Annotated in this window: 43 protein-coding genes and 1 pseudogene (1 of these 44 only partly in view); 24 read left to right on the top strand and 20 right to left on the bottom strand. The window is 42.8% G+C overall.

What is annotated here, in order from left to right:
• From B2863_RS10050 to B2863_RS10035, 4 genes are all read left to right on the top strand, one after another.
• Positions 1-130, top strand: the 3' portion of a protein-coding gene (locus tag B2863_RS10050; RefSeq protein ID WP_296209973.1) for a metallophosphoesterase family protein. 665 nt of this gene lie to the left of the window's left edge; 130 of the gene's 795 nt are visible here — the last part of the coding sequence; its start codon lies off the left edge, out of view; the stop codon is at positions 128-130.
• An 85-nt stretch (positions 131-215) separates the two neighbouring features.
• On the top strand, positions 216-806 hold the full coding sequence (locus B2863_RS10045; protein ID WP_296209971.1) for a DUF1543 domain-containing protein: 591 nt from the start codon (positions 216-218) through the stop codon (positions 804-806).
• 206 nt (positions 807-1,012) lie between these two features.
• Positions 1,013-5,287 (top strand): ATP-dependent RNA helicase HrpA, encoded by a 4,275-nt coding sequence (gene hrpA / locus B2863_RS10040; RefSeq protein ID WP_296209969.1) that lies wholly within the window; start codon positions 1,013-1,015, stop codon positions 5,285-5,287.
• A gap of 140 nt (positions 5,288-5,427) precedes the next feature.
• Positions 5,428-6,033, top strand: a complete 606-nt coding sequence (locus tag B2863_RS10035) for an SAM-dependent methyltransferase (protein WP_296209966.1) — start codon at positions 5,428-5,430, stop codon at positions 6,031-6,033.
• A gap of 150 nt (positions 6,034-6,183) precedes the next feature.
• Here the strand turns inward: B2863_RS10035 and B2863_RS10030 are convergent, their stop codons facing one another.
• Together B2863_RS10030 and B2863_RS10025 are read right to left on the bottom strand one after the other, a co-directional pair.
• Positions 6,184-6,513 carry a hypothetical protein gene (locus B2863_RS10030; RefSeq protein ID WP_102091713.1) on the bottom strand — a complete coding sequence of 110 codons (330 nt, stop codon included), beginning with the start codon at positions 6,511-6,513 and terminating at the stop codon, positions 6,184-6,186.
• Positions 6,514-6,777: 264 nt separating this feature from the next.
• Positions 6,778-7,629 carry an AraC family transcriptional regulator gene (locus B2863_RS10025; protein WP_296209964.1) on the bottom strand — a complete coding sequence of 284 codons (852 nt, stop codon included), beginning with the start codon at positions 7,627-7,629 and terminating at the stop codon, positions 6,778-6,780.
• A 166-nt stretch (positions 7,630-7,795) separates the two neighbouring features.
• Between B2863_RS10025 and B2863_RS10020 the strand changes: the two genes are divergently transcribed.
• Positions 7,796-8,209, top strand: a complete 414-nt coding sequence (locus B2863_RS10020) for an organic hydroperoxide resistance protein (protein ID WP_160021698.1) — start codon at positions 7,796-7,798, stop codon at positions 8,207-8,209.
• A gap of 171 nt (positions 8,210-8,380) precedes the next feature.
• Here the strand turns inward: B2863_RS10020 and B2863_RS10015 are convergent, their stop codons facing one another.
• Positions 8,381-9,298: a DMT family transporter gene (locus B2863_RS10015; protein WP_296209960.1), complete on the bottom strand. Its 918-nt coding sequence runs from the start codon at positions 9,296-9,298 to the stop codon at positions 8,381-8,383.
• A 321-nt stretch (positions 9,299-9,619) separates the two neighbouring features.
• Here B2863_RS10015 and B2863_RS10010 point away from each other — a divergent pair, with 321 nt between their 5' ends.
• On the top strand, positions 9,620-10,303 hold the full coding sequence (locus B2863_RS10010; RefSeq protein WP_296209959.1) for a DUF421 domain-containing protein: 684 nt from the start codon (positions 9,620-9,622) through the stop codon (positions 10,301-10,303).
• 134 nt (positions 10,304-10,437) lie between these two features.
• Here the strand turns inward: B2863_RS10010 and creD are convergent, their stop codons facing one another.
• The 4 genes from creD to pnuC form a co-directional block, all read right to left on the bottom strand.
• Positions 10,438-12,075 carry a cell envelope integrity protein CreD gene (gene creD / locus B2863_RS10005; protein WP_296209956.1) on the bottom strand — a complete coding sequence of 546 codons (1,638 nt, stop codon included), beginning with the start codon at positions 12,073-12,075 and terminating at the stop codon, positions 10,438-10,440.
• Positions 12,076-12,244: 169 nt separating this feature from the next.
• Entirely contained in the window at positions 12,245-12,769 is a 525-nt protein-coding gene (locus B2863_RS10000) for a TIGR00645 family protein (protein ID WP_102093027.1), read from the bottom strand.
• Positions 12,770-12,865: 96 nt separating this feature from the next.
• The gene (locus tag B2863_RS09995; protein ID WP_296209953.1) at positions 12,866-13,474 is read right to left on the bottom strand and encodes an ATP-binding protein; all 609 of its coding nucleotides are present in this window, start codon (positions 13,472-13,474) and stop codon (positions 12,866-12,868) included.
• Entirely contained in the window at positions 13,425-14,135 is a 711-nt protein-coding gene (gene pnuC, locus B2863_RS09990; RefSeq protein ID WP_296209951.1) for a nicotinamide riboside transporter PnuC, read from the bottom strand. The genes B2863_RS09995 and pnuC overlap by 50 nt, the downstream gene beginning before the upstream one ends.
• A 296-nt stretch (positions 14,136-14,431) precedes the next feature.
• On the opposite strand from pnuC, the gene B2863_RS09985 reads away from it, so the two are divergent.
• The 6 genes from B2863_RS09985 to B2863_RS09960 all read left to right on the top strand — a co-directional run bounded on the left by B2863_RS09985 (position 14,432) and on the right by B2863_RS09960 (position 23,078).
• Complete coding sequence (locus B2863_RS09985) at positions 14,432-15,577, top strand: beta-ketoacyl-ACP synthase III (protein WP_296209950.1); 1,146 nt, start codon at positions 14,432-14,434, stop codon at positions 15,575-15,577.
• 234 nt (positions 15,578-15,811) lie between these two features.
• Positions 15,812-16,903 carry a peptide chain release factor 1 gene (gene prfA, locus B2863_RS09980; protein WP_296209948.1) on the top strand — a complete coding sequence of 364 codons (1,092 nt, stop codon included), beginning with the start codon at positions 15,812-15,814 and terminating at the stop codon, positions 16,901-16,903.
• A gap of 130 nt (positions 16,904-17,033) precedes the next feature.
• Positions 17,034-18,572 carry a lysine--tRNA ligase gene (gene lysS, locus B2863_RS09975; RefSeq protein WP_296209946.1) on the top strand — a complete coding sequence of 513 codons (1,539 nt, stop codon included), beginning with the start codon at positions 17,034-17,036 and terminating at the stop codon, positions 18,570-18,572.
• A gap of 115 nt (positions 18,573-18,687) precedes the next feature.
• A complete protein-coding gene (locus tag B2863_RS09970) occupies positions 18,688-19,950 on the top strand; it encodes a hypothetical protein (protein ID WP_296209944.1) in 1,263 nt (420 codons plus the stop codon).
• 69 nt (positions 19,951-20,019) lie between these two features.
• Positions 20,020-21,945, top strand: coding sequence for a DNA polymerase III subunit gamma/tau (dnaX, locus tag B2863_RS09965; RefSeq protein WP_296209941.1), 1,926 nt, complete (start codon positions 20,020-20,022; stop codon positions 21,943-21,945).
• A gap of 233 nt (positions 21,946-22,178) precedes the next feature.
• Positions 22,179-23,078, top strand: coding sequence for a LysR family transcriptional regulator (locus tag B2863_RS09960; RefSeq protein WP_057760292.1), 900 nt, complete (start codon positions 22,179-22,181; stop codon positions 23,076-23,078).
• Positions 23,079-23,198: 120 nt separating this feature from the next.
• Here B2863_RS09960 and B2863_RS09955 read toward each other — a convergent pair whose 3' ends face one another.
• Both B2863_RS09955 and B2863_RS09950 read right to left on the bottom strand, forming a co-directional pair.
• On the bottom strand, positions 23,199-24,380 hold the full coding sequence (locus B2863_RS09955; protein WP_296209938.1) for an aspartate aminotransferase family protein: 1,182 nt from the start codon (positions 24,378-24,380) through the stop codon (positions 23,199-23,201).
• 40 nt (positions 24,381-24,420) lie between these two features.
• On the bottom strand, positions 24,421-24,612 hold the full coding sequence (locus tag B2863_RS09950) for a DNA gyrase inhibitor YacG (RefSeq protein WP_057760289.1): 192 nt from the start codon (positions 24,610-24,612) through the stop codon (positions 24,421-24,423).
• A 189-nt stretch (positions 24,613-24,801) separates the two neighbouring features.
• On the opposite strand from B2863_RS09950, the gene B2863_RS09945 reads away from it, so the two are divergent.
• Complete coding sequence (locus B2863_RS09945; protein WP_296209935.1) at positions 24,802-25,476, top strand: DUF938 domain-containing protein; 675 nt, start codon at positions 24,802-24,804, stop codon at positions 25,474-25,476.
• Between the two features lie 166 nt (positions 25,477-25,642).
• Here B2863_RS09945 and B2863_RS09940 read toward each other — a convergent pair whose 3' ends face one another.
• Both B2863_RS09940 and purD read right to left on the bottom strand, forming a co-directional pair.
• Positions 25,643-27,037 (bottom strand): ABC1 kinase family protein, encoded by a 1,395-nt coding sequence (locus B2863_RS09940; protein WP_296209933.1) that lies wholly within the window; start codon positions 27,035-27,037, stop codon positions 25,643-25,645.
• Positions 27,038-27,456: 419 nt separating this feature from the next.
• A complete protein-coding gene (gene purD, locus B2863_RS09935) occupies positions 27,457-28,773 on the bottom strand; it encodes a phosphoribosylamine--glycine ligase (protein ID WP_296210078.1) in 1,317 nt (438 codons plus the stop codon).
• A 458-nt stretch (positions 28,774-29,231) separates the two neighbouring features.
• Here purD and B2863_RS09930 point away from each other — a divergent pair, with 458 nt between their 5' ends.
• Complete coding sequence (locus B2863_RS09930; RefSeq protein WP_296209930.1) at positions 29,232-34,079, top strand: NAD-glutamate dehydrogenase; 4,848 nt, start codon at positions 29,232-29,234, stop codon at positions 34,077-34,079.
• A gap of 124 nt (positions 34,080-34,203) precedes the next feature.
• On the opposite strand, the gene B2863_RS09925 is transcribed toward B2863_RS09930, so the two are convergent.
• The 6 genes from B2863_RS09925 to B2863_RS09900 all read right to left on the bottom strand — a co-directional run bounded on the left by B2863_RS09925 (position 34,204) and on the right by B2863_RS09900 (position 44,888).
• On the bottom strand, positions 34,204-38,079 hold the full coding sequence (locus B2863_RS09925) for an SbcC/MukB-like Walker B domain-containing protein (RefSeq protein ID WP_296209926.1): 3,876 nt from the start codon (positions 38,077-38,079) through the stop codon (positions 34,204-34,206).
• Positions 38,080-38,162: 83 nt separating this feature from the next.
• Positions 38,163-39,779 (bottom strand): exonuclease SbcCD subunit D C-terminal domain-containing protein, encoded by a 1,617-nt coding sequence (locus B2863_RS09920; protein ID WP_296209924.1) that lies wholly within the window; start codon positions 39,777-39,779, stop codon positions 38,163-38,165.
• A gap of 152 nt (positions 39,780-39,931) precedes the next feature.
• The gene (gene cysG, locus B2863_RS09915; RefSeq protein ID WP_296209920.1) at positions 39,932-41,572 is read right to left on the bottom strand and encodes a siroheme synthase CysG; all 1,641 of its coding nucleotides are present in this window, start codon (positions 41,570-41,572) and stop codon (positions 39,932-39,934) included.
• A gap of 292 nt (positions 41,573-41,864) precedes the next feature.
• On the bottom strand, positions 41,865-42,503 hold the full coding sequence (locus B2863_RS09910; RefSeq protein WP_296209917.1) for a phosphoadenosine phosphosulfate reductase family protein: 639 nt from the start codon (positions 42,501-42,503) through the stop codon (positions 41,865-41,867).
• A gap of 83 nt (positions 42,504-42,586) precedes the next feature.
• Positions 42,587-43,204: a DUF934 domain-containing protein gene (locus B2863_RS09905; protein ID WP_296209914.1), complete on the bottom strand. Its 618-nt coding sequence runs from the start codon at positions 43,202-43,204 to the stop codon at positions 42,587-42,589.
• Positions 43,197-44,888 carry a nitrite/sulfite reductase gene (locus B2863_RS09900; RefSeq protein WP_296209912.1) on the bottom strand — a complete coding sequence of 564 codons (1,692 nt, stop codon included), beginning with the start codon at positions 44,886-44,888 and terminating at the stop codon, positions 43,197-43,199. The genes B2863_RS09905 and B2863_RS09900 overlap by 8 nt, the downstream gene beginning before the upstream one ends.
• A gap of 343 nt (positions 44,889-45,231) precedes the next feature.
• Between B2863_RS09900 and sat the strand changes: the two genes are divergently transcribed.
• Entirely contained in the window at positions 45,232-46,494 is a 1,263-nt protein-coding gene (sat, locus tag B2863_RS09895) for a sulfate adenylyltransferase (protein WP_296209910.1), read from the top strand.
• Positions 46,495-46,628: 134 nt separating this feature from the next.
• On the opposite strand, the gene B2863_RS09890 is transcribed toward sat, so the two are convergent.
• Complete coding sequence (locus B2863_RS09890) at positions 46,629-47,198, bottom strand: hypothetical protein (RefSeq protein WP_296209907.1); 570 nt, start codon at positions 47,196-47,198, stop codon at positions 46,629-46,631.
• Positions 47,199-47,558: 360 nt separating this feature from the next.
• Here B2863_RS09890 and B2863_RS09885 point away from each other — a divergent pair, with 360 nt between their 5' ends.
• The 5 genes from B2863_RS09885 (at position 47,559) to B2863_RS09865 (ending at position 52,929) form a co-directional block, all read left to right on the top strand.
• Complete coding sequence (locus B2863_RS09885; RefSeq protein ID WP_296209904.1) at positions 47,559-48,686, top strand: sulfate ABC transporter substrate-binding protein; 1,128 nt, start codon at positions 47,559-47,561, stop codon at positions 48,684-48,686.
• 272 nt (positions 48,687-48,958) lie between these two features.
• Positions 48,959-50,050 carry a sulfate ABC transporter substrate-binding protein gene (locus B2863_RS09880; protein ID WP_102093604.1) on the top strand — a complete coding sequence of 364 codons (1,092 nt, stop codon included), beginning with the start codon at positions 48,959-48,961 and terminating at the stop codon, positions 50,048-50,050.
• 223 nt (positions 50,051-50,273) lie between these two features.
• Complete coding sequence (gene cysT, locus B2863_RS09875) at positions 50,274-51,158, top strand: sulfate ABC transporter permease subunit CysT (protein ID WP_057760265.1); 885 nt, start codon at positions 50,274-50,276, stop codon at positions 51,156-51,158.
• Position 51,159: 1 nt separating this feature from the next.
• Complete coding sequence (gene cysW, locus B2863_RS09870; protein ID WP_296209898.1) at positions 51,160-52,110, top strand: sulfate ABC transporter permease subunit CysW; 951 nt, start codon at positions 51,160-51,162, stop codon at positions 52,108-52,110.
• A gap of 96 nt (positions 52,111-52,206) precedes the next feature.
• Complete coding sequence (locus tag B2863_RS09865) at positions 52,207-52,929, top strand: sulfate/molybdate ABC transporter ATP-binding protein (RefSeq protein ID WP_339343281.1); 723 nt, start codon at positions 52,207-52,209, stop codon at positions 52,927-52,929.
• 175 nt (positions 52,930-53,104) lie between these two features.
• On the opposite strand, the gene B2863_RS09860 is transcribed toward B2863_RS09865, so the two are convergent.
• The gene (locus tag B2863_RS09860; protein ID WP_296209895.1) at positions 53,105-53,434 is read right to left on the bottom strand and encodes an ArsR/SmtB family transcription factor; all 330 of its coding nucleotides are present in this window, start codon (positions 53,432-53,434) and stop codon (positions 53,105-53,107) included.
• A 388-nt stretch (positions 53,435-53,822) separates the two neighbouring features.
• On the opposite strand from B2863_RS09860, the gene B2863_RS09855 reads away from it, so the two are divergent.
• The 3 genes from B2863_RS09855 (at position 53,823) to bfr (B2863_RS09845) (ending at position 55,433) form a co-directional block, all read left to right on the top strand.
• Positions 53,823-54,014: a (2Fe-2S)-binding protein gene (locus B2863_RS09855; protein ID WP_101205900.1), complete on the top strand. Its 192-nt coding sequence runs from the start codon at positions 53,823-53,825 to the stop codon at positions 54,012-54,014.
• A 382-nt stretch (positions 54,015-54,396) separates the two neighbouring features.
• Complete coding sequence (gene bfr, locus B2863_RS09850) at positions 54,397-54,885, top strand: bacterioferritin (protein ID WP_201607172.1); 489 nt, start codon at positions 54,397-54,399, stop codon at positions 54,883-54,885.
• Between the two features lie 68 nt (positions 54,886-54,953).
• Entirely contained in the window at positions 54,954-55,433 is a 480-nt protein-coding gene (gene bfr / locus B2863_RS09845; RefSeq protein ID WP_057760255.1) for a bacterioferritin, read from the top strand.
• 181 nt (positions 55,434-55,614) lie between these two features.
• Here the strand turns inward: bfr (B2863_RS09845) and B2863_RS09840 are convergent, their stop codons facing one another.
• Positions 55,615-56,991 carry a DHA2 family efflux MFS transporter permease subunit gene (locus tag B2863_RS09840; protein WP_296209890.1) on the bottom strand — a complete coding sequence of 459 codons (1,377 nt, stop codon included), beginning with the start codon at positions 56,989-56,991 and terminating at the stop codon, positions 55,615-55,617.
• A gap of 339 nt (positions 56,992-57,330) precedes the next feature.
• On the opposite strand from B2863_RS09840, the pseudogene B2863_RS09835 reads away from it, so the two are divergent.
• Positions 57,331-57,671: pseudogene (locus B2863_RS09835) on the top strand (glutathione-dependent disulfide-bond oxidoreductase); the annotation flags it as partial.

Here is a 57,671-nt window from a genome sequence, read left to right as displayed (position 1 = left end):
AGGTAAACATTGGCAAACAGAGCATGTCAAAGTGGCTTATAACCATGAAGCAGCAGCAAATATGGCTCTAAGAAACGGACGTGAAGATTGGGCATTTGCATTGAAGACGGGTAGAGTAGTTCCAGTATGACAGTACTTAAAAACATTCTATTCTAGCAATGATAGCATTACCTTTAGATTAACTATGGATTTTGATTTAATAGAGATTACGTAAAATGCTAACACTATATATGGTTCAACTGGGCGGTCGTCCTAAAGGCCGTCTGATTGAGCAACACGATATTTTCTTTGGCGCAGCCTATCAAGTGAGTGACTTGATAGGAGATATCAATGAACATTGGCCTGAGGTAAAAAATAAATGGCATATTGATTCATATCGTGCGATTACTAAAGTGGGTAATTATGCCATCAAGTTAATTGAATCAAGTGAGCAATTAAAGGCTGCTACTGACTTAAAATTATTCTTTATCAATCTAGGTGGCTATCAGCAGGACAATTTTGAAGAATTCCATTATAAGCTACTCATCGTTGCACCTAACCAAGCTGACGCGATCAAACAAGCGAAGAAAAGTGATTTTTATAAGCAATTTACTTTTAAAGATGAAACGTCACCTTTTAATGCAGCTTCTCATATTGATGATAAGTTTGCAGTAGATATAGATGACATATATAACGTAAACGATCTTATTTCAAGTGTTCAGCTTTCGATTGAGCCTATTAGTGATACAGATGAGCTGAATGCTTACGAGGACAAAGAGTACGTCGGCTATCTAAGTATCAAGAATTTAAAGAAATTGGCGCTATAATAGGTTTATCTAAAGCTTATAAAAGTAGATTTATATATACCTGATTAAATGAACTTAATGGATAGCTTAAGTTCGGATACGTTCTGTAATGTGTGATAGTTTCAGCATTATTGATACAAGAGTAATCAGAACTCGACTAACTTGAATCATACCCTAATTACCCCCATAATCTAACCACTTCTACATAATAAATAGCCTAAGTAAATATGCCCAATACTTCTGAGAATGAACCAAAAATGCCTAGTGAAAGCAGCGTTGAAGAAACAAATAAGAAAACAAATCCAGATGACAGTCACTCGAATAATAAGTTTAGCGACGATAGAACTGCTGTTCAGACTAGCATTGCCTCTGATCTACCAGTACTTGCTAAAGACAGCTATTACTTAAGCCGTCTTGAGCGAGAGCTGGCACGTGCTGCTGTATCTAAAAATAAAAAATCTAATCATGATTATGAGCAAAAGAATAATTCAGATGATGTACTTGCCAAGAAACGTGCTCAGTACGAGAAAATAAAGACACGTTCTCAACAAGCTGTGCAGGCACGTATCGATAGTATCCCAAATGATTTACCTGCCAAGCTAAATTTAGATTTGCCTGTTAGCCAACGCGCAGAAGACTTAGTACAAGCGATTATCGATAATCAAGTCATTATTGTCGCTGGTGAGACCGGTTCTGGTAAAACGACGCAGTTGCCTAAGCTTGCGATGTTAGCAGGGCGCGGTATCACAGGGCAGATAGGGCATACACAGCCGAGACGATTGGCCGCTCGTAGTGTGGCAAACCGTATCGCAGAAGAGCTGGGTGAGCCATTAGGTAACACGGTCAGTTTTAAGATTCGCTTTAATGAGCAAGGGACAGCACAATCTGTTGTAAAGCTCATGACAGATGGTATCTTACTCGCTGAGTTGGGTCACGATCGGTTTTTGAGTAAGTACGATACGATTATTATCGATGAGGCGCATGAGCGTAGTTTAAACATCGACTTTATTATGGGTTATCTCAAAAAGATGCTGCCCAAGCGCCCAGATTTAAAAGTTATTATTACCTCGGCGACCCTTGATACCAAGCGCTTTAGTGAATACTTCAGCCGTTATGACAATAAGCTCAAACGGCAAGTTCCTGCGCCTATTTTTAATGTAGAAGGGCGTAGCTTTCCAGTAGAAGTCCGTTATCGTCCGTTGACAGATGAGCCAGTAAATAGCTCGGAAGATGACAGCTACGATGATTTTGAAGAGAACCTGCCGCGTGCTGTGGTTGCCGCTGTCGAAGAGTGTTTTAGCGATGCGCAGAGTAAAGGTCACGCCGATCAAGCTGATATTTTGATATTTGCTGCGACTGAAGCGGAGATTCGCGAAACGCAAGAAGTGCTTGAGCGTCATGGCCCGCGCCATACCGAAGTACTGCCATTGTTTGCACGGCAGACGTATGAAGAGCAGCAGCGTATCTTTCAGCCATCGGGTCGAGGTCGCCGCATTGTTATCGCGACCAACGTTGCTGAGACTGCATTGACTGTGCCGGGTATTCGCTATGTGATCGACTTGGGGTTCGCGCGGATTTCGCGTTACTCGTATCGCTCGCGCGTACAGCGTTTACCGATTGAAGCAATTTCCCAAGCAGCGGCTAATCAGCGTAAAGGTCGCTGTGGCCGTGTCGCTCCAGGTGTTTGTATTCGTCTTTATAGTGAAGAGGATTTTAGTGGCCGCCCTGAGTTTACTGAGCCTGAGATTTTACGCACCAACTTAGCGTCAGTAATCCTGCAAATGGCCAATCTACGTCTAGGTAGTGTGGATGACTTTGAATTTATTGAGCCGCCTGATAGCCGATTGGTCACTGATGGTCATAAATTGCTAGATGAGTTGGGCGCTATTACTTCCAAGAAAGACATTGCTGCTCAGGACAAAACCAATAAACCAAAAGCGAGAAAAGGGCTTGATCATCTGCGTTTGACAGCAACTGGTCAGAAAATGGCACGTATGCCAATCGATCCAAGGCTAGCACGTATGCTGGTGGCTGGTTCTGATTTTGATTGTATTCGCGAAATGCTGATCGTTGTGGCAGCGCTTGCTGTACAGGATCCACGCGAGCGTCCTGCCAATAAACGTACGCAAGCGGATCAAAAGCATGCGGTCTTCCGTCAAGACGACTCTGACTTTTTGTTTTATCTGAGTCTATGGAAGGCGCTGTTTGAAAAAGATGAAGACGGCAATAAACTGTCTGGCAATCAGCGTAAGCAGTTTGCTAAGAAAAACTATTTAAGCTTCCCGCGTGTACGAGAATGGCATCAGACACACCGTCAATTGGTACAAATGGTCACTGAGCTGAAGCTAACTGATGTTAATGAGTCAAAAGCTGCTGATAAAAATGTGGCTGTCAATGATCCGACAGCGATCGAAGATGAAGAGTTAAAAGCAGTCAAATATGCCAATCTGCATAGAGCATTATTGACTGGTTTATTGTCTATCATCGCGCATAAGACCGAAAGCCGCGGTGAGTATTTGGCTGCGCGTCAGCAAAAGGCGAAGATATTCCCAGCCAGCACGGTGTTTAAACAAATACCACCTTGGGTGATGGCGTTTGAAATGGTGGAGACTTCACAAGTCTTTATGCGTACTGTTGCCAAAATCGAACCAGAATGGATTATTTCAGCGGCAGGTGATTTGCTGAAATATCATTACTTTGAACCACATTGGTCCAAGAAAACAGGACGCGTCAAAGCTTACGCGCAGATTAGTCTGTTTGGACTGATTATTATTAGTAAGCAGCTGACCAATTATGAGCAAGTTAACTTAGTTGAATCACGAGAGATATTTATCCGTGATGGCTTAGTGACGGGTAACTTTGGTCGCAATGCACCATTTTTGCAACATAACATGGATAAGATTGCTCATGTTGAGCGTATCGAAGACAAGCTGCGTCGCCGTGATTTGTTGGTGGATGAAGAGACGCTCTATCAGTTCTATGATAAGAAAATCCCTGAGCACGTTGCCAGTCGTAAAGCATTTGAAGATTGGCGTGCAGAAGTCGAAAAGCATGATACTAAGCATCTATTCTTTACTGATGAAGATGTACTTAATAGCCAAGCACCGACCACAGGGGATTTCCCAGAAGTGTGGAAGCTGGGCGATCTAAAGCTGCCACTCCGTTATATCTTTGATCCCGCCAGCGATGATGATGGTGTGACCATACGTGTGCCGCTTGCTGCATTACCGCAGCTCGACGCGATTGAGCTACTGTGGGGCGTGCCCGGTTGGCGCTATGAACTGGTTCTACAACTGCTCAAGTCACTGCCAAAGGAGATACGTCGTCAAATCGTACCGATACCCAATACTGCAGACAGTTTGTTTGATGAGTTGCAACCAAAGGGTGGACAAGGATTGCTGAAGCAGCTGTGTCAGGCCTTGCATCGTCGCGGTATTATGTCGGTAACGCCAGAGAACTTCAATCCATCTACGATTGATCGTTATTTGCAGCCACAAATCTGCGTGGTCGATGAGAAAAACCGTATCATCGAAAAAGGCCGTGATCTACAAACCCTACAGATTCGTCATGCATCTGAAACCAGTCAAGCGGTAAATGAGCAGCAAGGCGTGCATACTGAGTTCCCTGAGCATTTTGCTTTTAGCAAAAACCATCATAGTGCAGGCGTGGTGATGAAACAGTTTGCGGCGCTCGTCGCTGATGAAGCGGGAGAAGCTGTATCGATTCATCAATACACTGATGTCAATGCCGCACTTCAAGCACATCGTATCGGGGTACTGACTTTAATAAAAGGCAAACTTGGTGCAAAGAAAAAGCAGCTAACGAGCCAAATCGATAGTATATTTAAACTGGCATTTGCACCACTTGGCGACATGGATAAACTCAAAACGATCGTTATAGATGCTGCGTTAGACGCGGCTCTCGAAGAGCACTATGTCTTATTTGATCATTCTGAGAATTTACCAGAAAGCGCCGATGACATCGCAGTTGGATTGAGCGAGGAGCTACCGTTTACCTCTGAAGAGTATAGCCAAACTCTCGAAGTGGTAGTCAATAACTTCTTATTAACTGGTCAAAGCGTTATCAAAACGCTTAAGAATGTCTACACTCGTTGGCAGCGTATCCGCCAAGGGTTGCTGATGCTAGATCGCGAGATATTTGGTGAGTCTATCGATGATATCGAAGATCAGCTAGAAGACTTACATTTGGCTGATTTTGTTTATCGGATGGACTATAGCCACTGGCAACAGTACCCACGCTATCTTGAAGCGCTACAGATTCGACTAGAGCGTCTGGAGCACAATCTCGACGCCGACCTCGATGGTGTTTACGCGCTTGACTTGCATATGGAGCGGCTAGCAGGACGTGCGGACAAAGAAGCCATCAGTGAGTATCGCTGGATGGTGGAAGAGTATCGTATTCAACTGTTTGCCCAGCCTATGAAAACTCGTATGGCAGTATCGCCCAAGCGTCTAAGCAAGATGTGGGATAAGGTGAGTTAGGCTAAGTTTTAGGTTTGTATGGTACGTTATGTTATAGAGCGCACATTAATTTTATGATGTGTGCTTTATTGCTACGTTTTCTAAATGCCATATGTTACCTACTAAATTGGATATCAATCTCAAATAACAGGACGATTAAAATGTGGGATGAACGCTATAGCGGTACAGAGTTCGCATTTGGTACCGAACCTAATGATTTTTTGAGAGAGACGTTTGAGCAGATACCTGTAGGTGGACACGTACTTTGTCTAGCAGAGGGAGAGGGTAGGAATGCAGTATTCTTAGCTGAGCAAGGCTTCAAGGTGACTGCGATGGATATGTCCGAAGTAGGGTTAAACAAAGCGAACAAGTTGGCCAAAGATAGAGGCGTAGCTATTACCACTCAATTAGCTGATTTAGCAGATTACAACTTTGGTCAGGATAAATGGGACGCCATAGTTTCTATCTGGGCACATGTGCCCAAAGCGGTACGTCAATATGTACATGCACAAGTTGGCACCGCTCTCAAGCCAGATGGAGTATTTATCGTCGAAGCTTATACAGAACGGCAGCTTGAAACAGAGGCAGTCGGTGGACCACCAGCCAGTCAAAGGGAGCGTTTTGGCGCTTTAGAGAACTTTCAAAATGAGCTTGTAGGGCTGAACGAAGTGATTGGTGTAGAGAAGTTGCGTATGGTATCAGAAGGAAAGCGGCATCAAGGGCTTAGCGCTGTAGTACAGTTTGTTGGTAAAAAAGTCAGCAACTAGCCGTTGTAAGTTAAATCTATTAGTCGCTTTAGCAGCTATATACATAGTTAGAGAAGATAGTTTGCAAACCATCTTCTCTATGAGCTATTGAGGCTTAATGTTTGATAGTTAGTGACTGGTATTTAATGTCCAGTACTTAATAATTGATACTTAATGACTAATCTTTTCTGTCAGTACACCCATGCTATAAAGTACATAAGCAATCACAGTTAATGCGACGATAAATGGAGTAAGCATCCAAATCACAATATTGATTAAAAGTGATGGTAACAATCCATTGAACAGCTCAATATCTGGTGCGAAAAAATCGGTCATAACATCGACTGCACGTTTAGCAATAGGGAATAGCAAAGTGCTGAAAGCTAACATATAAATGTACTTACTAAAGCCAGGGTCACTCATGACTACCATAAAGTAGAACACTGTAAAAAACGTGATGCCAAGTGCCCAGCATTTTAGAGTGTAGCTTAAACGAATCATGTTATCTCCTCCCTAAGCTTTCTATTGATCGCTTTACATCGATCGTACACAGAGTAAAGCTGCTCCTATACATTCATTATTTTAAATATATATTATATGTTATAATACGAATATATAGTCACGTCAACCAATTTTTCTATTTATTTAAAATACTCCCTACATTATTCAATTTAAAAATGATGTTTTCTGGGGAAGAATTCCATAGATATAATAGAAAATAGCCTAAGCAAATTAAATTTATCCTATTAGAAAATAAAATTATAACTACAACTCATTACTCGGACTTAGACCAAAAAACCGCTTATATTCTCGGCTAAATTGACTAGGGCTTTCGTAGCCTACTTGCATCGCTATTTGTGATATTTGCGCCCCATGCATCTTAATTAAGCGTCTGGCTTCCATTAAACGTAAGCTTTTCTGATACTGTAACGGACTCAGCTGGGTTATTTCTTTAAAGTGCTGATGAAACCCTGAGACACTCATGCCGCATCTACTAGCTAAGCTTTCAACCATAATAGGTTCATCTAGATGTGCCTTTATCCAGTCAGTCGCTTGGGCAATGCGGTGTGTATGGCTACCGCTAACGACCAATTGCTTAAGTTTGTTGCCTTGCTCAGCCAAGAGTAGGCGATAGTATATTTCTTGTTGAATTAAAGAAGACAGAAAATCAATATCGTTTGGATAATCAAGCAAGCGTATCAATCGATCAAACGCGTCCATTATGGTGTCATCTAAGTGCCACTTTATTCCTAAATGACTGCCTGCTACTGGGTGTGTGGTCGGTATCTGCGCTAATACATCTCTAATCATAGCTAAATCTAATTTCATTGATAAAACAATGACAGGGTTCTTTATCGAAGCGTGCTTGATATGCATACTTAGCGGTATATTAACTGGACAGAACATCAAGTTACTATTGTCAAACCTTTGACAGTCAGCACCCAAGTAAATCTCTCGTTCACCTTGCAGTACAATACAAATACTTGGCTCTTGAATATAACTCACGGCTTTGCTTGGTTTGTCCGCGCAGTAAAAGAACAAGCCTGAAACAGCAGATTCAATAGTTTTATTTCTAGGTAGTACTGCTAAAAGTTGGTCAATAGTCGTTTGATTCATCACGAGTGCTTATTTTATAAGATTGCCTGATAGTATAAATATTTGTAGGATTAGGCAAGAGTTATAGAGGTTTGTTCTAACGTATAAGTGCAGAGGATTCTATAATAATTTCATCGCAACAGCGTAAGTACGACCTCTAATAATATGAAACAAGGAATAATTAATCATGAAAATATTTTATAAAACGCGCGCAACCGCTACTGGTGGACGTTCTGGCCATACTGGATTAGACGATGGTTCTTTAGGATTTGACTTGGTATCTTTTCAAGAGCAAGACAAAGAAGGCGTGAACCCAGAACAGCTTTTTGCCATGGGTTACGCGGCTTGTTTTGATAGCGCTTTGAGCATGACTGCACAGCACATGAAATTGCCTGTTACCGCTTCAAAAACTTCTGCGCAAGTGGGTATCGGTATGAAAGCTGACGGTAGCTATAACTTAGAGATAGAGTTGTCTGTAGAAGTATCAGGTATTGATGAAGCGCAGGCGCAGCAGTTGATCGAAGCCACGCATCAGGTGTGCCCGTATTCTAATGCTACTCGCGGTAATGTCGATACTCGTCTAGAAGTGACAGTCGTTTAAGACGGTTGTTTAAAGACTAGTGACCGTAGACTAGCAATATTAAAATAATAACTCGAATACATAAACGCCCCGATTTATAAGAGTCGGGGCGTTTTATGTTGTCCGGTAACGTAATTAGCTGGAACCTTTTCTGAGCAACTTGGCTAATGATAGGTTATTAATAGCCTTATTTTATACCGGTACTTTTTTATTTAAGGTAAACACCAAGACCGCGCCCAAAATGACTGTGCTTGCAACTATAAATGGCAAAGTTAGTTGCTCAGATAAAAACACCACACCTAGCAACGCAGCAATCACAGGGACACATAGCTGAACGATAGCGGCTTGTGTGTTTTTCAATAGTGGCATCGCTGTATACCAGATACTATAACCCAACCCTGAGGCGATTGCTCCTGATGCACAGGCGAGTAGTACACCTTCAGTGGTAATGTCCTCCAAATTGATATTTTTCAAACCTAAGTCATCTAGATACGTCATACCTACCAGTAATAGTATAGGCACAGCGACTAAACTACGCACAAAATTAAACCCTGTCGCTCGTAGCGGTGAGACACATGATTTGCCGCGTATACTATATACTCCCCATGCTACGCCACTCATAGCCATTAACGCTGCTGCCAATGGTGATGGTATGGCAGCCGATGGCAACATCAGATATACAAATCCTGCTACTGCAACGACAAACGCCAACCATTGTAGCGCGCTGAGCTGTTCTTTTTTATAGATATCCCAGCCAATCATCGTAAGCTGAACCGCTGAGAATAAAATCAATGCCCCAGTGCCAGTATCGAGCTCTACATACGCAATTGAAAAGCACAGCGCATAAATCACCAAGCTGAGACTACTCAACCAACTGCCTTTATCACTTAATATAGCGTGAACAGTAGAGTTGTCATGATTAGACGTTTGGCGTCGCAGTCTGTAAGCATGTGCAGCCATGATAAGGCCTAGACAGGCCGTCGCACTCACTAGCCTAATGATGGTAAAGCTCCAAGCATCGATATAGCCTTCTGCCAATGCCATTCGGCAAAACAGAGAGTTTGCGGCAAAGGCGATTAACGCAATAATAGTATAAATAGTGGCTTTCAAAAGTAATTCCTACAATGAATAAATGGCACAAAACAGGCAAGCATAGGATTTTAGTTTTAGGTCGTAAGGTACGCTGTTATAACGATCGTTTTCTCTAGCAAAGATAATAGATTGATAACTTATCAATCTAATCTATAGCTGTCTCACAGGACAGGATATTTTGTCGTACTTATGGCAAAAAGTCTCTTTTAAATCAGAATAACGATAGTTGTATTGACGATAAGGTCTAAAAATAGGGATGATGTGCGTCGTATCAAATGAACTATTAGAACAACATTCATTAAACACAATAAATCAGATAAATAAATAGGAAAAGATAGTATGAATTGGGCAAGTATTTTTATTTATGACACAACTTGGTTGTTTGCCGTAGAAATTTTAATACGTGTCACTGTAATGTTTGTATTAATTATCACATTTTTACGCTTCACTGGTAAGCGCGGCGTCCGTCAGCTCTCTATTTTCGAGCTGACCATTATTTTATCGTTGGGCTCTATTGCAGGTGACCCTATGTTCACCGAAGATCTGCCCATTATCCAAGCGGTATTAATCATGGGTACGGTCATTTCACTCTATAGGCTCTGTACGTGGGCGATGATGAAATTCCAGCCTTTTGAGGACCTGCTAGAGGGGCGCTCAATGTATATTGTAGAAGATGGCATGCTAGTGCTTGATAAAATCAAAAAAGGTGAGATGTCACATGATGAGTTTTTTGCTGAAATGCGCCAACAAGGGGTTGAGCATTTAGGACAAGTTCGTGTCGGTTTGCTCGAAGCTGATGGCAATTTTAGTATTTTATTGCACACCTCTGAAAAAACAGACTACGGGATGCCGCTTTTCCCCAAGCAATACCGACCGGTCGAGCAAGTAGAAGCAGGGGTTTATTATGCTTGTATGTATTGCGGTTACGTTGATGAAATCTCTGACCCTAATCATTGTTGCCCGCGCTGCGAGGATAATTGCAATAACTGGGCTAAAGCGTTAAACAATCATATCGTCAAATGATATTACTACTTGGCTGCCTTAGCTCAGTTGATAAGCTAAGGCAGCTAGTGCCTTTTTTCAAATTATTAGATAAAAACCTTTCATTTACTGACAGTTTGTCTGACTTGTTTTATACAGTGCATGGCTCTCATCATTTATGTCACTTTATACCAGTCGAGTTTGCGAGTCATCACCATCACGCAGGCAAGTATCACAAAGCAAAATATCGCACCCAGTAACAGATTGAGATCTTCTGTACTTAAAATACCGAAAAACGTAGCGTATAGCCCAGCAAGTGTCGCGGTAAAGATTATTGCCCGTTTTAAACCGCCAAATACATAGTAGCTATACCAGCCAATAAGCCCAACACAAGCACTGGCTGCTACCATATAGGCTTGCCAAAATGCGATTTGTTCTGCAAGTGGTAGTAATAAGACATAAAAGACAAATAGTGCGCAGCCGACTAGCAGATACTGAATAGGGTGGATACGACTTGATTTGAGCACTTCAAATAAAAAGAAAGTACCAAACGATACCAAAATTAATAGCAAGGCGTACTTCATGGCTCGTTCAGTTTGTAGATAGACATCGTTAGGGCTCGCAAAACTAACGCCAAAGCTGTTTAGCAGAACACTTTGATTACTACCAGCTACTGCTGTACTATCTGTCGTCAGACCTCTTGATGCCTCAAACGAATCAGGATTGTACGAATGACTATCGGTATTGATCGTTGATTCACTTATGACAGTACATTGATGGTTAGGTGTGCTGAGACATTGAGAGAGGTACTGATTGTTTGCAACGGTTAAATACTGATTTTGCCAACTGGCATCGAATCCTTTAGCGGTAATGCTCTTGGTATTTGGTAATGCTTTACCTATGAAGTTTGGTGTCTGCCAGTCACTGTGCATAGACAGAATAAAGTTCTGCCCAGTTGGGACAGTCGTTAAATTACTAATGCCAGCTAATGGCAAGTCGATCACAATATTGAGCGCTTGATTGTCTTTAGGATTAGATAACTTGCTATTTACTTCTGATTTATCTAGTTTTTTATTTATTGAGCCTTTGGTAGCCAAGCTATCTTTATTCTGCTGGCTAGTAGGATTGATTAATTGCTCCAACATATCTTTAGGTATATCTACTTCGACATAGGTTAAGTTCTCTATCATTGGTATCTGCGGATAGTTTGCTGCAATCGTTTTTTGATTAATTGTGACAGTAGGCAGGGTAGCGACACCGCGCAAATCAGACACGGGAATGATAAGTTTTGCCTTGTTCCAGTGGGTAATGGTTTTGGCTAGCTGTGTCTTATCTGCATTAGGATATATACCGACTGAATCTGACCCATTGTCAATTGTAGTGCCAACCTGATCTAAATTTTCTAAAGTCTTATCAAGCGTATAACTTTGATCGAACGTAAGCTGACCATCATAGCTAGTAGCACTATAGATACCGCGTTTATAGGTGTCTGTGTTTACTTTTAGGTTTTGTGCAGCCTGCGTCTGAGAGGCAAATATCGTCTCAATTTTCGAGTATGACGGTTCGCATTTGCTCTTTATATTTGGTGTATCAGATGTATTTGACTGACATGCAGGTGTGACTGTCGTAGGAATGGCGATAAATGGGTTAATGACTTCTTGTGGATTGACATGCTGTTGGGTGATTTCTTTTATCACTGACTCTGCGTAGTACTGCCTCTCGTATATGATGTCGCTAATCATATTGAGACCAATCGAAAAAACGATACAAAGTCCTACAATGATGGATAACTTAGTCAATAATGTTTTTTGCATGTTGTCGCCTCCTAAGTGTCTTTAATCCACAGCTGCCGAGATAACAGACTGTGGCTTTAAAAGACATCATAGAGAGGGCATAACGAGAAAATGTGCAGGAAATATGGAATAACTGTGAAAGGGTGAAAGTCGATATTCTCTGATAATTATTTTTCGATTATTAATGTGTTTAATGCTTTTTCGTGTCGCCAACGACTTTATCCATGATAGCGAATAACAAGCCAGACAATACAAAGGTCATATGAATAATAACCTTCCACATGAGCTTGTCGGCATCAAGTTCACTCATTCCGCTAGATATATCCATAAAGGACTTTAATAGATCAATCGCCGAGATAGCGACAATCGCTCCGATGACTTTGAGCTTTAGACCAGAAAAGTCCACTTTGCCCATCCAGCTAGGACGATCATCATGAGTGCCAGTATCGATTTTTGAGACAAAAATTTCATAGCCACTGAATATAATAATAAGCAATAAACTGGCAACTAGAGAGATATCAACCAATACCAATATATCTACAATCACACTGGCTTCAGAGGCCGTCAGAATGTCAGCGAACATGTGCCATAGCTTTTGAACAAACTTAATAAATAATAAAATAATGCCTAACACAAGCCCTAGATAAAAGGGTGCCAGTATCCAGCGGCTATTAAATATAGTTTTTTCTAAATAAAGCTCAAACTTCTTTAGCATGGGTATCTCTTAATGTTTAAAGACACGAAAGTCTTAAAGACATGAAATTTTTAAAAATACAAGTGTAGGTAAGTTTATGGCCATAGCTATTTAGCTTTAGTCAGGCGATATATTATCTATATCAGCGAGCTGCGCTACTACTTGCCGAACACGCTCTTTTCTATCGCCACTAATACGCTGGAATGGTTTTTGATGCCTGCTTAATTGACTGGCGAAATAATCACTTATCTCATCACGTTGATACGGACTGTCTCGCAGATCATCGGCGACCCAAGGAGTATCAACATCCGTCAATAATATCAAATCATAATGATGGGCCAATGCTGCTTGCTCAAGGGCAGTAGGGCAGTCGCCATAATACCAATAAGAATAAACCATCAGCTCAAACAAACTGGTATCGCAAAACAAATAATGACTGGCATTAGACGACTGAGCGACTTGTTTGGCTAAGATATTCTCTAGTGTAATCTGCCCCTGTGCGATAGGGAGCAGATCTTCCCACGTACAAGTCAGCTGCTCATCATCCCACTTTGCCTGTAAGTAGGTGCGCATATATTCTGACACCCAAGAAGTATCAAAATGCGCGGCCAAATCACGACATAAGGTCGTCTTACCCGTACTTTCTGCTCCTAAAACCGCGACGTTGATGACAGATTTAGGCGTATGCTGCTCGAGGTTGTACGCGGTAGCGTCGTTGCCATTCATAGTATGCCCAGATTGCGATAAGAGTGAAGACTACATATTGTAGCGCGGTAAAAGTAAAACCTTTATAGAAGTATAGCGGTACTGATATCGCATCAGCGATGATCCAGAGTATCCAATGCTCAATCTTGCGCCGTGCCATGAGCCACATCGCCATCAAGAACAAAGCCGTAGTGAGCATGTCAGTATAATCGACCCAAGTAAATAAATGGAGTCCAAGTACCGCACCATCGAAACTAAAGCCATTATTAATCACTGGACGGAAATAATAAACCAATCCTACAAAAGCTACTGTTCCTGCTGCCAAAGCAGAGAGTATAGGGATGTCACCTGCATGCAGATGCTCAATACGGACATTATTAGCGTCTGCTTGCTTATGCTCAACAGACTGGTTTTTCTTGTTCTTTGACCAGTTAATCCAGCCATACAAGCTCATCACGGTATAGTAAGCATTGATGAACATATCGCCAAACAGTTGCCACTTCCACAGTAGGTACACAAATATAGCAGTGCTGACCAGACCGATAGGGAAGACTAAAATATTGGTTTTGCTGGCAAGTAAGACACTTGCTACGCCGAAGACAACGGCAATCAGTTCAAGAATGATGAATATCGTAGAGTAGTCAGCGTATTGATCAAATAACCAGTTGAGAAGTTCTGCCATGAGCATTCCTAAGTATGAGCGTGTATCAATATTCTGAATAATTAAGATAGTTCGATGAGTCGTACAGAATAAAATGATGCTAATTATAACGTAGCTATCGAAAAAGGACGGCAGTCTTTGCTAATTTATGGCAAGAAACAGATTATTTGTAACAAAGTATTAGAAAAATTATAATATTCAGGCATAATAAACACACTGATTTTAAGTTTACAGTTATTCACTGAATTTGAATGGCTATTATTTTTCCACTTTTATGCTTATTCCAAGCACCACAGTAGTAGACAAGGAAGCTTATCATGACGACTTGTATCACAGGCACTGGTCTTTATATTCCACCTTACAGCATTAGTAACGAAGAGCTAGTTGAGTCATTTAACCAGTATGTTGAAAACTATAATACCGAACATGCTGAAGAAATAGCTGCAGAGACAGTGACGGCACTTGAGCCTTCTTCAGCTGCTTTCATCGAAAAAGTATCTGGCATCAAATCACGTTATGTGATGGAAAAAGAAGGTATCTTAAATACTGAAATCATGGCGCCAGTTATCCCTTACCGTAACTTGGGCGAAGAGTTGTCAGTAATGGCCGAAATGGGTGCAGCAGCACTTAGAGATGCTTTGGCTGATGCTGGACTTGAGGCCAATGACTTAGACGGTATCATCCTTGCTTGCTCAAACTTCCAGCGTACTTATCCTGCGGTTGCTATCGAGATCCAGAACGAAATTGGTATGATTGGCGGCTTTGCTTATGATATGAACGTTGCGTGTAGTGCGGCGACTTTTGGTCTGTCACAAGCACACGGTTCTATCATCTCTGGTTTGGCCAAGCGTATTGCTGTGGTCAACGTCGAGATTACCTCAGCCCATCTAAACTGGCGCAACCGTGACAGCCACTTTATCTTCGGTGATGTGGCGACCGCTTCTATCGTTGAAGAATTAGATACGCCAAAAGGTTATGAGATTTTAAACTCTAAGCTATTTACTCAGTTTTCGACCAACATCAAAAATGAATATGGCTTTATGGATCGCTCAGAGTACCTAGCAGCGCAGACCGAAATGTATCCAGATATCAAAGCACCTGTCACTGATAAGCTGTTTTTGCAAAATGGTCACAAAGTATTCCGTGAAGTCTGTCCAAAAGTGTCAGAGATTATCACTGAGCACTTGCAAGAAAATGACATCCCAACATCTGATGTTAAGATGATGTGGTTGCATCAAGCCAATGCCAATATGTTGGATTTGATTCTACGTACCGTGGTCGGTAAAGATGCCGATAAATCAATTGCTCCAAGTGTTATTGCTGAATTTGCCAATACCAGCTCAGCGAGTCCTATGATTGTATTCCATCGCCACAAAGACGACTTAGTATCAGGTGATTTGGGTGTTATTTGCTCATTTGGTGCAGGTTACTCTATTGGATCGGTCTTAGTTCGCAAGGTCTAATACTTTAACTTCCTATCCTGATAAAAATAGCTAAGAGTCTTCTTAGCTATTTTTTTGTCTGTCGTTTTTGCTATTGAAATTACGTCGTGACATCTAAATATAAACAGAGATGTTTGAGAAGATAACATCGAGATTACCGACAATATCAACAAGAATGATTAGAGGTTTTAATTTACCCCAAAAAATTTGCTATAATCACGGGCTTATTCCTCTTATCCAATTAAAAGTCCTTTTATGAAAGAATCCTTACGCCTGCGTTTAGACCAGATGGTAGACCGTTATGAAGAGGTCACCGCTTTATTATCAGATCCTAGTGTCATCAGTGATAATAATAAGTTCCGTGAATTGTCTGTTGAGCACAGCGACTTGATGGAGATCACGACGCTGTGGCAAAACTACGTGGGTGCAGAAACGGATCAGGCCGATGCAGAAGCGATGCTAGCCGATGCAACAGATCCTGACATGAAAGAGATGATGATCGATGAGATTGAGAGTGCGCGTGATACCATCGTAGAGATGGAAGAAGCGCTTAATCTGATGATGCTACCAAAAGATCCCAACGATAAAGTACCAGCATTTTTAGAGATTCGTGCCGGGACAGGAGGCGATGAAGCAGCGATTTTCTCTGGTGATTTGTTCCGTATGTACCAAAAATACGCGCAGAGCCAAGGCTGGACGCTAGAAGTGCTCTCTGCAAATGAAGGTGAGCATGGTGGTTATAAAGAAATCATCACTCGCGTATCTGGCAACAGTGTATATGGTCGTCTAAAGTTTGAATCGGGCGCTCACCGTGTACAGCGTGTCCCTGAAACCGAAAGCCAAGGTCGTGTTCACACGTCAGCTTGTACGGTCGCAGTCATGCCAGAAGTTGAGATTGATGATACCGTTGATATCAATCCTGCTGATATCAAGATGGATACTTTCCGCTCAAGTGGCGCGGGTGGTCAGCACGTTAACACGACTGACTCTGCTGTACGTTTGACGCATATTCCAACGGGTACCGTGGTAGAGTGTCAGCAAGAGCGTAGCCAACACAAAAACCGTGCGCATGCTATGAAAATGCTGGTCTCTAAAATTCAACAAGCCAAAGTGCAAGCACAGGTGGATGTGGCGGACTCTATACGTCGTGACTTGGTCGGTAGTGGCGATCGCTCAGAGCGTATCCGTACCTATAACTTTCCACAAGGCCGTATGACCGATCATCGTATCAACCTTACCTTATACAAGCTCGACTCTATTATAGAAGGCGACTTGGATGAGATTCTTGATGCACTATTACGTGAGCATCAGGCTGATTTGATGGCCAGTATCGGTGGCAATGACTAGTAGCTAGTCTTTAAAAGCACCAACAGTTTTATCGTTTTTATCACCATGTCTGTTCTTATAATAATAAGTATTGATTTAATTTTTCTGTTTTCGTTTATCCATTTAATTACCTAAAAATATTGAGAGTGTTATGTCAAAGCACAATAATCAGAACCAAGATCAAACCCCAGTCGTAGAAGATGCTAACGAGCTAATCGCACAACTGCAAGCCAAGCTAGACGATATCAGTGCTTCAGGTAAACAGCCGTATCCTAATACGTTCAAACGCACTGATTATGCGCAAGACTTACAGACGGCTTTTGATGGTGTCTCAAAGCAGGAAATTGAAGAAAAAGCAGCGAATGGTGAAAAAACACAAGTAAACGTGGCAGGTCGAGTCATGCTCAACCGTGGTTCGTTTATCGTGATCCAAGATATGACAGGCCGTATTCAGTTATATGTAGCACGTAAAGAGCTTGATGAGGAGACGCGTGCGAGCATCAAATCACTAGATTTGGGTGACATCGTTGGTGTATCAGGCTATATCGGTCGCTCAGGTAAAGGCGATTTGTATGTGCATATTGAAGAAATTACGCTATTGACCAAATCACTACGTCCAATGCCGAATAAGTTCCATGGCTTGGCTGATGTAGAAGCGCGCTATCGCAATCGTCATCTTGATTTGATGACCAATGAGACGACTCGCAATACCTTTATGGTTCGTAGTCAGATCGTTAGTGGTATTCGTCAATTTATGCTTAATGAGCGTTTTATGGAAGTTGAAACGCCAATGATGCATCCGATACCAGGCGGCGCAGTAGCCCGTCCGTTTGAGACACATCATAATGCATTAGACATGCCTTTATACCTACGTATCGCGCCTGAGCTTTATCTTAAGCGTCTGGTTGTTGGTGGGTTTGAGAGAGTATTTGAGATTAACCGTAGTTTCCGTAATGAAGGGGTTTCAACCCGTCATAACCCAGAATTTACCATGATTGAGTTCTATCAAGCATACGCTGATTATCATGACTTGATGGATTTGACTGAGCGTCTGTTTAATCAGTTAGCAATAGATGTGTTGGGCACAACAGAGCTGACCTATCAAGAAGAAGCCATTAGCCTAAAAGCACCATTTGCTCGTCTATCAATGTCTGATGCGATTGCAAAATATGCTGAAAACTTTGACATGGCGCGTATCAATGATCGTGAATACCTAGCAGAATATGCATCTACGACACTTAAGCAGCAAGTCAAAGATGTGTTTGGTGTGGGTAAACTACAGACAATTATTTTTGAAGAAACGGCTGAGCATCAATTACGTCAGCCAACGTTCATTACTGAGTATCCTGCTGAGACTTCACCACTAGCGCGCCGTAGTGATGACAATCCTGAGATTACCGATCGCTTTGAGCTGTTCGTTGGTGGTCGTGAGTTGGCCAATGGTTTTAGCGAGCTTAATGACCCAGCAGACCAAGCCGAGCGTTTCCGTGGTCAGGTTGCTGAAAAAGATGCGGGCGATGATGAAGCTATGCATTTTGATGAAGAGTATATCGAAGCATTGTCTTATGGTTTGCCACCGACAGCCGGTGAGGGTATTGGTATTGACCGTCTAGTAATGCTATTTACCGATTCTGCTAGTATCCGTGATGTGATCTTATTCCCGCATATGCGCCGCAAACAAGACAGCTAAGGTGGATTTGCTTGCTATAAATCCAAACTGATACTTAACTCAGCATAAAAAGCTTTTGCTCATTTTCACAGAATGGGTATCAGCTTTTTTGTGAAATATCGTTTATAGAGGTATTATGGATATTCAGCAAGCATCACATGCGCCATGGCAAAAAATGATTCAGCAATGTTTTTTATCATTGTATGAGTTGCCTGATGACAAAATCACTGACTCTGATCATTTTCAGGGTTATGATTTTGTTTTTGAGTTTTCTGGCGCTACTATTTATTTGCTCGTCAATACGGTTGTGATGCAGGCAAATAAGCAAGAAGTGGATAATGCTAAAGTTCGTGAGTGGAGAAAAGAAGTTGTTAACCAACTTATCAAACGCCACGCTCAGATTTATCAAAAAAACGATAGCCTAATTGTAGATAGAAGTGCCGCGACAACTGATAAAGCGGTTTATTTTATCGGTTTAACGTCATTATCTATCAATCATCAAGACGATCAATCGGGCCATGCATCTTATGCAGTTGGCTACGAATATGGCAGTCGGTTTTTTGCAGAAGACTGTGTTTTAGACTTAGATGATGAGCAAAGTATCCTACAAGTCTTTAGTCATCAAAACTTCGTTGATATCCTCAATCAGTTGGTTACTCCAAGTGATTTAACAACCTTTTTAGATTTCCATCGTCGTCAACTATCTAGCTTTGCATCATTTCAAAACGAATCGACATTGCTTAAACAGTTTCTACAATCACCTGACTTTCATCAACGAGCGATTAGGGTACAAGAACAGCTAATTGACAACGAGTTAATTGAGCAAGTTGAATTACGCTTACTTAAAGCAGTAGAGCTGAATCAGACTATGTTTGCCGATGCCTTAATGGCTGAGATGCAAAAAAATACTGGGATGTGGTTCAAGCTATTCAACAGTGTGCTTGAGCGTTATTATGAAGCTGGTACACCTTTACCAAATGATCAGGTTGATATTTTGGTAGATGAGTCAATGTATACCTATGCATGTCTAGTAGAAAAAATCTTAGCTTATAGAACCATGGATCAAGACTCGCGCTGGAATGGTTATGTCCGTCATGAGCATTCTTACCATGTATTTGGACGCCATTATCTCATGGTGTTTTATGCGCAAGACAATAGCAGTTCGCTAAGCGCAGAGAATGTTAGGCTCTCTTATAAAGATTTATTGTCAGACATCAACGTCCAGTTACAAGAGCCAGTAATGGACGATTTATTTTTACTAGGCGTAGAGTTTAGGCCGTGCGAAGACAGTGTAAACACTGAGGTTTATCTGGATATTTTTCATCAAGCAGGCTCATTGATTGATGAAAGCACTCAACGCTTATATGACCGACTGGCCCAACTTCAAGCTCAGTTATAACCTAAACATAGTATGATTCATTAGTTTGACGCTCCCTCTATATTTGTATTATTTACATTGGCATTTCTTATGACGCAGCAATATCAAGTTTTAGCTCGCAAATACCGACCAAAAAACTTTCATGAGTTGATTGGGCAGACGCATGTATCTCAAGCGTTGATTAATGCGATTGATTACAATCGTCTGCATCATGCCTATCTGTTTACAGGCACACGCGGTGTGGGTAAGACGACGATTGCGCGTATTTTATCTAAATGCTTGAACTGTGATACAGGTATTACCAGTACCCCTTGCGGCGTGTGTGATAACTGCGTTGCTATTGATCAGGGGCGTTTTATTGATCTTATTGAGATTGATGCCGCTTCTCGTACCAAGGTCGAAGACACGCGTGAGCTGTTAGACAATGTGCCTTATGCCCCAAGTCAAGGACGTTATAAGGTTTATCTGATTGATGAAGTACATATGCTGTCTACGCACAGCTTTAACGCGTTACTTAAAACGTTAGAAGAGCCACCGGAGCATGTGAAGTTTTTATTAGCGACGACTGATCCACAGAAGCTACCGATTACGATTATTTCGCGCTGCTTGCAGTTCGTTCTGCGCCCATTACCTCAAACGTTACTTAGCGAGCACTTGGCAAATATCCTGACTAAAGAGCAGGTAGGCTATACTCAGCCAGCCATTTGGCAATTGGCAAGTGCAGCCAAAGGTTCTGTACGTGATGCGTTATCATTGACCGATCAAGCCATTGCTTTTGGTCAAGGCGCACTGGATGATGCGACTGTCAATGCAATGCTTGGTCTCATTGATGCTGCTGACTTAGTGCGTCTAATCACAGATATCTATAATCATGATAAGTCTGCGGTTGCTGCTCATATTGAGCAAATGCGCGCGCAAATGGTCGATGCGACTAGTATGTTTGATGGGCTCGCTGAACTGTTACATCAGTTGGCATTGACTCAGCTGTTGCCTGAGGTCGCTCTTAATGTTAATGAGGCGCAAGCAAAAGATATTTATACGCTAGCTCAGCATATCAACCCTGATGTCTTGCAGCTGTATTATGAAATTGTTGTGCAAGCCCGTGAAGGTGTCAAGCTCGCAAGTACACCGATGCAAGCGCTTGAGATGTGCATCTTGCGATTGCTGGCGTTTCGTCCATTACCAGTCGATGAAGTCTTGAGCAATACTTATGATAGTGATGGGTCTGCTACAAAAGTACCAGCTATAAAACCAGTTTCTTCGGCATCAGCTCCAGATGCTATTGCACATGAAGCGTCAGCACCGCCGCCAGAGCTTTATAGTGTTGACTATCAGACTTCAAGTCACGATGAGCTACAAAGCAGTATTGATGGTAATGACAATTTAGCACAGTCAGTTAATAGTGCTATGTCTGAACCAGTTGTTGAGCCTGAACCAGTTGTTGAGCCTGAACCAGTTGTTGAGCCTGAACCAGTTGTTGAGCCTGAACCAGTTGTTGAGCCTGAACCAGTTGTTGAGCCTGAACCAGTTGTTGAGCCTGGTGCAAATGATTCTCAGTTAACAGCACACTCTGATGAAGACCCACGTACGTTGCTGCGTTGTCCACCTCAAGAACTGACAGGCGAGTGGAACCCAGAAAAGTGGGACTACTGGTTGCAAACTGCTCGTGAAGGCGAGGTATTGGCACAAGATGAGCTAGCACTGGCACGACAAGGGACAATGACTGGTCAATGCAATGGTAAGGCCACGTTTTTGACCAGTGTTGATAGTAAGCATTTGCAGGTTACTTTTCAGCAATTGGCAGCTAAGTTACAACAGCAATTTACGCAAGCTGACATTGACTTGAAAATTGATAGTAGTATCATGCAGACCGAAGATAAAACCCCAGAGCGCCGACAGAAAAAACGTTTAGAGCAAGCGAAAACCGTTGCTGAAACGAAATTACTAAAAACACCAGTAATGCAGTATTTAACTGAACGCGGTGAGGGGAAAATGGGTAAAGTACAGCTGTATTGAGATTTTAGAGCAGTGTTTGCTCAAAATGTCTAAAAGTATATTTATATATTGAACGTAGTTTTATATTAAATATCAAGGTGATAGCAATATATCACCTTGATATTTTTGTTTTTATTACGGGTCAAAATATATTTATCAAACAAGAGAGAACCATTTGATAACGATAAGATGAGTGCAAAGTCGTTATAATGGTTAAGTTATATTAAAAACTGAAATGACGTTTAGGTGAGAATATGTTGGATAATTTACGCGGTATGGCTGTGTTCGCCAGTGTGGTCGGACATGGCTCTTTTAGTGGCTCAGCACGTGAGCTAGGTATTACAACCAGTGCAGTTAGTCAGCAAATTCGTTCGTTAGAGAACGAGCTTGGGGTGGTATTGCTACATCGCTCAACTCGTAAGCTAAGCTTAACAGAAGCTGGTGAGAGCTTTTATGAAGCGGCAAAAGATGTCGTCAGTGCAGCGGAGCAAGGGCGTATTAAAGTCAATCAATTGCGTGATGAGCTAGCAGGTAGTTTGCGTGTATCGACGACTCCTGAGCTCGGTGTTAATCACATATTGCCTGCACTCTCTACTTGGATGGCGGCACATGATGATCTAAGTGTCACTTATCTAGCTGATAATCATTATATTGATATGATTGATGAGCGTATTGATATTGCTATTCGCATGAGCCCATCGATTAATGATTCTAGTCTGAGCAGTCATCCATTGACCGATGTGCGCCAATTACTGGTTGCCTCACCTCAGTATTTGCGTCAGCACAGTAAGCTAAATACGCCTAAAGATTTGGCTGAGCATCAATTAATCTGTATTGAAATCATGAAAGATGCCAATCAGATCGATATGATTCAGACTGAAACTGGTAAGAAGACGCGTGTCAAAATGAACTCACGTATCTATACCAATAACGTGTTTATGGCAACGACGTTGGCAAAAGAAGGTCACGGTTTGGTTAGAATGTTAGAGATGGATGTTAAGAAAGAGCTTGAGAGTGGTGAGCTAGTAGAAGTGTTGACTGGCTATCAATTACCAAGCTTTGTGCTATATGCGGTCACTTTAAATCGCGACCAACAGCCAGCTAAAATCACTCGTTGCCTAGAAGTACTGAAAAAGTACTTTCATGCGAATTAAGTGTTGTTCTCACTACGCACAAAACGTTTTTAGTTAGCAATAAGCGGTTAGCAAAAAGCCTATAGATAATGAATCATCTATAGGCTTTTTTATTGTCTGTTATTAACGTTGAGGCATATTTTAAAATGATGGCTTTAACAGATTGATTAAACGCTCAGCGACTTGTGTGCTTTCATCACGGCTCATGTTAAGCGGCGGCAGCAAACGTACAACATGACCACCCGTCACATTGATGATCAGCTTTTGCTCATCACGGGCACGATCCACCAGTTGGCTACAATCCATGTCTTCAGGTAGCGCGATACCAATCATCATACCTGCACCGCGACTGCTAACGCCATATTGGCCAAATGTATCAACGATACTTTCTCTGATGAATAAACCCTCAGTCACTGCGTTTTCCATGATATTACTATTTGCTAGCACATCGTACACGCTATGCACCACGCGGCTGGCCAATGGCGTGCCACCATAAGTAGAGCCATGACTACCAGCACCAAACAAACCATTGGCACGGCCACGTACCATGCACGCACCGACTGGGAAACCATTACCTAGACCTTTGGCTGTCGTCAACACATCAGGACGAGCGTTGCTGTGTTGATAAGCAAAATATTTACCCGTACGGCCATTACCTGTTTGTACTTCATCCAGCATAAATAGCCAGTTATGAGCATCACATTCCGCTTGTAGCTCTTCAAGATAAGTGAATCCATTAGCTGCAGTATTCAGACCACCTTCGCCTTGAATCGGCTCTACAAAGATAGCGCAGATATCATCATGTTCTTGAGCAGCTTGTTTGATAGCGTCGATATCGCCAAATGGCACACGAATAAAGTCTTCATCTAGTGTATAAAACCCTTCACGTGCTTTTGGATTTGCAGTAGCTGACAAAGATAACAACGTACGACCATGGAACGATTGCTCCATTACGATAACTTTTGGGCGTTTAAAACCTTGCTTGTACGCGTATAAACGTGCCAGTTTCAATGCAGCTTCATTGGCTTCGGCGCCGCTATTGGCAAAAAACACACTGTCCATTTGGGCGGCGGTACATAGTATCTCTCCAGCACGCTCTTGCCAATCAATGCCAAACAAGTTACTTGTATGAATTAACGTACCTGCTTGCTGCTGAATCGCGTCAGTGACTTGTGGATGACAGTGTCCTAAGCCGCATACCGCGATACCAGTTAAGGCATCTAAGTAAGGCGTGTCATCTTTGGTATAGAGCCAACTGCCTGCACCGCGTGTAAAGCTGATTGGTTGACGATTATAAGTGGGCATCAGGTAAGTAGCAGACATATAAAGCATCCTTGGTATAATAATTGAGTAAAAGTGTGGGTTATAGCTCGTCAGAAAAAGGCGTGGTTTCTGCAGGTAAGGTGTAGTCTTCGTTTGCCCAAGCACCTAAGTCAATCAGCTTGCAGCGACTGCTACAAAACGGCTTATATTTATTGTCTTGCCAGGCCGTCTGGGTACCGCAACGTGGACAAGGGTAGGTCTTTGGAGGCGTATTTGCAGTAGAGTCAGTCATAAGAAAAGAGCAATGTCCTAAATGTTGTTAGTATTGGTTGCATACGACATAAGCATAAAACGCATCCGTCATTTAAATTACGACGAAACGAGGTGTACTTGCTGTCGCTGTATTACTATTCAATTGGATTGACTATATAATAGCATGGGGCCGAATAATGACAAAAGACAAATGCTTTAAGGATAGTAGATGACCGACAATATTGATCTCACGCATCAGCAAGAGCGTGCCTTTCAACCACAAAAACTGTCAGCACCGCGTGACTTTATTATTCCAAATATCATTAATGACAATAAAAATGAAAAACCGTTGATGCTAGAGATTGGGGCAGGGAAGGGTAAGCATGCACTTAGCTTTGCTGCACAAAATCCTGATAAGCATCTGATAGCCATTGAACGCACGCGTAATAAATTTGAAGCATTCTCAAAATTAGCCACTTTACAAAATCTATCAAACCTAGACGCGATTCACGCAGATGCGATTGCATGGACAGTGCATGCCATTAAACCAAAGAGCTTGGCTAAAATCTTCATTCTTTATCCCAATCCTGAACAGCACAATCCCAATCAGCAATGGCTGAATATGCCTTTTTTTGAGTTTCTATTGTCACGTTTGCAAGTGGGCGGAGAAGTGATATTAGTGACTAATATCGAATCCTATATGGACAATGCAGAACACCAAGCAACTAAAGTGTGGTGTCTGCCATCGACACGTTCTCGAGTACCAGTGACCAGTCAGCGCACTCATTTCGAAGTGAAATATCTTGCCCGACAAGAAGTGTGTTGGGAGCTAAGTATTCGTAAGCCAAAATGGTATAAGACAAGATTTGATGATTGGCAGGTAAGTGCTATAAGCGAAAAATAATAGCCTAAGTAAAAATATAAAGCTTATATCAGTAGTATAAAATAAAGATAGTGATAGTGATAGTGATAGTGATAGTGATAGTGATATTAAATATAAAATAGCCTAAGCAAATAAAATTAAAACATTAAAAAGCCGTCACTAAAGGACGGCTCGAAATTTGCACGGTTTATAAATAAGGTTTTACGAGGCTGTTAGAGTTGGTATGCGCATCTAAAACAGTCAAAAAGGTATATGCACCGATAAACTTACGACTGATAAACATAAATTCTTTTGGTGGTAGATTAAATTCGAAGGACTGCATTGCGCGTGTGGCCGTAGTAGATAAGCGTGAATGTAGTTTACTATTGGCCCAAATATAGCGATCCTGCTCATCTAAACATTCGCTAGGGATATTGGTGTTTTTCTCAGGGTCACTAAAAGGCTCTGTAGCAAGCAAAAATAACGAGGCAATATCCGAACGTACTTTATTACTCATGCTATCGAAAAAGTCATATCCTTTCATAGCAATGCTCATTGCTTGCTGATCATGGCGATATCCTGCGCGTAGTAGACCACGGGCAATCGTTAACAAGTTGCCATCAAACTGACGAATCGCTCCAAAATCTAGCAAAACTAATCTATCGATATCTTCTTCGTTTTCGCTCACACGCACCAGATAATTACCAAAGTTGGGATCGGTCTGCATCTCACCCCATACAAAAATCTCTTGCATCATGATTTCAATGGCCGCTTGACCAATGGCATTTCGGCGTTCATGAGGTAGTAATTGCAATGCTTCCGAGACCACAGTGATACCTGGCTCGTATGACATACATAGCAGACGTTTTTTAGAATAAGTGCGATTAATCTTAGGCACGATATAGCGCGGCTCATCAATTAAACGCTCATAAAAACGCTCTGTCGTAGCCGCTTCCGCTTCATAATCAACTTCGTGATGGAGTAGGTCACGTATTTCCTCAAACCAAGCATCGAGTGCGCGTGTTTGAGGAACGATATTACTTACTTTTAACAATCGTTTGAACAAGGCAAGATCAGAGTTGATAGCATCTGCCACCCCTGGATACTGAATTTTTAACACAACTTGTTCGCCAGTGGCGAGCACGGTCGCACGATGAACTTGGGCAAGAGAAGCAGTTCCAATGGGAACAGGATCAATGTCTAGCTCGTTTAGTTTGTTGCCCAGTAACTGGCGTAATGTTTGCTCAATCGTCGGCCAAGTCAATGTCGCCGTGTCATCATTAAGAGTTTGCAAAGCGCGTGTGATCTCTGGCGGCAGTATATGTTCACCATAAATCGCTAGCATTTGACCAATCTTGACGACCGAACCTTTCAATTTACCCAGCTCTGATGCCAGATAATTTGCCTGAGTTTCCATAAACGCCTGATTACGTGCAGTACGTGCTTCTTTATTTAAGAATATGCCAGACACGCTATTACCCGCCCAACGACGACCAATATTCAAAGAGGTTTTCGCAATCGACATACGACGATCAAACCCTGAGGTTTTTAGGCTATCGATTGATTGCTTGTTGCTAAAAGGTTTAGACGTATCATTTGCCATAAGTATAATCATTCATCCAATTGGTATTGATTTGCGGGTTCGAAACCTACAATACAAGGGAGACGTGATGCACAGGTACAAAATTGTATCATATAAAGCGGGTTGGTTTTATGAGCCTGAGCTGGCCATTGATAGTTACTTTGTAAGCCAATATCTAGCGGTAACTATTGATAAATAAGTGCTTACTAGTTTGAGTATGATTAATAAATAGTTAGCATTTTCTAGCAAGTTCACTGGTTATTAAAATTTAGAAAAATCTATTTTAAAAAATAAGACCTAGCATGATGCTAGGTCAAATAGTGATGTAGAGCTATAAAATACGGAAATACTATTAATCAAACATATTGAGCAAAACCTTCGCATTCTCTAAAATATTGCCCAAGTCGTTGCCCAATATGTTTCTTGGGATGCCTTAGCTGCTAAGCATTTTCGCGAGTGATGGCATGGTGACCAATATCACGGCGGTACTGAGCACCATCAAAACTGATAGCAGCGGTGACTGCTAATGCGGCTTGCTGAGCATCAGAAATACTATCTGCTAGCGCAGTTACACATAAGACGCGCCCACCGTTTGTAATGACTTCTTTATCATTATCGTTAGAAAATGCCGTGCCAGCATGGAAAACTTTCACAGCATTGTAGTTGTTAGGATCTAGTTCTGGCAAGCCAGCAATCACATCACCTTTAGATGAAGTTTCAGGGTAGCCTTTTGATGCGACAACGATACCTAGAGCAGGGCGCGCATCCCATTTTGCTTCACTAGGTAATTGACCTGCCAAACCTTGTGCGACCAAATCGACCATTGATGACTGCAAACGCATTAAGATAGGCTGCGTTTCTGGATCACCAAAGCGGCAGTTAAATTCGATGACATACGGATCGCCTGCCTTATCAATCATAAGACCAGCGTATAAGAATCCAGTATAAGGATGGCCTGCGTTTTTCATGGCATCGACTACTGGTTGTATCACTTGCTGCATGACTTTGTTATGAACATCGCCGGTAACAACTGGAGCAGGGGAGTAGGCACCCATACCACCAGTGTTTGGACCGGTATCGCCTTCAAAAGCACGTTTGTGATCTTGGCTGGTTGCCATTGGCAAGATGTTATCACCATCAATCATACAGATAAAGCTGGCTTCTTCACCCTGTAAGAACTGCTCGATAACCACGCGGCTGCCAGCATCACCGAACTTGTTGTCCGCTAGCATATCGTCGATAGCTTCATGTGCTTGTTCGATCGTTTCAGCAACGATGACGCCTTTACCTGCAGCAAGACCATCTGCTTTGATAACGATAGGCGCGCCTTGCTCATCGACATAGGCTTTTGCAGCGACTGCGCCGGTAAAACCTTGATAAGCAGCGGTTGGGATATTGTTTTGTTCCATGAACTCTTTAGCAAAAGTTTTTGAGCCTTCTAACTGTGCACAGTACGCTGTAGGGCCCCATGCTTTGATACCTGCTTCACGACAAGCATCAACAATACCCGTAACCAAAGGCGCTTCTGGACCAACAATTACCATGTCGATATCGTTATTTTGACAAAAGGCGATAACAGCACTATGCTCGCCTGCGTCAGCGTCGGTAGACTCTAGCGTAACGTTTTGGCATTTAGGCTCAAGGGCGGTGCCAGCATTGCCAGGAGCGATGTAGACATTTTTTACATTGTCATCTTTTGCACATTGCCATGCCAATGCGTGTTCGCGACCACCTGAGCCAACCACCAAAATATTCATCATACCTTTTGCCCTTAGCATTAAAGTTAATAGTGAGCGAGTCGTACGCTCTTAAATATGTTGGCATATTCTAACAAAAAAACGCCTTCAATTACCATGAGTATCCGCCTGCCAGCACCGAATCATCCATATCGATGTCCAAAACCGCATTGTCTCATTAGTAAAGGTTATCGACACATCGCTGATTCATGAAATGATGTTGTACACTTTAGCTCGCGCCTTATGTGCGTTACACTTCACTATATTGGTAGTATTAAATTCTGATGGCTACATATTAATAAAAAATAAGAGCAAAAAAGGAGAAAATTTCTAACTGTTATAAAAATAAAATAAGTCGCGTGAATGGAAATACTGCACCGTTGCACCAATGATGAATATGCAGTAACAGTAGTCAATCTAAATCGATAAACTTAAATAAATAAATGTTAAACCAAATCTATAAAAAAAGGACGCAGGAAATGCCAAACTCCCTCAGTATCGCAAAAGAGCGCATTAGCCAGATAAGCGATATTGCTACCAGTTATGTACAAAAAGACAAATCGCTATTTGATCATTTTATTCATAGCTATTATCAGCCGCTGCATCAAGAAACTGCAGAGGCGATTAGTAATGCTGACTTGGCGGGCATGGCGCTACATCACTTTACACTACTCAAAGCTTACGACGGCAGCAAGCCACAGCTGACAGTACTAAACCCAGCAGCAGAAGAGCAGCACTTTCACAGCTCGCACACTGTCATTCAAATCGCAGCTTATGATAGACCATTCTTAGTTGATACGATTTTGATGAGTCTAGAAGCTGAAGGTATCGATGTTCATCGTACTTACAACATCATTATCAGTGTTGAGCGTGATGACAATGGTGATATCACCCATATCGAAGGCGCACATGAAAGTGCCACTTCACATATGTCATTGATTCATTGTGAAATTGCTTACCAAGACAACGAAGACTTGGAAGCGCTGCAACAGATGCTGATGTCAAAAATTGACACGCTTGATACGGTCGTTGGCGACTGGAAACAGATGCGTGCGCAGTTGAATGACATCAAAACTGAGCTTTCAACTAAGCCGCTACCGGAAGTATTCTACTCACAACAAGAAATCCAAGCATTTTTAGATTGGATCTTAGACGATCACTTTATATTCTTAGGATATCGTGAATACCGCTTGGAAGGTGGTCAGTCTATCGAAGTGACTTCTGAGCCGACCGATTTAGATTTATTCGCAATCGGTAACAGTGGCCTTGGTCTATTACGTGGTTCTGAAAAAGACAAGCTATCAGAGAGCTTTAGCCAATTGCCTAGAGGCTTAAAGCAATTATTGACTGAGCCGCGCGTGTTGATGCTGTCTAAATCAAGCCGTGTATCACCTGTGCATCGTTCAGTATATATGGACTTTTTGGGCATTCATAAGTTCGATGATAACGGTAATCTAATTGGTGAATACCGCTTTATCGGTTTGCTTACGTCACAAGCCTATCAGCTGACTGTACAGCAAATACCGCTATTGCGCGAAAAAGCCAATAAAATCATGGCAATGGCAGACTTGCCACGTGACGGTCACGCTCATCACAAGATGATGCATGTGATTAACACCTTACCGCGTGATGATTTGTTCCAAGCCAGCGTCGAAGAGCTATACCCAATTGTTTCGGGCATTACTCAACTACAAGACAAGAAGAGCTTACGTCTATTTAGCCGTATTGACCATTATCAGCGTTTTGTTTCGTGCTTGGTCTATATCCCGCGTGATAAGTTCAACACCGAGCTACGTATCAAAGTACAAAACGTCCTAAAAGACGCCTATAACGGTATGTCTTCAGGGTTTACTACTGAATTCAATGAATCTGCGCATGCTCGTGTACACGTCCACGTACGTACCGTGCCTGGTCAAGTAAATGACGTCAATATCGCCACACTTGAAGCCAAATTATCAGCACTCATGCAATCATGGGATGATAATTATCAAAAGATGCTACTCGATAATGTGGGCGAGCAACAAGCCAATGCTTTAAATCGTCGCTTCTTAAACTATATCCCTGCTGCCTACCAAGAGCGTTTTGATGCTCGTACCGCAGTCGAAGATACGAAGCGTTTGGCGGGACTGACCGCAGAGCAGCCGATGCTCTGGCATTTATACCAGTCGACAGGCGATGCACGTAACCAGCTTCACCTAAAACTGTACGGTCGCGAGCAGCCGGTTATCTTGTCAAAAGTATTGCCAATACTTGAAAACTTTGGTGTGTCAGTTATTTCAGCACAGACTTATGAGTTTGACTTGCCAGAGCAGCCTATCTGGATGCAAGAGTATGAGCTGACCTTAGAGCATGTCGATACGGTCAATATGCAAGTCGTGCGTGGTCAGTTCGAAGATAGCCTCAAGCAAATCTGGGCAGGTCGCGTTGAAAGCGATTCATTTAATGAATTGGTATTAACGACCAAGCTCGATACTTATGATGTCGTCGTATTGCGTGCATTGTCTCGCTACATGCTGCAAGCACGTGCGCCATTCTCGAGTGCTTATATTCAGCAAACTGTGGTCAAAAACAGCGATATCAGTGTCGCGTTAGGTAGTTTGTTTGACGCACGTATGAATCCTAAGTATAGCGAAGAAGAACGTCAAGAAAAGGCTGCTACCATTCAAGAGCAAATCACCGCTGCGTTAGCAGATGTCGATAGCCTAGACGAAGATCGTATCTTGCGCTGGTACTTAGATTTGATTAATGCGATGGTACGTACCAACTTCTATCAAGTGGATAGTGATGGTCAGCGCAAAGATCGTCTGTCATTTAAATTCTTGGCAGCAGACATTCCAAACTTGCCTAAACCAAAGCCAATGTTTGAGATATTTGTGTATTCACCACGCGTCGAAGCTGTTCATTTACGTGGCGGCAAAGTCGCTCGCGGTGGTCTGCGCTGGTCAGATCGTATGGAAGATTTCCGTACTGAAGTACTTGGCCTTGTCAAAGCGCAGATGGTCAAAAACGCAGTAATCGTCCCTGTAGGTTCTAAAGGCGGATTTATTGTAAAAACCAAGAGCATGGCTGATGGCCGTGAGGCATTCCAAGCAGAAGGTATAGCTTGTTATCAGACATTCTTACGCGGCATGCTTGATGTCACAGACAATATTGTAGATGGCAACATTGTCCCGCCAGCCAACACGGTACGTCATGATGAAGACGACCCGTACTTGGTTGTTGCAGCAGACAAAGGTACAGCTACTTTCTCGGATATTGCAAATGCCTTAGCTGCAGAATACAACTTCTGGCTCGATGATGCCTTTGCCTCAGGTGGTTCAGTAGGGTACGACCATAAAGCAATGGGTATCACAGCGCGCGGTGGTTGGGAGTCGGTCAAACGCCACTTCCGTATGCGCGGTATGGACATTCAAAACCGTGATGACTTTACGGTTGTTGGTATTGGTGACATGAGTGGGGATGTATTCGGTAATGGTATGCTGCTATCAACGCATACTAAGCTCGTTGCTGCTTTTAACCATTTGCATATCTTTATTGATCCTGATCCAGATACGGCGGCCTCATACGCTGAGCGTGCACGCTTGTTTGAATTACCACGCTCATCATGGGCAGATTATGAAGCATCATTGATTAGTCAAGGTGGTGGTATATTCTCACGCCAAGACAAAACCATCGCTATCAGTCCTGAAATGAAGTCGCTCTTTGATATCAGTGAAGACAGCCTTGCACCGAATGATTTGATCAGCGCGTTGTTACGTGCACCTGTCGACCTTATCTGGAATGGCGGTATCGGTACTTATGTCAAAAGTGCAAACGAAACACATGCTGACGTGGGCGACCGTGCAAACGATTCGCTACGTATCGATGGTAATGAGCTACGTGCAGCCGTCGTTGGTGAAGGTGGTAACTTAGGTCTAACCCAGCAAGGCCGTATTGAATACGCTCAAACGGGCGGGCGTATCTATACAGATGCAATCGATAACTCAGGCGGTGTGAACTGCTCGGATCATGAAGTCAATATCAAAATCCTACTTGGCAAAGTGGTCGAGCAAGGTGATATGACGCTGAAGCAACGTAATGAGCTGCTTGAGAGTATGACTGACACCGTAGCAGAACTGGTACTGCGTCAAAACTACTTGCAACCACAAGCGATTGAGCTGAGCCATATCCGTGCCGCAGCAAACCTGAGCGATCATCAGCGCTTTATTCAGATGCTAGAGAGTGAAGGGCGTCTGGATCGTACGATTGAGTATCTACCATCAGATGAAGAGATTGCGAAACGTCAAAAAGCGGATACTGGTCTGACCAATCCTGAGCTGGCAGTGGTCTTGGCCTATGGCAAAATGTGGGTCTATGACAATCTATTATTGTCTGACTTACCAGATGATCCGTACTTTATCAATGAGCTACGTAAGTACTTCCCAGATGAACTGGCGTCACGCTTCTTTGATGAGATGACTGAGCATCGTTTGCATCGCGAGATCATCAGTACCTACTTGACCAACAGTGTGGTCAACCGCTTAGGTATCGAAGCGCTATTCCGTCTCTTTGAAGAAACCGATCAATCACTAGCTACTATCGTACGTGGTTATGCGATTAGCCGTGATGTATTCAACGTATCGCGCGCCTGGAAAGCACTTGAAGCATTAGACAATCAAGTTGAGGCGACGTTACTGCTGAACCTTGAGTTACGTCTACGTGACTCACTTGAGCGCGGTGTGGTCTGGTTCATCAATGCCTTCGGTCAAAACTTACAAGTCGCTGATATGATTAGCCGCTTTAGTGAAAGTGTAGAAAAACTGACCAAGCCAAGTGGTTTTATCGAGCAGCAGTTTGCTCAATATCTGCAAGAAGATACTAAGCGCTTGATGCAAAAAGAGCTGTCTGATAATGATGCTACGCTATTTGCGATGCTACCGTACCATGTCGATGCGCTTGATGCTGCATTGCTTGCTGAGCAATACGAGCGTCCTGTTGATGAGATTGCAACTTTATACTTTGAAGCTTATCAAGTATTGCAATTAGACTGGATGATGGAAAATATTGCGAGTCTACCACAGCAAGATTATTGGGATCGCCGTGCACGCCATGCATTAGTGAACGAGCTGTCTCGCAGCTTGCGTCTATTGATGGATGCGGTACTCTCAAAACCAGATGCTAAGCAAGCATTTAGTGAATGGAGAGCAAGACACGTCGATCAGCTTGCAGCAGTCACCACAGAGATGAATAAGTTGGATGAGCTGCATAGTAACGATGAAGAAGGTCAAATCGGTCTTTCGACGTTGTCAGTATTGATGAGTGAGCTTAGTGGTTTAGTTACTAAATAATGAAGTAATATCAACCCGAAACTGTCTCACAAAAAAACCACCGTTCTTCATGCTCGGTGGTTTTTTATTGTCTAAAAGAAATGGTTTAATTAAAAGTATTAAGTAGTAAAGTGATTAACCTAACTTATGATACTTTTTCACTGACGACTTTATGACACCCTTGACCACTGATTCGGCTGAATCCGCCCGAGAGCTTTTCGACTTTAATCTGGGTTAAAATACGATCTTTTAACGCCTGAACATGGGATATCACCCCGATTAATTTACCTTCTTGCTGTAGATTGGTCAGCGTATCAAGCGCAATGTCTAAAGATTCCTCATCCAATGTACCAAACCCTTCATCCAAAAATAGCGAGTCCACGCGTATATTTTGACTGGCCATCTGTGATAGCCCTAGTGCTAATGCTAGGCTAATGATAAAACCTTCGCCGCCTGAAAGATTCTTAGTGCTGCGAATTTCGCCACCTTGATAGTTATCAATTACATTTAGCTCAAGCGGACTGTTATCATCACGGGCCAGCAAATAGCGATCGCTCATTTTTTGCAGCTGTGTATTGGCGTGAGTGACCATGAGATCAAAAGTAAGTCCTTGAGCAAAAGTACGGAACTTTTTGCCATCAGATGAGCCAATCAATTTGTGCAATTGTTGCCAAACTTGCAATTTGTCCTTTTGGCCAGTGATGGCATCAAGCTGTGCCTGTTGGGTGGTTTTCTTATCTTCATTGTCCTTTAGACGCTGACTAATTGCACCGATTGACTCAATTCGTTTGTTAAACTCATCTTGGGCTTGCGATTGCTGTTGGGTAAGCGTCTCTCTATCGTCTACTGTTAGCGGATTGGCTTGTTTATCTGCAAGTGTTTTTTGTGTTGCATCCAATAAAGACTGCGCTTGCTTTAGCGCATAATCGATATGCTGCTGCTGCTGTCTAAGTGCCTTACGCTCATCAATTGGCAGGCACGCATTAGTAAAATCTATTTCATCAGCAAAATCAGAGGCGGTAAGTATCGACTTAAAGATATCCTCTTGAGTATTGAGCGTTCCCTGTACTATGGTCACTTGCTCAGTCAACTGACGCTGCTTATCAAGCAATTGACTAAGTATGTGCTCAGCATTGTCTAGCTGTCTTTGCGTAGAGGTCTGCGTGGTTTTAGCCTGATCTAACGCATCACGTAAACGCTTTTCTTCTGTTTCAGGATCTTTATTAGCAAAAACATACTTTCTGTCTGTTTGTAATTTCTCAATCGCCTCAGTTCTTTCTGCCGCGAGTTGAGAGATTTTAACAAGCTCATTTTCTTCTTTGTCGAGCTGAGACTGCTTGGTCTCGATTTGTGTTTCTAGTCGACCGAGTGATGTCTTTAGAGTTTGTTGTTTCTCTCTGTAGTCGTTGAACTGTTGCTTGATTTCTAAAAGGGCACTGTGACATTGGCGCAGGGTATTGATATGCGCCTGAGCGTCAAAATTGCTTAGTACGGTTTGATTTCCAATGCTGGTTATAAGCGGTTGTAATGATTGCAGTGAAGAACGTATCACCGTTTTTGCGTCTGACTGATGTTTGCCAGTGGAATATTTATTCAACAGGGCTAATATATCGGTTTTGAGCACGGTCAATTCAGAAAAATTATCATGATATTTTTTATCTAAGTTTTCTATAGCCCATGCTATTTTTTCACTATTGCTTTCAATCTCGTTAGCAGTATTTGCCAGCGCACGCTGCTCCTTGTCTAACGCTTCAATATCATTACGCATCGTAGAGAGCGACTCGCTAAGCGTTTCGCAGTGAGCTAACGTGTCTTTAAGAGACTGTCTACGCTTACCTAGCTCGATTTTGATACTTTCTAATAATGACAGCGCATCTATATGCGTATCAAACTGCACCAGCGGTTTTAATATTTCAGTAATAAATCGAGAGTAGCCCTTATTTAGTACTGAACTGACCAGCTGTTCGATATCTGTCTTTAACTTTTGTATTTGGTCGTTCAATATGGTTTGTTGCTCTTCCTGCTGCGAGAACTGCTGCCTTACAGTTGCCTGAGTAATACGATGTTTAGATAAAGCATCTTCTAAATTGGATATAGTCGTATCTAGCTCTGCTATCTGTCGCTGAGTTTGCGTTGCTTCCGTCTCTTGCGTTAAGTGTAGATGGTCTGCACTATAAGGATGCTCTAGCGACCCACAAAGCGGACAAGGATGACCATCTTTTAGGTCAGCGATATAATCTTCTAATTTGGCGACTTTTTGTAGTAAATGTAGCTGGGTTTGTTTGTCTTGACGCTTTTCTTTGGCAGCGCCGAGCGCCGATTCATTATCAGCGATTAAGCCTGCCAGCTTCTTGAGGTCGTTACTCATTACTGGCAAGGTCGCAACTATTTTCTCTACTTGTACACTAAGCTCATCAAGCTGTTTTGTCTTAACGCTCACTTGGTCAAGTTGACGGTTGATATCATCAATCTGCTCTTGCTCATCTCGTATATCAGCCAATGACTGCACTTGGGTTAATGCTGCTTGCTCTCGTTGTAACGCTGCCAATTTATCCTTTATAGACAACATGGTGGTGTCTTTTGTCTTTTTCTGTTGATTTAATACGTCAAGGTTGGCGCGATACTGGTGGATCTGTTGCTGCTGGCTTGTTTTATCATCTGATAGGGCGGTATTCTCTTGCAATACTACTTTTAGTCGGCCGCAATGACTTTTGAAATTCGCTATATCACTATCGATATTGTTTAATTCATGGGCGTCATTAAGATAGCTTTCGACACTTGCGAGCTGGGTTTTATTTTGTGCAGCCTGTTGTTTATGGTTATCTATCTCTTTATTTAAATGTTGGGTACTGCTCATTAGAGCTTGCTGTCTTTGCTCAATGTCTTTTAAGATATGCGTGTTCTGCGCAATCTCCACATCGAGTTTACGCGTCTGCGCAATATTGGGTAGAGCTGTTTGCAAAGCTTCATGGGCAGCCTGTGTATGAGTTTTCGCTGTATCTAAATGTGTGGTTGCTTGTTCTAGATCATTTTGTTTTTGCGGTAGGATGCTGCTGATTTGCTGCTGTTCTTCTTGCAAGCGTTTTAGATTATCTCGACTATGCACAAGTTGGCTGAATTGACTATCAATCTCCAACGCTTTATTAGCAGCGGTTAAGCGTTTGGCATTAGGGATGAAGTCTTGCTGAGCCTGCTGAGCCTGCACTAAGTCATTTTGAGAAGTATTCAGTCTTTCTTTTGACTCTGTCACGCTATCTAGCCACTTTATCTTTTCGGCCAAATCTTGAATGGTCTGCTGCTGCTCACTTTGGGCACTTTGATACGACTGTAAATCGGCTTTTAACTGATTTTCTTCATCGGTATCCAAAAGCATCAACCCGTCTAAACCGTATTGCAGCTTATTAAGAATTTCTTCCTCAGTACGTTTCTTATCATGAACCTGTGTTGATATAGTCGCGTAAATATCAGTGCCCGTAATTTTCTCTAAAATATCTGCGCGTTCATCAGCCTTTGCCTTTAGAAATGCTGAAAAACTGCCCTGAGCTAGTAATATAGAGCGAGTGAACTGCTGAAAATCCATCCGAGTCAGTTCAATGATCTTGTTCTTGGTATGTTTTAAGGTACTCTCTAGCAGATCATCCTCTTTTGACGAGTCATCAACGTTTATCTTAGCAATTTCGTGAGTCGCATCTTGCAGATTGCCGTCTGCTTTATTGTAAGCACGGCGCTGTCCCCAGCGGCAGCGATACTGCTCGCCATTTAAGTCAATCACTACTTCAGCGAAACACTCTGCCGTCTGTCTCGTCATCACCTCATTGCTGCTCTTACTGATACTATTAATCCTTGGGGTCTCACCATATAGCGCTAAGCAAATAGCATCCAATATGGTTGTCTTGCCAGCACCAGTCTGTCCTGTGATAGCAAAGATGCCTTCATTGGTAAAGGCAGTATCAGCAAAATCAATATGCCATTCACCTTTTAGGGAGTTGAGGTTTTTTAGTCTGAGTTCGATTAGGCGCATGGATAATTCTTAATATTAGTAATAGCCGCAACTGCGAAAAATTGAAAAAGATAAGGAAGTACGGGTATGATATGTCACTTATATCATTCTGCCTGTTTGTCTTCATGACGTAAGTTATAAAGTATCTGACCATAGGCGTCGCGCAATGAGTCTTTTTGTGAGTCAGGTATGTCATTGAGCGTCAAACAACGCTCAAAAACTTCCATCTCATTTAAGTCCTGCAAGCTCTCTGAGGTCTGCTGCTGATTGAGCACTTTATTATAAGTACGAGTGTTTTTTATCTTAAGCACTTCACATGGCAACCCTTCTACCATTGCTTGCACTTGCTCACGCAAATCACTGACAATCTCATCCCCCGTATAGACAATTTCTAGCCAAATAGAGTCCGATTGCGTAAGCGCTCTAACGGTTTGATCAATCGTGGTTAAGTCACCAGATATTTGCGCCAGTTGTTGGAACTTTGGAATGGGTAGGGACACTACTTGCATCTGATTAGCGTCATCGCGATGCAGTATTTTACTGCTAGTCATAGCATCATTCGAGGTTGGTTGATTGTTTATATCTTGCTCAACAGGAGTATTTTCTATGGCAGTAGATTGTGCCACTGCTTTATCTTCTAATGGCTCATCAAAGCCAAACAAATCATCCATGAAAGGCAGTTCCTGACTCGCCACTTTTTTAGCGGCTTTTTCTGCTAATTTATCTACTGATTTTTTAACTTGGGCGACTTCAATGTCAGCAGCTGTATCGATAGCATGAGGAGTAATATCATCAGGTGCGACGTTTAATCCTAAGATGTCCTTATTGCAACGTTCTGCGGCACCAAACTGTACCAGCAATACTTGCTTTTGTTGTTTGGCCTCTCCAAAGCCCATCGCGATGGGTGAGCCTGAATAGCGAATACTTTCACGACCGCCAACGCGCTGCGGCACGTGCAAATGCCCAAGTGCCACATAATCAAAGCCATCATTGAACATATCGGCGGAGATTTTACCTAGTGAGCCGACATATAGCTCGCGTACACCATCATCTTCGGTTGTTTTGCCACCAGACGCGAATAGATGTCCTGTGGCGACGATAGGAATATATCGCTGATGCGTCGTGATTAAGTCGGCTTGCTTAGCCTTCGCAATATCTGCAACATTGTCATAATGCTCGCAAATACCAGCGATAACATTGGCGTCTTTGCTATCTGCAGACTCGCCAGCGCTACTGCTACGCACATCCCGATCGCGCAAATAGGGCACAGCGGCAATAATACAATGAGGGTTGTTGTCGTCATCACCCAATACCAATACTTCGTCGTCCAAGTCATCACAAGCAGTACCAATTACATGCACATTCAAAAACTTAAGCACATTGCTTGGCGCGTCTAAAAATGTCGGTGAATCGTGATTCCCTGCGACAATTACCACATGCTGACAGCAGGAGCGTGAGACCTTACCCAAAAATTCATAATACAGCGCTTGGGCTTTATTGCTTGGGGTCATGGTATCGAAGATATCACCAGCGACAATCAATATGTCTACTTTTTGCGCGCTGATGGTGTCTTGTAGCCAATGCAGGAATGACTCAAATTCTTCGTAACGAAGACGCCCATACAGACGTCGACCCAAGTGCCAGTCTGAGGTATGCAATATGGTCAAAGGTTTCATTTGCGTGGTTAAAGAAGAAGGCAAGCTAGCATCAGGTATGGGCATAAGTAGACTATAAGTATGAGCAGTAGAAAGTCTTCATTCTAGCAAGAATCGTTGAGATTTGCGCTGTTGCCAAAAGAAAACCCTACCAATAATATACTGGTAGGGCTTTCTTTTTATTTAAAACTAAGCGTTTTGCAGGTTAGCAGTAATCGCTAGTCAACAATCAATTGCTCCAGACCATCTCCTTGCTGCGTTGCAAGATTTGCGACCATCGATAGGGCATGAGCTTGTTGGTCTATCGGTTGTTTTACTGCTTCACCTCTTGATCCTTCACGCAACCAATTTTTAGCGATGTCATCGCTGTTTTGACTGTGCTGCTGATTTTGCAAATTATACCAAGCCAAATCATGATGTAAGCTGACCACGTCGCCCATAATTAGGAGGGCAGGCGTTGGCAATTGTGCTTGCTCTTGTTTGGCAACAATCGTTGCAAGCGTACCTGTCAATACTTGCTGATTGGGCATACTCGCATTAGAGACGATAGCAATGGGTGTCTCGCTACTACGACCAGCGTCAACCAAGCCTTCAGTCAGACGTGCCAGCGAGTGCAGACCCATGTAAAATACGACTGTCTCATCAGTATTTAAGAAGCTTTTAAAGTTACTGTTGGGTGCACCAGCCTTCAAAAATCCCGTCACAAAACGCACTGATTGTGAATGATCACGATGAGTTAGCGGAATGCCTGCATAGCTAGCAGCAGCATTGGCAGCGGTGATGCCTGGTACGACTTGATAAGGTACATTATGTGCTCGTAGGCTCTCTATCTCTTCGCCGCCACGTCCAAAGATAAATGGATCGCCACCTTTTAAGCGCACGACTCGGCGACCTTGTTTGGCATGGTTGACAAGTAGCTCATTGATACCTAATTGCGCAACTGTATGATTGCTGCGTTTTTTACCGACAAATACTTTATCAGCATCACGGCGGCATAAGTCTAAGACCTGCGGTGAGACTAAAGCATCATAAAACACCACGTCTGCTTGCTGCATTAGACGCAAGGCTTTGAAGGTCAACAGCTCTGGATCACCAGGGCCTGCGCCCACAATATAGACTTCACCAACGGCTGGTAAGCTTTTTTCTGACTCATCCGATGTGGCGGTCTTGATGGCATCTGACTCTTTAACCGAGTCTGTATCGTCGCTTTTCTTACTGATAGCAGCGGCAGTGCTATCTAAATCAGCTTGCAGTTGTGCAGTCGCTTCAGTTTCATTACCTGCAAACATGAGCTGACTGACCTGACCTTCAAATGCTCGCTCCCAAAACTGACGACGACCAGTAAGCGTCGGTATCTTGGCTTTTACCTCACTGCGGAATTCACCTGCCAGCTTGGCTAATTTTCCATAGCCTTGCGGAATTAACGTCTCAAGGCGTGCCCGTAATAGACGTGCCAGCACAGGCGCTTTACCATTTGATGAGATACCAATCACGATAGGATTGCGATCGATAATGGCTGGAAAGATAAAGTCACATAAATGCGGCGTATCGACCACATTGACTGGAATGTTTAGCTCAGTCGCATCTGCATGAATTTGGTGATTCAGCGTCTCATCGTCAGTCGCGGCAATGATTACCCGTGCGCCTGACATATAAGCTTTATTATAATTCTCATAGATAAACTTATGCTTATCGTCAGTTAGCAAAGCTTGTAGCTCATGGCTGATATCAGGTGCAAGTATAGTGATACAGGCACCTGCACGGCTGAGCAAATCCGCTTTACGCAGTGCCACTTCGCCGCCGCCCACGATGAGCACTTTACGGTCTTCTAATTTAAAAAATAGCGGGAAGGTGTTCATAATGTCACCATATATTTAATTGTTTATTATAAAAGGTAGAAAAGATATAAGGAATGCCGCCATTATGAGGTATCACAGACACACTCTCATCTAGTGAATTGGCATTAGTATATTCGTTTTTGAGATATTAATTCATATTTTAGCTAATAATAGGAATAGCAGTAAATTTTCGATATAGCTAGAACAGCATAAAAAAATCCCGCTTAATGACTCTATAAGAGCCAAGCGGGATTTTTTTATTGATATAGCTATAGCCATTGTTCAACAAACAATAGCCACAGTCAGCGCCTTACTATAGCTGAGTATGCAAGCCACACTCACGGCTCTCTTCTACTTTAGTCGGATCAAAGTAGTCATGCTCATTAGGCAAGTTATGCTCTTCTAGATATACGTCTAAATCAGCATCTGTTTTTTCAAACAATGGCGCTACTTTTAGCACGCCGTCTTTTGATAAGCTAAGTACGTCAAGACCTTGGCGGAACTCAGTTTGGTCTTTACGAATAGCATTGAACCATACATCTGGCTTTAGCTCATCTAGTGCACGGCGGAATGGCTCAAGTTTAACTTGCTCTGTGAACTCGTCATGCTGTGGGTTATCGATACCTGGGATACCATTCATGGTCGCGTCACGGTGGGCAGCCGTTTGTTTTGGGATATAGGTCACAACATTCAAATCAAGATCACGAATCAATTTGTTAGCAAACTGATAGGTCGCATCGGTGTTGTAGCCTGAGTCTACCCACAATACCGTGATATCAGGACGCTGCTTGGCAACCAAATGCAAAATCGCTGACTCATATGGACGGAAGTTAGTCGTGATAATTGGGTTTTTTGCTTGAGTTAGTGCCCATTCAACGATTTGCTCAGGTGATTTACCTTGCAAGTCTTGGTTGGCTTGGTCAAGATCTAGATTTGGGTGTAGTTGGCTCATAATACGTTCCTTAATTGTTGTTAATATAACAGTGTTGATTAAAAGTATCGGGTATTACTATAAAATTATGGTCAGTACGACAGCTATGCGACCGATGGCTCTGATGATGCAAACATCGGTAAGTCTGAAGCACTTCGACCGTCATAGCTACTGGCAAGCGCTGTAAAGGCTTGCTCAATGCCAAATTTAGAATCAGCTTCTAGGTCATGCTCACTCAATACAAAGCTATCAACGCCCACACGTAACATATAAGCAATTTGATCACGGCCAAACGCGCCAGCAACACGAATCTCACCGGTATAGCCGATTTGGCGCAGGGTACGCGCAAAGCTAAAGTGACGACCATCAGCGAACTTAGGCACATCAATAACAATCAATGCGTGCGTTGATAGTAATTCACTAATGCCCTCTAGTGCATCAGCGTCAGTATCGGCGGTGACCCATAATCCAAGGCGGCTGCTGTGCTGTACGATCAGCTCATAAACTTCTTTGATCAAACCACCAGCCTGCGCGCCTGACTCGTCTAATAAATCAGCGAGCGGCACGATGACGTCCGGCTTCTCTTGTTTTTGTAGTAGCTCAAGCAACGTGATGTTAGTCGATACAATACTCTCTGGCAGTGCATCAGTAGCAAGCACGTGCCAAGTGTCTTGGCTGCTAATATCTACGCCATGACTGTCCAAAATATGATGATTAGCCATAGACCTTCTCCTTAAATGGATCAATACCAACGCGCTCAACCAATTGACCGAAACTCTCGACGTCATTGTCTGTGCTGGCACGTAAGTCCACGTACACATCAACGATTTGCTGTATGGTGTTGGCGACCTCAAGAGCAGGGACGGATTTGCCTAAGATTTTGCCAAGTTTGGCATCATCGCTAGAGTTACCGCCAAGACTGATCTGGTACCAATGCTCACCTTTTTTATCAACACCCAAGATACCGATATCACCTGTATGATGGTGCGCACAGGCATTAATACAGCCAGACATGTTCAGACGAATCTCACCCAAGTCATATAGATAGTCTAGGTCATCGAATTGCTTTTCGATTTGCTCAGCGATGTTGTGGGTGGTCGCATTGGCAAGCGAACAGTAATCCCAACCTGGGCAGACAATCATATCCGTTAGGGTATTAATGTTTGCGCGCGCTAAATGCAATTCTGATAGCTGCTGCCATAACTCATAAAGCTTATTGGTTTGCACATCAGCGAATACTAGATTCTGCTGATAAGTACCACGCAGCTCACCAAAGCTATATTTGTCAGAAAGGTCAGCCAGTGCATCCATCTGTGATTCACTGACATCACCAGATGGTACATATTTGCCATCGACCAAACCTGCTTTGAGAGAAATTACTACGGCACGATAGCCCGCTATTTTGTGCGCTACGGTGTTTTGGTTGTACCAGTTGGCAAAATCTTTATCAGCGTTTAGTTGCTGTTGTAGCTCAGACTGTACTTGTAGTGCGTCGAATGAGACATAGTCAGGCTCACTAAAGAAACCAGTTGCCGTTGCAAAGTTCTCATCAGTCAAAGTAAGTGGACCATCTTTGGTATGAGCTTCCCACTCGGCATTGACCAATTTAGCAAACGCTGGACCGCCCATGCTTTCGACCAAAATTTTGATACGTGATCTGTATTTGCTGCCTTTGTCACGGCGACCATGCAAGTTGTAGACACGCAAGATAGCGTCTAAATAACTCAGCAGATGCTGACGTGGCAAGAACTTATTGATAACTTTACCAAGGACAGGAATACGTCCAAGACCGCCACCAACCAATACTTCAAACCCAATCTCACCGTCATCATTGGTTTTTACATGTAGACCGACATCATGTACTTGGGTTGCCGCACGGTCATCATTGGTGCCAATGACGGCAATCTTAAATTTACGCGGCAAAAAAGCAAACTCAGGGTGGAAGGTTGACCACTGACGGATAATCTCACAATAGGGACGTGGATCAGCGATTTCTTCTTTATGGATACCAGCATATGGATCAGTAGTGGTATTACGGATACAGTTGCCTGAGGTTTGGATGGCATGCATCTGCACTGAGGCTAATTCAGCCAAAATATCTGGCACATCTTCTAGTTTTGGCCAGTTCAGCTGAATATTGGTACGGGTCGTGAAGTGTCCATAGCCTTTATCATACTTGCGAGTAATTTCAGCCAGTTTGCGCAACTGGTAGCTGGCAAGCAAACCGTAAGGAATGGCGATACGCAACATCGGCGCATAACGCTGGATGTACAGGCCGTTTTGCAACCGCAGTGGCAAAAACTGCTCTTCTGGCAGCTCACCTGCCAAAAATCGCTCCGTTTGGTCGCGAAATTGGGCAACTCGTTCCTCTACCAAAGTCTGGTCAGCGTAATTATATTGATACATGACGTAATCTCAGTTTTGTTTTTAATCTTAAAATCAGCGACGAAAATGATTTGCGTGTGTAATAGGTTTTATTGCCGTTCGCAATGTAAATAATTCAGCTATACATCATATAAGCTTGTACCCAGAAACATAAATTCCTTTCAGACATATCCATATCCAAACACAGCATAAATTTTCATAATGAAAGTTAGGTAGCCTATGCGTAACAAATTTAATGCCCAATCGTTAGTACGCTACTTATTATCTAGCGACGGCTTTCTTCTCAGTTTTGTACATTTAATCGCTTTTGCATTTTTGCTCATCTCTTCCAACCATTCTTTTTATAAGAGGTTTTAATAACTATATGTCTCAAACTCAAAGCCCAACCCAATCCCAATTCAAATCAAAGCTGGTTCCTCCACACGGTAGTGCAGAGCTTAAACCACTGTTGTTAGAAGGCGAAGCACGTGATCAAGCATTAGAGCTTGCCAGCACATTGCCGACCATCACTCTAAGCTCACGTGAGCGCGGTGATTTAATCATGTTCGGTATCGGCGGTTTCACTCCGTTAAATGGCTTTATGAATCAAGCGGACTGGCAGGGCGTAGTAGACAACATGCGCTTGCAAAGCGGTGAAAACGCTGGCTTGTTTTGGCCAATTCCTATCACTTTGTCTGCGCCAAAAGAAACTGCGGATAGTTTGAGCCAAGGTGACAAAGTAGCATTGGTCGCTCAAGATGGCGAAGTCATGGGTATCTTGACGGTAGAAGAAACCTACACCATCGATAAAGAGCATGAGTGCCAGCAAGTATTTACGACTACCGATTCAGAGCATCCAGGCGTACAACAAGTATTGAACCAAGAAGCTGTCAATATTGCCGGTAGTGTTGAAGTATTGAGTGAAGGCGAGTTTCCAACATTATATCCAGAAATCTACAAAACGCCAGCAGAAACGCGTGCAATTTTGGATGCTAAAGGCTGGAAAACAGTGGCTGCATTCCAAACGCGTAATCCAATGCACCGTTCACATGAGTATCTGGCTAAGATTGCGATTGAGATCTGTGATGGTGTGTTGATTCATTCATTATTAGGCGCATTGAAACCTGGCGACATCCCTGCAGAAGTTCGTCAAGAAGCCATCAAGACCTTGATCGATAACTACTTTAGACAAGATACCGTGATCCAAGCAGGCTATCCGTTGGATATGCGCTATGCTGGCCCACGTGAGGCATTATTACATGCGCTATTCCGTCAAAACTATGGCTGTAGCCATCTGATTGTTGGTCGTGATCATGCGGGTGTTGGCGATTACTATGGTGCGTTTGATGCGCAAACGATTTTTGAGCACGTTGGTAAAGACGACCTTATCACCCAACCGCTCAAAATTGGCTGGACGTTCTGGTGTAACGCTTGTAATGCGATGGCCTCTGATAAGACTTGCCCGCATGACGCCTCTGAGCACGTTAAAGTGTCAGGCACTAAGCTGCGTAAAGCACTATCAGAAGACGAAGATGTACCAGAAAACTTTAGCCGTCCAGAAGTACTACAGATTTTGCGTGACTACTATGCTGGTATCGCAAAAGAAGAGCGTGCTGAGGTTAAATTAACGGGTGCATCTGCTGTATAAAGACTGATCATCAGTATAAAAAACTCGTACTAAACCAGTCGTAAAAAAGGTGTCAGACTTATGGTCTGGCACCTTTTTTTTTATCACCATTTTTAAAATGAAAAGCACGTCCTAACACATACTAGCGCTGTCCATTAAATCTCTAAACCTGCTGCCAGCTTTTTATATTCTCCAGCAAGAGAGCCACCACCTGAGCAAAAATAGTTCAATGCATATTTATCTGGGCTGTCGATGATGAGCTTGTCGTCCTTAAATTGGAAAAAAGCAGTGCTACCATTTACCTTTGCCTGGAAAATCGTACCGTGTGCGGTATCTTGCCCCATGAGTGTCGCCTTACCATCGAAATGACAAGTAGGTTTTTTAATATCGCTGCGTGAACGAACTTTAATGTCAATCTGATCACCATCTGCTCGTACCATCACGCCAACCCAATCATAGCCTTGTGCTCGTTTGTCATAGTCGGCAGTAGCGTAATCCGCTGAAACCTTGTTTGTTGAAAATTTGTCTGCTGAGACATTGTCACCCAAATCATTATTTTGAATAGCTGGCAAAGTAGATGTTGTACTGGCAACTGATTTAACCGTGCTGTGGCTATCGCTATACATAGTGGGCGACACGCTATTACAGCCTGTTAAAGCAGCTAGGGTAGAGGTCAATATTATCAGCCCTACAATAGAACGAAATTGATAGTATGAAGTATTCATATAAGGGCCTTTGGTCAAGTAGGAGGGTAAGGTTTGCATAGTAGCGAGATGATAAAAGTATCATTGATACAACAAGCTTTATGGCGTACAAATAATGGTACAGCCTACCCAAATCATAGTCTACTTAATAAACCTGCCAGCAACTACTCAACCCATTTTATTCTTAATAGTGCAAAACGATTGCTCCTATCACTTATGCCAACTTCACTAGTCGATAAGCTAATTCGTCACTAAGCGTTTGCTATTTATGCTGCTAGCATAGCTTGCATCATCCCGACAACCGAACTCAAAAGATTGTAGGCTCTGTGATGATGGTCAAGATTTTGACAAAACGCTTCTAATACTTTTATCGAGAGCATCATGCAAAAAAAATTCCAACAAATCAGCATTGTTAGCATTCAATCAACTAATAATAAGCCTGTAAAAGCGCGTGTACTTGCCACCAGCGGCATGCTCGCAGCAGCGATGATAATGACAGGCTGCAGTCCAACAGAAGCGACGCAAGATGACGCAGAAAATAGTGCCAGTGGCAAGACGCAAGACGTCAATCTACTCAACGTTTCCTATGATGTGTCTCGCGATTTTTACAAAGACTACAACACTTTATTCAGTACCGACTACCAGAAGACTCACCCAAATAGCAAAGTAAATATCAATCAGTCACATGGCGGCTCTAGTAAGCAGGCGCTCTCTGTCGCCAACGGTTTGCAAGCGGATGTGGTGACCTTTAACCAAGAGAGCGACATGAATCTATTGGTGGAAAAAGGCTTGGTCGCTGCTGACTGGCAGCAAGCACTACCAAATAATGCCGTGCCGTACACCAGCACCATGGTATTACTGGTTCGCGCTGGTAATCCAAAAAATATCAAAGACTGGTCAGATTTGGCCCGTAATGATATCGATGTGGTCATCCCGAACCCGAAAACCAGTGGTACAGCGCGTTATGCCTTTTTGGGTGCCTATGGTTATGGCTTGCACCAATTCAAAGAAAGCAGTAATGAAAACCCTGTAAAAACCAATGATTTTATCAAGAAGTTGCTGGCAAACGTGGTCACTTATGACAATGGCGCACGCGCTGCAACGACCAGCTTTACTCAGCGTGGCCTAGGTGATGTGCTGATCACAACCGAAAACGAAGCACATTTAACTGCCCAACAATTTGCAAAGGGTAACGTTGACATCGTATACCCGAGCTATTCGATTACGATTGCCAACCCAGTAGCAGTCGTAACGGCAGTGACTGAGAAATCTGGTAAGACGGAAGCGGCTGGTACTTATCTAAAAGGCTTATGGGATAAGCCTGCCCAAGAGCTGATGGCAAAAATGTATATGCGTCCAAGTGATGAGCAGATTCTAGCTGCTCACAAAGATACTTTGCCTGATATTGAAACGTTTGAACCTGTGGCTGTGTTTGGCTCATGGGCAGAGATTATGAATGCTTTCTTTGTAGATGGTGGCCGTTTTGATCAGCTGGCAAGTACTAAGTAGTGTTTAATTCTTAATTTATATAACTAACTATCTATCTTAGCTGCTTTCAATGAAACGCGGACAAGATAGATAGGGCACATGCCAGTACTAAAACCATCAATAAACAAACAGTCAGTTATACATATAGATTCTTTTAACAACTTATTGATATGTTTAGCTTTGTTTACTGGTTATTCCCTTTTGGCAATAACATACGCATATTCATCATTAAACATAATAAGATGGCGCTGTTAGCATACTTGCATTACACAACAGACATCTTTGAGGTATTTATGACAGACGTAGCTCGTTATCAACAGAAAAGCAAAACTCTTAGTGCCCTGAGTATTGCTGGTGTTGCTTTGACATTGGGTCTAGCTGGCTGTAGCAACAGTGAGACTACTGAGGCCGCAGCTGATGGTTCAGCGACGACAGAAGGGCAAAATATCGAGCTACTTAATGTCTCATACGATGTGGCACGTGACTTCTATAAAGACTACAACCCATTGTTTGTTGAGCACTACAAAGCTGAAAACCCAGACAGCAATATCCTAATCAAACAGTCACATGGCGGCTCAAGTAAGCAAGCACTGTCTGTTGCCAACGGTCTACAAGCCGATGTTGCCACCATGAACCAAGGCTCTGATATTGAGCTGCTTGAGAAAAAAGGCTTGGTTGAGTCAGATTGGGAAAGTAAATTCCCAGACAACGCGGTTCCGTTTACTAGTACGATCGTATTTTTGGTACGTAAAGACAATCCAAAAAATATCAAAGACTGGGAAGATTTGACCAAAGACGGTGTTGAGATTGTCATGGCCAATCCAAAAGTGACAGGTAACGGTCGTTACGCGTTCTTAGGTGCATACGGTTATGGTCTACATGCTTTTAATAAAGATGAAACAAAAGCTAAAGGCTACGTAAAAGACATGCTAAAAAATGTCAAAGTCTATGAGAACGGCGGACGTGCCGCGACAACGACTTTCGTACAGCGCGGTATTGGTGATGTATTGGTCACGTTTGAAAACGAAGCCAACCTTGCAGCGACTGATTTTGGTGCTGGTCAAGTAGACATCGTTTATCCAAAATACTCGATCAAGTCAGAAAGCCCTGTGGCAGTTGTGAAGACGGTAACAGATAAAAAAGGCACTACAGACGCTGCCAAAGCGTATCTTGATTACTTATGGAGTGAGCCTGCTCAGCAGCTAGCGGCCAATCTATATCTACGTCCTAGCGTTAAGAGCGTGCTTGACAAAAACGGTGACAAATTACCGCCAGTTGAGACTTTCCGCCCGAACGATGCCTTTGGCACATGGGATGAGATCATGAGCACTTACTTCAGTGATGGTGGTGTATTTGACCAATTGGCAATTAATGCGCCTCAGTAATCGCGAGCTAAGTAGTTAGAGCAGCTACTGCGTTAAACACTGAAACGGATTAACTCAGTTAATCGTGCAGTCAGTCATGAAGCACCCCATAAAGGACATGGTCGTACGCACTATGTCCTTTATATCATAAGCCGACCAATAATAATTTTGATAACAATGGTAATAATGGTCTTACAGTGAGCACCCTCGCTAAGTACCATCAGTTAGGCAATAGGACATCACTATGAGTGCAACATCTTCTTCTGCCAGTAAGCCCGGCAACAAAAAAGGTTGGCTGACCCGTTTGCGTCAGCGCAATGTGCTACCCGGCTTCGGTCTGAGCATGGGTATTACTGTCTTTAGCTTGTCGTTATTGGTGGTATTACCGTTTGCCATGATGGCTTATACCACGACGCAGATGGGTTGGACGGGCTTTTGGGAAACCATTACTCAGCCACAAGTCACTGCCGCTATCAAGCTGAGCTTATGGATGTCTTTTTTGGCGATGCTGACCAATATGGTATTTGGCACACTAGTCGCATGGGTGCTTGTCCGCTATGAGTTTTGGGGTAAGTCACTGATTAATGCCTTGGTGGATTTGCCATTTGCACTACCAACGGCCGTTACAGGTATCTCGCTTGCCACTTTGTATGCGCCTAATGGCTTGATCGGTCAATGGTTTGCAAAGTTCGATATTCAAGTCGCTTTTACGCCGATAGGTATTTGGCTAGCACTAGTTGTGGTGAGCTTCCCCTTTATTGTCCGCGCGGTGCAGCCAGTACTCGCTGAGCTGTCCGTTGAGTTTGAAGAAGCGGCTGCGGTATTGGGCGCTAATCGTCTGACGACTTTTCGTAAAGTGATTTTGCCAGAACTATTGCCAGCCTTGCTGATGGGTGCAGGTATGATGTTTGCTCGTGCCACTGGCGAGTATGGCTCAGTTATCTTTATCGCGGGTAATATTCCGATGCAGTCTGAGATTTTGCCGCTTATCATTATCAGTAAACTTGAGCAGTTTGATATTCAAGGTGCTTCTGCGGTTGCACTATTTATGCTACTCATATCATTTGTCATCTTGCTGACCATTAATATCATGCAGTGGAAACTGTCGCGCCGTGTAGGAGCTCGCTAATATGCAAATATCTAATAGCTACGACTACCAAAGCAACGCTGCGACCAAAGATACCCCATGGATACGTCGTACCTTTATTGCCATTGCGGTGTTATTCATGGTTGTCATGTTGGTCATTCCATTACTGGCTGTGTTTTATGAAGCCTTTAAAAATGGTTGGCAGTTGTATATTGCTTCATTAGTAGACCCTGAAGCTTTGCAAGCCATCAAGCTGACGCTTATTACGGCAGGCATTGTTTTACCGATTAATATGGTAATGGGCATTGCGATTGCATGGTTGGTCACGCGCTATCAGTTTAAAGGTAAGCAGTTGGTCACCACTTTGCTAGATTTGCCATTTTCGGTATCGCCAGTGGTTGCAGGTTTGATGTTTGTGCTGCTGTTTGGACTGAACTCTACTATCGGCGGCTGGCTTGAGAGTATGGGTTTTCAGGTCATATATGCAGTACCTGGTATCATTTTGGCGACGTTGTTTGTGACCTTTCCGTTTGTTGCACGTGAGCTGATCCCATTGATGCAGACTCAAGGCGACTCTGAAGAGCAAGCAGCGCTAACATTAGGTGCGACTGGTTGGCAGACATTTTGGCATGTGACATTGCCTAATATCAAATGGGCGCTGCTATATGGTTTGATTCTGACCAATGCCCGCGCGATGGGTGAGTTTGGTGCGGTCAGCGTGGTATCTGGTCACATTCGCGGCGAGACCAACACCATGCCGCTATTGGTTGAGATTGCCTATAACGATTATAACTTTACCGCTGCGTTTGCCTTATCGAGCATATTGGCTGCACTTGCCTTAGTGACGCTACTGATTCAGCAAGTCATGACTAAGATACAAGAGCGTAAATTTGCTAAATCTGAGCGGCTTGCCAGCGCACCTGAGCTGCCAGTAAGTGCTAACGCCACTGCCGTCACTGAATCGACGAGTGCGGACAGTACTGGCAAGGTATAACTGCCATTATCTGATAAATGATGTTAATACTATTGATGCAGTCGCTACTCAGCTACTTGCCACGATACGACAAAAGATATAATAAGAGATACGATTATGAGCATTGAGATTCGCAACGTTAATAAAAAATTCGGCAATTTTACCGCTTTAGATAATATCAATATCACGGTGCCGACTGGCAAGCTGACGACGTTACTAGGTCCATCAGGCTGCGGTAAGACCACTTTGCTACGTATTATCGCGGGTCTAGAATATGCCGACTCTGGACAGGTATTGTTCGATGAGCTAGATGTGACTAATACCCCAGTTCAAAAGCGCCATATTGGTTTTATGTTTCAGCATTATGCCTTGTTTCGCCATAAGAACATCGCGGACAATGTGGCGTTTGGATTGACCTTGTTGCCAAAAAACGAACGCCCGAGCAAAGCTGATATCAATAAGCGTGTGGCAGAGCTCTTATACCTCGTACAGCTACCACAAGTTGCCAATGCTTATCCGCATCAGCTATCAGGTGGTCAGCGCCAGCGCATTGCATTAGCACGTGCACTTGCTGTCAAACCGAAGCTGTTGCTGCTAGATGAGCCGTTTGGTGCACTAGATGCCAAAGTCCGTAAAGAGCTGCGCACATGGCTAAAAAACATCCACCACGAGCTTGGTATCACCAGTATCATGGTAACGCATGACCAAGAAGAAGCCCGTGCGGTATCAGATGAGATCGTCGTGATGAATCAGGGCCGAGTAGAGCAGGTGGGCACGTCAGAGGAGCTGATACACCAGCCAGCCAACGCCTTTATCAGCGATTTCTTAGATCTTGTATAATTATTTGACCTAGCGTAATTTAGGTCGAATTATCAATAGTTGAGCAAAAAAAAGACCTACGAAAGTAGGTCTTTTTTGGTCTGGCGCATTGCCGCAGATTTATGGTCTTAAACGCTCTTTATAAAGTGCAGTCAAAGAACTAAAAATCTAAGCGGACACAAGCGGACAATAGCATCTAAGCAAGATCCGATATATCTCTACTAGTTCCTCTAGGAGTGATTTGCTCGTAGGTGATGTCTAAAATATCTTGACACCAATCTGGTAAATCATCAGCGACCTCATACCACATCCAAGTACCATCACGTACACAGCTCAAAATACCCAGTTTTTTCAAATGGTTTAGGTGGCGTGATATTGTTGGTTGTGGCTGGTCAAGCATATCTACCAAATCACCCACGCAACGTGCTTCTTCTTTGAAAAGAATTTGAAATATTTTTAGACGTGTCGGATCAGATAGGACTTTGAATAAATCGATAGGTCGTATCGTAAAGTTATTATCAGACATAGGTGAATTCCAATGGGCTTTGTTAATAGGGGTTCAATATAACAGCAGTTATCTACAAAATCGATTAAAAAATAAGCAAATTTACAGTTCATCGTCAATTCACTACCTTTGACAATATTCGGTTACACGCACACTTATATCCACTTACATAAATGAACTGCCTGTAATACAAGGATACTGTCTCAACGAATAAATATATCGAATGTGATTGAAAATGATAATAATTATCGTTATTATACTGCAAGCGATAAACGTGATTTTAACGACTAAGTTTTCATTGCTAGAAAACAGTAAATTATCCGTTTATCAATGACACTTATCACAAAAGTTTTTATATAAGTGTCGTATGCCGTCATTATCGAATAGTGGTATTCCGAGGAGCCAATCCATGTACGTATGTATCTGCAACAACGTAAAAGAAAAGCAAATCAAAGCAGCTATTGCTGCAGGTGTTGATACGCTCGATGGTCTAAAAGATACGCTCGATGTAGCAACGTGCTGTGGCTGTTGTGAGCCGATGGTTAATGACTACCTAGATGAACACCATGCAAAACTCGATAATCTAGCGTACGCCGTTTAAACACTGTTAATCACACATTCTCATTATCTAGTGCAATAAGACCTAACACGATAAATTATATTCAGTATTTTGCATCTAACTCTATTTATTATACATAAGGAGCAGGGTGCAAGCGTCCGTATAACCTCAGTCATACACCAACACGAACTATATTAAATAGTCTCATGCCAGTTGTAGCTAATTATGATTCTCAATTAGCATCTTATTCTTAGTTCATAACGTTACACCCTATACTGCGCCTGTATGCTACTATATTTACCTGAGATTAGAAGCCATTTTATTGATTTTGATTTTTACTGATCAGTTTGCCAATTATGCTATCCTTATATAATAAATTGTGGATGTATGGTGATCGGTAAAAATAAATAGGGGAGTACGCGTTATGATAGGTAGCCAGAAAGTCATTGATTATTTGAATTTCTTACTAGGTGGTGAGCTTGCCGCCCGTGACCAATATTTTATCCATTCAGAGATGTATGCTGAGTGGCACTATGGCAAGTTATACGACCGTATCCATCATGAAATGGAAGACGAAACGCTACACGCACAGAATATCATTCGCCGTATCTTGATGTTGAGTGGCACACCAAAGATGTCTGTCGACGCTATTCATATCGGTGCGACTGTCCCTGAGATGTTGCAGTTTGACCTAGATTTAGAGTATCAAGTACAAAAGCATCTAAAAGAAGGTATCGCACTTTGCGAAGCAGAGCATGACTATGTCACGCGTGAGATGCTGGTTGAGCAGTTGAAAGACACCGAAGAAGATCATGCGCATTGGCTTGAGCAGCAGCTCCGTCTCATCGACATGATTGGTCTACCGAATTACCTACAAAGCCAAGTGGCTGAAGTCACTCCTAATATTGTCTGATATCATCCTACGTATGACTAGCATTCACAGTATTCAGCATAAATAATAGAGATTAAGGGAGAAAGGTAATGACAGGGGATAAAGAAGTTATTCGCGCGTTAAACAAAGTACTTGGGCAGTCATTGATTGCCATCAACCAGTATTTTTTGCATGCACGTATTGCACGTCATTGGGGGCTAGAAGCGCTTAATGACTCATTATATAAGCAATCTATTGCTGAGATGAAATGGTCAGACGACCTAATCGCTCGTATTTTATTGTTAGGCGGTTTGCCAAACTTGCAGGAACTGGGCAAGGTATTGGTCGGTGAAGATGTACCAGAAATCATTGAGTGCAACCTACGCCTTGAGAGACAAAAGTTCGATATTATTACTGACGCCGTCACCTTATGTGAGACAAAGTCAGACTATGTCTCTCGCCAGCTATTAGTCACGCTAAAAGATGGCAATGAAGAGTATGAAGACTGGTTAGAGACGCAGCAGGACTTGATTGAAAGTATTGGTGTAGAGCGCTACATCCAATCACAAATGAGTGATGATGACGCATAATAGTATTAACTATTGATGTAAGTCATAATAAAAAGCCAGTATGAGATTGATAATTCAATTCCATACTGGCTTTTTTCTGTCTATAGATAAGACATTTCTAACATCTTGGCTATACAGAATAGAGACGTGTCGTATGTAAAATCTCACTCAATAGAAAGCTTATCTCGATTGAAGACACACCCTAGTATAAACCGCGGCCATCCTCAGGTTTTAGACGTAAGAAATATAGCCCCGAGAGAATGGTCAAAATACCCAGTATCCAATAAGTGGTTTGGAACGCTACTAACGTATCCATCTGTAGACGCTCACGTAATAGATTCAACACAGCAGCACCGAACGCAATACCAAAGCTAATCGCCAACTGCTGATTGACCGCCATTAAGCTATTACCGCTACTAGTCTGTGTGCCCTGTAAATCGCCAATAGTAATCGTATTCATCGCACTGAACTGCATGGAGTTACAGGCACCCATGATGGTCAGGATGGGTATAAACCATAGCCACTGCGAGGCATCATTAAACTGCGCTAGCACAATGATAAGCGAACCCATAAACAAGGTATTATAGACCAGTACTTTACGGTAGCTAAACCGCTGAATAATTTTGCTAACCCAAGGTTTGATACCTATAGCACCCACTGCAATCGGGGCAAGTAGCCAACCTGCCTGCGAAGGTGAGTACTCAAACACCACTTGGAGTAACAAGGGCAGCAAAAATGGCACGGCACTGATACCAAGCCGCGTAAACAAGTTGCCTGTAATACCAATTCGAAAGGTGCGAATATCAAACAAGCTGAGTGGAAACAGGGGAGCTGCTCGCCGTTTGGCATGCCAGACATACGCGCTTATCAATAGACTTGCGCCCAACCCAAGCAACAACCCATAAAGCCCGCGCCCCGTTTGTGAGCCAAACTCTACCGCAAGGGTAAACCCGCAAGCTGCTGCTGCAAATAATGCAAATCCAGTCCAATCCAAACGCTTGGTATCCTCAAATAGCGCTGGGACCAGTTTTTTGCCCATAATAAAACCTGCCACACCCATCGGTATATTGATCAAAAATATCCAATGCCAGCTAGCATATTGCACGATATAGCCGCCTAATACTGGACCGACTAGCGGTGCAACCAACGCTGGTATCACAGCGAAATTCATCACAGTGAGCAGCTTATTGCGCGGATAAGACTTAACCAATATCAAGCGAGCGACAGGCGTCATCATGGCACCGCCGATACCCTGTACCACACGTGAAGCAACCAAAAAATCTAGCGTTTGCGACGCCGCACACAGTAATGAGCCAACACAAAAAATAATGACCGCTGATAAAAATACGCGGCGTGTGCCATATTTATCCGCTAAAAAACCACTGATAGGGATAAAAATCGCCAAGGTTAATGCATAGCTGATGACAGCCCACTGCATCTTTAGTGGTGACTCACCGAGTGCCTGCGCCATTTGTGGCAACGAGGTGTTCAAAATAGTAGCGTCTAAAATTTGCATAAATAGCGCTACCGCTAGTACATAAGGCAGGTATTTATCTTGAGTCGGGGTGAGCGTTACCATGTGAGTCCCATTGAACGTCTCGTTATGAAGTAAGAAAATAGCGGATTTGCGAACAGATCACTATGCAAGCTGAGTAGTATAAGAAAGCTTAACTCATAATAAAAGTGACTCAAAGTAACTGATATAAGATAACTTATATAAGAGCAACGATGCGAAGGATTGCTAAAAAGGAAAAGAGGCGAAACAAGACAAGAAATTCGATGCGTGCTAATAGCTCGTCTCTTTTTACTTTAGCAGTAGAAACACAACATTGATTACAAGAGAGGACTTTAATATCGTTACGAGTTCTCGTTATAGTAAACCTTCGCGGCAGTCATAAATACAAACCGAGGATAAATTATGAGTCAAGATAATAATAAATACGTACCACCAAAAGTTTGGACGCAAGATAAAGACAACGGCGGCAAGTTTGCTAGTATTAATAGTCCAACGTCTGGAGCTCGCTATGATAAAGAGCTGCCCGTTGGTGATGCCCCGTTACAGCTGTATTCGTTAAATACACCAAATGGTGTCAAGGTAAACATACTATTAGAAGAGCTGGCAGAGCTTGGTATTGATGGGGCAGCATATGATGCCTACAAAATCGATATTTCTAAAGGCGAGCAGTTTGGCTCAGGGTTTGTAGAGATAAACCCCAATTCAAAGATTCCAGCCTTGGTCGATCATTCTACTGATACAGC

The sequence above is a fragment of the Psychrobacter sp. UBA3480 genome, assembly GCF_002377945.1.
Classification (GTDB): Bacteria; Pseudomonadota; Gammaproteobacteria; order Pseudomonadales; family Moraxellaceae; genus Psychrobacter.
This window is presented reverse-complemented; position numbering and strand designations above follow the sequence as displayed.

What these genes read in the sequence shown, in the direction of transcription:
- prfA (WP_296209948.1), top strand. Translation starts at nt 15,812, where the DNA reads ATGAAAGAATCCTTACGCCTGCGTTTAGACCAGATGGTAGACCGTTAT.
- bfr (WP_201607172.1), top strand. Translation starts at nt 54,397, where the DNA reads ATGATAGGTAGCCAGAAAGTCATTGATTATTTGAATTTCTTACTAGGT.
- B2863_RS09905 (WP_296209914.1), bottom strand. Translation starts at nt 43,204, where the DNA reads ATGGCTAATCATCATATTTTGGACAGTCATGGCGTAGATATTAGCAGC.
- B2863_RS09840 (WP_296209890.1), bottom strand. Translation starts at nt 56,991, where the DNA reads ATGGTAACGCTCACCCCGACTCAAGATAAATACCTGCCTTATGTACTA.
- B2863_RS09865 (WP_339343281.1), top strand. Translation starts at nt 52,207, where the DNA reads ATGAGCATTGAGATTCGCAACGTTAATAAAAAATTCGGCAATTTTACC.
- B2863_RS09940 (WP_296209933.1), bottom strand. Translation starts at nt 27,037, where the DNA reads ATGGCAAATGATACGTCTAAACCTTTTAGCAACAAGCAATCAATCGAT.
- sat (WP_296209910.1), top strand. Translation starts at nt 45,232, where the DNA reads ATGTCTCAAACTCAAAGCCCAACCCAATCCCAATTCAAATCAAAGCTG.
- purD (WP_296210078.1), bottom strand. Translation starts at nt 28,773, where the DNA reads ATGAATATTTTGGTGGTTGGCTCAGGTGGTCGCGAACACGCATTGGCA.
- B2863_RS09910 (WP_296209917.1), bottom strand. Translation starts at nt 42,503, where the DNA reads ATGAGCCAACTACACCCAAATCTAGATCTTGACCAAGCCAACCAAGAC.
- B2863_RS09950 (WP_057760289.1), bottom strand. Translation starts at nt 24,612, where the DNA reads ATGACTGACTCTACTGCAAATACGCCTCCAAAGACCTACCCTTGTCCA.
- B2863_RS10030 (WP_102091713.1), bottom strand. Translation starts at nt 6,513, where the DNA reads ATGATTCGTTTAAGCTACACTCTAAAATGCTGGGCACTTGGCATCACG.
- B2863_RS09970 (WP_296209944.1), top strand. Translation starts at nt 18,688, where the DNA reads ATGGATATTCAGCAAGCATCACATGCGCCATGGCAAAAAATGATTCAG.
- B2863_RS09900 (WP_296209912.1), bottom strand. Translation starts at nt 44,888, where the DNA reads ATGTATCAATATAATTACGCTGACCAGACTTTGGTAGAGGAACGAGTT.
- B2863_RS09955 (WP_296209938.1), bottom strand. Translation starts at nt 24,380, where the DNA reads ATGTCTGCTACTTACCTGATGCCCACTTATAATCGTCAACCAATCAGC.
- B2863_RS09930 (WP_296209930.1), top strand. Translation starts at nt 29,232, where the DNA reads ATGCCAAACTCCCTCAGTATCGCAAAAGAGCGCATTAGCCAGATAAGC.
- cysG (WP_296209920.1), bottom strand. Translation starts at nt 41,572, where the DNA reads ATGAACACCTTCCCGCTATTTTTTAAATTAGAAGACCGTAAAGTGCTC.
- dnaX (WP_296209941.1), top strand. Translation starts at nt 20,020, where the DNA reads ATGACGCAGCAATATCAAGTTTTAGCTCGCAAATACCGACCAAAAAAC.
- hrpA (WP_296209969.1), top strand. Translation starts at nt 1,013, where the DNA reads ATGCCCAATACTTCTGAGAATGAACCAAAAATGCCTAGTGAAAGCAGC.
- B2863_RS09985 (WP_296209950.1), top strand. Translation starts at nt 14,432, where the DNA reads ATGACGACTTGTATCACAGGCACTGGTCTTTATATTCCACCTTACAGC.
- B2863_RS09960 (WP_057760292.1), top strand. Translation starts at nt 22,179, where the DNA reads ATGTTGGATAATTTACGCGGTATGGCTGTGTTCGCCAGTGTGGTCGGA.
- cysT (WP_057760265.1), top strand. Translation starts at nt 50,274, where the DNA reads ATGAGTGCAACATCTTCTTCTGCCAGTAAGCCCGGCAACAAAAAAGGT.
- bfr (WP_057760255.1), top strand. Translation starts at nt 54,954, where the DNA reads ATGACAGGGGATAAAGAAGTTATTCGCGCGTTAAACAAAGTACTTGGG.
- B2863_RS10035 (WP_296209966.1), top strand. Translation starts at nt 5,428, where the DNA reads ATGTGGGATGAACGCTATAGCGGTACAGAGTTCGCATTTGGTACCGAA.
- B2863_RS09945 (WP_296209935.1), top strand. Translation starts at nt 24,802, where the DNA reads ATGACCGACAATATTGATCTCACGCATCAGCAAGAGCGTGCCTTTCAA.
- B2863_RS09890 (WP_296209907.1), bottom strand. Translation starts at nt 47,198, where the DNA reads ATGAATACTTCATACTATCAATTTCGTTCTATTGTAGGGCTGATAATA.
- pnuC (WP_296209951.1), bottom strand. Translation starts at nt 14,135, where the DNA reads ATGGCAGAACTTCTCAACTGGTTATTTGATCAATACGCTGACTACTCT.
- B2863_RS10010 (WP_296209959.1), top strand. Translation starts at nt 9,620, where the DNA reads ATGAATTGGGCAAGTATTTTTATTTATGACACAACTTGGTTGTTTGCC.
- cysW (WP_296209898.1), top strand. Translation starts at nt 51,160, where the DNA reads ATGCAAATATCTAATAGCTACGACTACCAAAGCAACGCTGCGACCAAA.
- B2863_RS09885 (WP_296209904.1), top strand. Translation starts at nt 47,559, where the DNA reads ATGCAAAAAAAATTCCAACAAATCAGCATTGTTAGCATTCAATCAACT.
- B2863_RS10000 (WP_102093027.1), bottom strand. Translation starts at nt 12,769, where the DNA reads ATGCTAAAGAAGTTTGAGCTTTATTTAGAAAAAACTATATTTAATAGC.
- B2863_RS10025 (WP_296209964.1), bottom strand. Translation starts at nt 7,629, where the DNA reads ATGAATCAAACGACTATTGACCAACTTTTAGCAGTACTACCTAGAAAT.
- B2863_RS09860 (WP_296209895.1), bottom strand. Translation starts at nt 53,434, where the DNA reads ATGTCTGATAATAACTTTACGATACGACCTATCGATTTATTCAAAGTC.
- B2863_RS09855 (WP_101205900.1), top strand. Translation starts at nt 53,823, where the DNA reads ATGTACGTATGTATCTGCAACAACGTAAAAGAAAAGCAAATCAAAGCA.
- B2863_RS10020 (WP_160021698.1), top strand. Translation starts at nt 7,796, where the DNA reads ATGAAAATATTTTATAAAACGCGCGCAACCGCTACTGGTGGACGTTCT.
- lysS (WP_296209946.1), top strand. Translation starts at nt 17,034, where the DNA reads ATGTCAAAGCACAATAATCAGAACCAAGATCAAACCCCAGTCGTAGAA.
- creD (WP_296209956.1), bottom strand. Translation starts at nt 12,075, where the DNA reads ATGCAAAAAACATTATTGACTAAGTTATCCATCATTGTAGGACTTTGT.
- B2863_RS09925 (WP_296209926.1), bottom strand. Translation starts at nt 38,079, where the DNA reads ATGCGCCTAATCGAACTCAGACTAAAAAACCTCAACTCCCTAAAAGGT.
- B2863_RS10045 (WP_296209971.1), top strand. Translation starts at nt 216, where the DNA reads ATGCTAACACTATATATGGTTCAACTGGGCGGTCGTCCTAAAGGCCGT.
- B2863_RS09995 (WP_296209953.1), bottom strand. Translation starts at nt 13,474, where the DNA reads ATGAATGGCAACGACGCTACCGCGTACAACCTCGAGCAGCATACGCCT.
- B2863_RS09880 (WP_102093604.1), top strand. Translation starts at nt 48,959, where the DNA reads ATGACAGACGTAGCTCGTTATCAACAGAAAAGCAAAACTCTTAGTGCC.
- B2863_RS09920 (WP_296209924.1), bottom strand. Translation starts at nt 39,779, where the DNA reads ATGCCCATACCTGATGCTAGCTTGCCTTCTTCTTTAACCACGCAAATG.